Source organism: Pirellulales bacterium, from assembly GCA_019694435.1.
GTDB lineage: Bacteria > Planctomycetota > Planctomycetia > Pirellulales > JAEUIK01 > JAIBBZ01.
The window spans coordinates 1-57671 of the sequence record JAIBBZ010000007.1 but is presented as its reverse complement, the minus strand read 5'-3'; the positions used below and the strand labels follow the sequence as shown (position 1 = coordinate 57671).

Below are 57671 nucleotides of genomic sequence, written 5' to 3'. Positions count from 1 at the left end.
ACGCGTCTTCGGTGACCATGGGCACCTGCTCACGGCACGCCCGGGACACACTACTCCCGACACGTATCACACCGTGCTCGCGCTATTGCTGCTGGCGAACCTGCTGCTGGTGGGCCGCGACCTGTTACGGCGCAAACCACTCGACCAAGGGCACCTTTCCGCGGCCCCTGCTGCGATCGAGCCGGCGTCCAACATAAACTAGAATTACGGTACGTATTCCGTCCTTCGCCCACTGGAACTACCGGCCATGTGGCCTCGCATCGTTGCCCTGGTGATTGGCGTGACCTTCCTGGCAGGGCTGCTGGTCTACAGCCAGTTGATCCACGAGCCGACCCGGGTATCCGGCTTTATCGAAGCGGACGACGTCCGCGTCGGCTCGCGCCTGGGGGGTCGTGTGGCCCAGGTGCTGGTCGAAGAGGGCCAGCCTGTGGCCCGGGGCGCGCTGCTGTTCGAGCTGGAACCGTACGACCTGCAAGAACGGCTCGCCCAAGCGACGGCCGAACATGCCGCGCGGAGAGCCGAATACGAACGGCTGACCACGGGGTTCCGCGAGGAAGAAAAGCTACAGGCCAAGGCGCGCGTCGATCAGCTCTCGGCGCGCTTGCAAGAATTGCAAAACGGCCCACGCGAGCAGGAGATTGCCGCGGCCCAGGCGCGGCTGCGTCTGGCCAATGCCGAGTTGGAACTGGCACAGGTCCAGAACAAGCGTGTCGAGGCGCTGGCCAAAGAAAGCGCGGCCAGCCGCGATGAGCTCGACACCGCGGTGACCCGGCTGCGCGTGGCGCTGGAAAACCAACAAGTTCGCGAGCAGGAGTTGGCCGTTCTGCTGGAAGGGACGCGTGCCGAGGAAATCGAGGCCGCCCAGGCGCAGCTCGAAGAGGCGCGACAAGCCTGGTTGCTGACGACCAACGGATACCGCCCCGAACAAATTGCCGAGGCCCAGGCCGCCGAGCAGGCCGCGGCCGCGGCGGTCGAAGTGATTCGCGAACAGCTCAAGGAGCTCAAAGTCATCGCCCCGGTCGATGGCCTCGTCGAGTCGATCGACCTTGAGCCGGGCGATCTCGTGGCGCCGGGCGCGCCCGTGGCCACGCTCATCGACCGAAGCACGCTCTGGGTTCGCGCCTATGTGCCTGAGAACTTTCTCAATATCCGCGTCGACCAGCCGGTCTCGATCAGCGTCGACAGCTTTGCCGGAGAGCGATTCAAAGGGCACATTTCGTTCATCGCGCGGCAGGCCGAATTCACTCCGGGCAACGTCCAGACCCCCGAGGAGCGATCGAAGCAGGTGTTTCGCATCAAGGCCACGCTCGACGAGGGCCTCGACCGGCTGCGGCCGGGCATGATCGCCGACGTGTGGCTCGAAGCGCCTGCCAACAAGGGCTCCTGACGTGAGCAGCGACGCCCCGGCCATCGAACTGAGTCACCTGACGCGGCGATTCGGCAATTTGACCGCGGTCGACGACGTCAGCTTTCAGGTGCGCCGCGGGGCCATCTTCGGGCTGCTGGGCCCCAACGGCAGCGGCAAATCGACGATCATTCGCATGCTCTGCGGCGTGCTGGCCCCGACCTCGGGCCGGGCGACCGTATTGGGTTACGACACCGCGCTGCAGGCCGAGGCGATCAAGCATCGCATCGGCTACATGTCGCAAAAGTTCAGCCTGTATGCCGACTTGAGCGTCCGCGAGAACCTGCAGTTCTACGGCCGCATCTATGCGCTCGATCCGCCGCGACTCCGCGAGCGGATGGCCGCGGTGCTCGACCTGACCAACCTCAACGATCGCATCGATCAGCTCGCCGGCACGCTGTCCGGCGGTTGGAAGCAGCGACTCGCGCTGGCCTGTGCGTTGATCCACGAGCCGGAGGTGATCTTTCTCGACGAGCCTACCGCCGGCATCGACCCGGTGGCGCGGCGCGAGCTCTGGGATCTGCTGTTCGAACTGGCCGGTGCCGGAATCACGCTGCTGGTGACCACGCACTACATGGACGAGGCGGAACGCTGCAGCGACATCGGCTATTTGTATCAATCCAAGCTGATCGTCTGCGGCCGGCCCGATGAACTCAAAGGCCTGCCCGCCGTCACGCCTCCCGGTACGCGGCGCTGGGAGCTCGATCTGCCGGGGGCGACGCACCACTTGCGCGCCTTGCGCGAGACGCAAGGGGTGCTCGATGCCACGCTATTCGGCGAATCGATCCACCTGTTGGCCGAAGACCGGCTCGACGAAGCGGCGATTCGCACGGCCGTATCGCCCGACCGGGAAGAACCGGTCGATGTGCGGCCCATTGCGCCGACGCTCGAAGACGTGTTCGTCACCTTGACCCGCGCCGCTGACCAGCAGCGCAACGGGCCGGGCGTCGAAATTGCGTCGCCAACGCCCGCAACGGCGCCGACGACCACCGCGGCGAACGACGCCCCGCCACCGGCCGCCCCGCGCAAGCCGGCGGCTCAAGAGCGCCCCCTGGCTGGTCTATGGGCGATCATGGTCAAGGAATTCGCGCACATTCGCCGGCAGCCGTCGACCTTGTTCTTCATGTTCCTCGTGCCCGTGCTGCAAACGACGATATTCGGCCTGGCCATCGACACGCAAATCGAGCACATCCCGATGGTCGTGTTCGACATGGACGGCCGCCGCGCGGCGCGCGAGCTGAGCGACACGTTTCAAAACACCAATTCGTTCCGCATCGCCGCGCGGGTGCACGACGAGGACTCTTTCCGCAGGGCGCTGACCTCGGGCCGGGCACGGGTGGGGCTGCGCATTCCGCCCGACTACTCCGACCGCATCTTGCGCGGTGAACAGGCGAGCGTGCAGGTGCTGGTCGACGGCAGCGATTCGCAAGTGGCGACGAGTGCGTTGAACGCGTCGCGCTTGTTGGCGTTCGAGCGTTCACTCGCGCTGACGCGGCCGTTTGCCGAGGCCCAGCCCCGCGTGCCGGCCCGCGACGCGGCGGGGCACGTGGCCATGCCTGTCGAGATCCGGCCCCGGCTGTTGTTCAACCCCAACCTGGAAAGCTCGCACTTCTTCGTGCCGGGCCTCGTGGGCATCATCCTGCAGCTCGTCACGCTGTTCTTGACTGCGTTCGCCATCGTGCGCGAGCGCGAATTGGGCACCTTGGAGCAGTTGTTCGTCACGCCCGTCGGCAGGGCAGGGCTGTTGCTCGGCAAGCTGCTCCCGTACTCCGTCGTGGGGATCGTCGAGGTGCTGATGGTTTCGACCGTCATGGTCTATGTTTTCGGCGTGCCCATCGCGGGCAACATCGCCTTGCTGTTGGGCCTGGCGACGTTGTTCCTGGTCTGCTCGCTGGGGCTGGGGCTGCTGATTTCGACCGCGGCCCAGTCGCAGCTCGAGGCCATGCAGTTCGCCTTCATCATCATGCTGCCGTCGATTTTGCTCTCAGGGTTCATGTTCCCGCGCAGCGAAATGCCGGCGCCGATCTATGCCATTACCTTCGCGATCCCGGCGACCTACTTCCTGGAGATCCTGCGAGGGATCATCCTGCGCGGGGCCGACCTGCGCGACCTGGTGCCGCAAGTGATCGGGCTGGTCGCCTGCTCGGTGGTGATCTTGAGCCTGGCCGTTGCGCGGTTCCGCAAGCAGCTCAGTTGAGCCGGCTGACCGTTTCCTGTCGTCGCCCGTAAAGCCCGCTATGCTGAGGTGAATGGATTTCACCGGTCCCGCGCGAGGCCTCCTGTCATGCTGGGGCGAACTCGGCTCGCAGGTCTGATCCTGATCGGGAGCATCGTACTCGCCGGCTGCAACGGTCGCAGCCAGAGCGCAATACTGCCGAAGGTCGTGCCGGCCGAGAGTTTGAAATCGACCGACATCTGGCCGCATACCTCGGGTGCGATCGTGCCCGGGCGCAATTACGTGTACTGCGGTTCGTTTGCCCTGGCCTGGAATACTCTGGCAGACAAGTACGGCACCCACGGCCAGATCCGCCTGACGGGGAACCCGGCCTTGGCGGCGGCGCTGAACCAGCGGCAGTTCACCGCCGACGCGGTGCCCGCGGATTCTGTCCTGATCGAGGCCGGACTTTGGGGCCCGAACACCGAAGCACAACTCCATCGCGAGTTAGCCCGGCGCTTTCCCGGCGCGAGCATTGCCGGCCTGACGGGTTCGATCGGCAATCCCTACCTGTACGCTCATCTGGAGCGGTCTTTGCCGTTTGAGTTCAGGTTCACCCGGTTGAAACCGCGCCAATTTCCGGCCGGCGCCGGAACCACGGTGCAGTTTTTCGGCATCGACAGTACGACCGAAGTCGTTTGGGAAGTGGGCGAACAGGTCGAAGTACTGTGGTACCGGGGCGAAGCCGATTTTGGCGTTGTCTTGAAACCGACTGGCGTGGCGGACGAGATTGTCATCGCGCGGATGCCAAGGCCCGAGACGCTGCAAGCCGCGATCAAGGCCGTCACCCCAGCGTCGCCCGAGCCGAGCGCTCGCGAGCTCTGGATGGGCGAAGTGCTCGCGGTCCCGGTCGTCCAATGTGGCGCGCAGCGCAGCTATGACGAATTGTGCCATCTGCCAGCGGTGGATAGCCCCGCGCTGCAACCGGGCCTGATGGTCGCGTCGCAGACGATTCGCTTCCGACTCGACGAAACCGGTGCGGCGCTCGAGAGTGAGGGGGACGGCGCCATCGCGGCAGCGGTCCCGGAAAAGCCGCGCCAGTTCATCTGCGATGGACCATTCCTGCTGATGCTCCGCACGGCCCGCGACAGGCCGCCCTACCTGGCGATCTGGATCGAAAACACCGAGCTACTCGCGCGCGAGTAGCCTGGCGGTGAATCCGCGGGCGCATCGTCTAGGCCAGCTTTTTGAGCCGCGATACCCGGCCCGTCGCGACCCATTCGGCGACGAAGATGCTGCCGTCGTGTCCGAAGCAGGCGTCGTGCGGGTGGACGAACTTGCCGGCCTGCCATTGGGTCTCGTCGCCGCGGATCTTCATGCCGCCTTCGCCGGTGATCCGCGCCACGTCGTCGCCCAAGCGGACCACGACCTGATTCTTGTCGTCGAGCAGCGTGACGCGCGCATGTAGCTCGGGCACCACCATCAGGTTTTTCCACGTTTCGAGATTCGCCGGCAGGCCGTAGCCGCGCAGCGTTTCCGTGTACCGGCCGTCCATCGTGAAGATCTGCAGGGTGTTGTTCGCGCGGTCGCAAACGGCGATCGACGGTTCGCGGCCCGGCCGCCGATCGACCCACAGGCCATGGGGCGTGTTGAACTTGCCCTCGCCCTGGCCCTCGCCGCCGAAACACGAAACCCAGTTGGCGTCCTTGTCGTAGCGATGGATGTAGAAAGCACCGTAGCCGTCGGCCAACAGGAACCCGCCGTCGTCGAGGAACGCGAAATTCGTCGGCATGAAGCGGTCGCGGCCCCATTGCTTGGCAGGGTGCGTATCTTCGCCCGCGGCATAGACGCCCGAATCCATCGGGGCGTATTTCTGCCAGAGGGTCTCGCCCTTGAGGTCCAGCTTGGCAAAGGTCTTCAAGTGCTGATAGGCACACACATAGAGGTATTGCTGGCCGCCTTCTTCGCGGATCTCGATGCCGTGCCCGCCACCTTGAAACTGCTGCCCGAACGAACGGATGTATTTGCCCTCGGGATCGAACACGAAGATCGAGGGGTGGTCCTTGAGCTCGGCCCGTCCCTCGTGAATGACGTACAGGCAGCCGTCGCGATCGACGGCCACGTTGTGCGTGGTCTGCCAGGTGAACTTGTCGGGCAGCTCGGGCCAGTTGTGCTGCACCTCGAAGCGGTGCTCGCCTTCGCCGACGATCAACGGCCCGTCGGTCTTGCGCGCGGTCAACACCGTCGGCGCGGCAAGCAAGGCTGCCGACCCCGTGGCCGTGGCGGCAAGAAACTGGCGGCGAGAAACACGGCTCGACTGAGAACGCATGACCATCTCTCCCAAGAGTTCAACGGCGGAAACCTCGCTCCGCCGGTGCGGCACAGCGAGCGGCCCGTTCCCCCGGCAGCCGCGGCATCAGTCTAATCGGTTTTTCGTCCCGGGAAATCCGGGGGCCAGCGGCCGAGCGTCGGATTGGCGCATCCGCAGAATCCCCCGCGCGGGCCGCTGTGCTGGACCGATCCGCTGAGAACAGGGATAATTCAGGTTATCTGCTCAACTGCCGTCGTCCGACAGGCGGACTCGCCGGTGAAGGACTGGGCCTCTCGGTAACCACGGTATGCCGCTCGTCGAACTGACGGACGTCCGCAAGACCTACGCGCTGGGCGAGGTCCAAGTGCAGGCCCTGCGCGGCGTGTCGTTGGACGTCGAGCAGGGCGATTACCTGGCCCTGATGGGGCCATCCGGATCGGGCAAGTCGACCCTGATGAACACGCTGGGGTGTCTCGACCGTCCGACCAGCGGCAGCTACCGTCTCGAAGGGCAGGAAGTGGTCACCATGAGCCGCGACGAACGGGCGCAACTGCGCAACCGGCGGATTGGCTTCGTGTTCCAGAGTTTCAACCTGCTGCCGCGCACGTCGGCGGTCGAAAACGTCGAGCTGCCCCTGTACTACGGACCGCGCCTCAGCCACCGGCAGCGGCGCGAGCGGGCCTTGGAGATGCTCGAGCGCGTCGGCCTCGGTGAGCGAATCGATCATCATCCTGCGCAGCTCTCGGGGGGTCAGCAACAGCGCGTGGCGATTGCCCGGGCGCTGGTCAACCGGCCGGCGATCTTGATGGCGGATGAGCCGACCGGCAATCTGGATTCGCGTACCAGCCGCGATGTGCTGGCGCTGTTCGGTGAGCTGAACCGCGTCGATGGCATCACGATTATCCTCGTCACGCACGACCAGGACGTGGCCCGGCATGCCCGCCGCGCCCTGGTCTTGCGCGACGGCCTGATCGTCGAAGATACGAACGACATCGAGCAGGCGATCCGTGCCTTGCACTCCGGTGCAGCGCAGGCGACCGAACCCACGGCAGCCGCGGCACCGTCATGAAAACCACGTTGAAATGGCTGGTCGGTCTGGGGCTGTTCGCCGGCCTGTGCTATGGCGGCTACACGCTGGCCGCGGCGCGGTGGTCGAGCGATCCGACCGCGCGCTTTCGCCAGGAGCGGCTCGTGCGGGGCGACGTGGCGACGGTCGTCAATTCCACGGGCAGCATCAAGCCGGTGCTGTCGGTCGAAATCGGCTCGTTCGTCTCGGGGCCCATCGCGTCGTCGTTCGTCGACTTCAACACCCGGGTCAAAAAGGGCGACGAGCTGGCCCGTATCGACCCGCGAATCTACGAGGCCAACGTCGCGAGCGACGAGGCGAGCCTCGCGCATGCCGAGGCCGATGTGAAGCGGGTCGAGGCCCTCTTGGAGCAGTCCCGGCGCAACGAGCAGCGAGCGATCAAGCTCAAAGAACGGAAAGCGACCTATATCGCCGAACAAGAGCTCGATCAGCTCAAGGCCGATCGACGCTCGTTCGAAGCGCAGTTGGCCGTCGCCCAAGCGACCGTCGAGCAGGCCCAAGCCAAGCTCGAGCTGTCACGGGCCAACCTGGGTTATACGATCATCACTTCGCCCGTCGATGGCATCGTCATCGACCGCAAGATCGAGCCCGGCCAGACGGTCGCCGCGCAATTCCAGACGCCGGTATTGTTCGTCGTCGCGCCCGACCTGGAATCGAAAATCCACGTCCTGGCCTCGGTCGACGAGGCCGACATCGGGATGATTCGCAAGGCCCAGGAAACCAGCCAGCCCGTGACGTTTACCGTCGACGCGTATCCCGACGACCTGTTCGAGGGACGCGTGGCCCAGGTGCGCTTGAACTCGACCAAGACGCAGAACGTGGTGACCTATACGGTCGTGGTCGAGGCACCCAACGCCGAGCTGAAGCTGCTGCCCGGCATGACGGCCAACCTCTCGTTTCAGATCGAGAAACACGCCGATGTGCTCAAGATTCCCAACGCGGCGCTGCGATATTTTCCGCGCGCCGACCAGGTCCGGCCGGAGGATCGGCCGATCCTCGAAGGCGGCAAGCCGCTCACGCCCAAGGACGAAGAATCGGGGAGCGTCCCCGACACGCAAAGCGCCACCGAGCGCGTGACCGACGCGCGCAACGCGAACAAGCGCCACGTGTGGGTGCTCAAGGACCGGCTGCTGGCGGCCGTCGCCATCGAGACCGGAATCAGCGACAGTCGCTTCAGTGAGGTGCTCTCGGGCGATCTGCAGGAGGGCCAGCAGGTCGTCATCGGCACGCGCAACGCCGAACTCGGTGGGCGGTGAGCGGCGATGAACGTCTGGCTGATCTTGCGAGTCAGTTGGGTCGCGCTGACCCGCAATAAACTGCGGGCCGGGCTGACGGTGCTGGGAATCGTGATCGGCGTCGCGGCCGTCGTGACGACCGTCTCGATTGGGCTGAGTGCCGGCCGGATGGTGCAGCAGCAGTTCGAAAGCCTCGGCTCGAACGTGATCTTCGTGTTTCCCCGGCGGATGGAGGAAGACGGCGGCGTTCGGGGTTCGAGCGGCGCCGTGTCGCTTACGGCCGCCGATGCCGACGCGATTACGCGCGACTGCCCCTCGGTGCGCGCCGCAACGCCGATCGTGCCCGGCCAGGGACAAATCGTCTATGCCAACGTCAATTGGATGGCCGACGAGATGCACGGCGTGTCGGCCGATTATCTCGTCGTGCGCAACTGGGGGCTGTCGCAGGGCGGCTTCTTCTCCGACGCCGAAGTCCGGGCCGCGGGCAAGGTCTGCGTCATCGGGCAGACGATCGTCCGCGAGCTGTTCCAGGGCCAGGAACCCATCGGCAAGACCATCCGCATCAAGAACGTGCCTTTCGAGGTGATCGGCGTCTTCGAACCCAAAGGCGCGAATATGTTCGGCCAGGACCAGGACAACATCCTGGTCGTACCTTTCACGACCGTCCAAACGCGGCTCGCTGGGACCTCGTTCAACAACGTCGGGCTGATCATGGTGTCGGCCACGAGCCTGCGGACGATGAGCGACGCGCAATTCGAGATCGAGACGCTGCTGGCCGAGCGCCATCACATTCGCCCGGGGCGCCGCAACGATTTCCACGTCGAAAACACGTCGGAGTTTGCCCGCGTCCTGGGCATCATCACCGGGATCATGACCATGCTGCTCAGCGCGATCGCCAGCGTGTCGCTGCTGGTCGGGGGCGTGGGCATCATGAACATCATGCTCGTCTCGGTGAGCGAGCGGACCCGCGAGATCGGCATTCGACTGGCCGTGGGTGCCCGCGGCCGCGACATCCTGCGCCAATTTCTGGTCGAAGCGACGCTGCTCTCGCTGCTGGGTGGGCTGGTGGGCGTGGCTTGCGGGATCGCCGCATCGGTCGGCATCACGCTGACGATCAACCAGGTATCGCCGGGGGCCAAGTGGCCGATCGTCGTCTCGCCGAGCTCGATCGTCCTGGCCCTGGCCGTGACCAGCGCGGTCGGCATGTTTTTCGGGTTTTATCCCGCGCGCAAGGCCAGCCAACTCGACCCGATCGAGTCGCTCCGGTACGAATGATGGTCTGCGCTGCTCGGTATCAGCGCGGCGCTGCCGCGGCGGGAGGCGGTAACTCGGGGCGCGCAGCTGGCGCTGGCACTTCTTCGAGTGGCTCGGCCTCGGGCAGGGGGATGACGTCCGGCTGACGCCACTGCTCTGGTTGAGGAACCGGCGGTTGATCGACATTCGGCGTCGGGCCAATCGCCTCGGGATACAGCCACGGTGCGGCGAGCCGCCCGAGGGGCCCCAGCGACCGATAGCGCTCCTCGACGAAGCGCACGCCGTGACTCTCGAGAATCGTGCCGGTCTGTAGTTCGAGCGTTGCCAATTCGGTGTTATAGGCAGCCAGCGATTGGATCTCGCTCGAGACGGCGTTGCCCCAATCGGTGATTGCCTGGAGCACGTTCAGGTAAAGCGTACGGCGACCCGTGAGGTAATCGGCCAACTGCCGTTCGAGGTTTTCGCGCGCCGCCTCGCGCACGCGCACGTAGGCGAGGTACTGCTGATAGAACTGGTCCAGGTTGCGCAAATTGGCCGCCAGGAGGTGCGACGATTGATGCACGGCCTGGCTCAGATTCGCGCGGTCGCGCATGAGCAGCAGCTCGTTCGAACGGATCTGCGCGCGTTCGCCGCGCAGCGCCAAGGGCACGGAGAAATTCACCCCCAGCTCCCAATCCGCGAAATCGCCGTTGTCGTCGATCCGACGGCGATCCGGCGTGTGTCCCTCGAGACCGTTGAATCGGTACAGCCCCGAGGCGGCCACGTTGGGCAGCGCCTGGTTACGGGCCACGAGTAGCCGCTGCTGGTCGGCCTCAATGACCAGCTTCAGTTCGACCAGGTCGGGCCGGTAAACCTCGGCCGCGGCCACGATTTGTTCCCAGGGAGTTTCGACGCGGCTGGTGCGCGGTGCCGTGCGCGGCTTGATCAACCGCCCGTCCGAGGGCACGATTCCCAGCAGGTTGCGCAGCGCGGCTTCGCGCTGCAGCAAGTTGGCCTCGGAGGCGACGAGCGTCGCGCGAAAGTTCTCATACGCGACGCGCGACTGCGCCACGTCGCCCACATTGCCGATACCGGTTTCCATGCGTGCCAAGGCGCGCTCGAGCGCCTCGCGGCCTTGGGCCACTTGCTGCCGCCGGGCCCAGACGTCGGTTTCGGCGAACACGAGCTGCCAGTAGCCCTCGACGACGCTCCGCACGAGCTCTTGCATCGAGCGTTTCAACTGAAAAAACGACCGCTCCGTGTCGATACGCGCGATCAAGATCGGCGCCGTGTTGACGCGCGTGCCGAACCCCTGTAACAACGGCTGCGTCAGCGACAGCTCGGTATTGTTCGAGGTCGACGGGTTGAGCGGCAGCCCCGTCACGCTCGATCGCAACTGATTCACGTTGGCCGCAGCGCCGGCCGTGGCACCGCTGAGCAGGCGTTTGCTGATGCCGCTCGACGAGCTGAAGTTGTCCGTGGTCGTGCCGATAATGCCCGCTTGCGGCGGCGGGCCGGGGTCGACGATTACGCCCTGAGGGTGATCGAGCTTGGACCAGCCGTTGCGACTGAAAGCCCGCGGATCGAACGGCGCGCGCTGTTGGTCGATCGTCGTGTTGGCAATGGCCGGGTCGTACACGGTGTTGCCGCTCGAAACAGCGGTCGTCCCCGCCAGGACGCGCACCACCTGCGCGTTGGCCAGCGCGACGCGAATCGCTTCGTCCAGCGACAGCGGCCACTCGGGCCGCGATTCCAGCGGCTCCCTCACTGTCGGCGGCGCAGGAATTCGGGGAAGCGGAGCGACAGGGAATTGCTCCGGCTGCCGAGCCAGGATGCGCCGCTGCTCGGGCAGGAAAACCGGCGGCACCCCCTGCGCCCGGGCGACGACCGGCCACCAGGTGGCAGCTAGCAGCCAGATGATAACGACCCGAAGAACCACGCCGAGCGTACCTCTTACCCGGTGCGCGCAGGATCCCCCCAACTCCGCTCGCATCGTCGCCGTCCTGCAAGACGATTGAAGCTTTCCATCACCGCCTGCAGGGCCTTTGCAGCTTCCGGGCTAGCAGGCTTTTTCACGGCCCTCAGGCACCAGCATCAATAGCGCCGGCAGGGCTACGACGCCACGAGCGCCACGGCAACGCTCGGCGACAGCCGGCGTACCATCAGCAGGCAAACGCCGCGCGATGCACACGCACCTGAAGCGAACTTGGCGACGCTCGCGGGGCGATGAGTCGCACGCCGATGGCCGAAACGGCGTCCTCCGATGTCGCCTGAACTCGCCGTTTTGACGCCCCCTTGATTGACACCGCGAAGTAGGGCGAAGAGCATGATGCGTCGGCTCAATTGCTACGCATTCGTTTGGCAAACCTGACTGGTGTGTCATGAAGAAGAAGCCCGCGCTGGTGACGCTCGGCGGCCTGATGTTGTCGGTCGGGCTGATCTCATTCCTGGCGCCGCGATCGACGGCCGAGGAAGGCGCCCCCGCCGGGCGCGACTCGTCGGCCGCGATGGCGCTGCCCCAGTACAACGACGCGGGCGAACTGCTGCGGCCCGAAGGCTACGAGCGTTGGACGCTCGTGGGAACGTCGTTGGGATTAGACTACTTGCCTGGCCAGGATCGTGATCCGGCGCGGCCGGGCGTGTTCCACAACGTCTACATGCAGCCGCAAGCATTCGATCACTACGTGCGCACGGGCGAGTGGGCCGAGCAAACGGTGTTTGTCGTGACGAACAACCCCGCGATGCGGCGGCAAGGCGAAGACGAGATCAATCGCCAGGGGACCTTCGCCGCTCCGACGCAGGGTCTGGAGGTCTCGGTTCGCGACACGCGGCGGTTTGACGACGGCTGGGGATATTTCCTGTTCGCCGCGAATGATCGCGGGCGCGCGGCGTGCAAGCCGCTCCCCACCAAGGATTGTTTCGAATGTCACGCGCAACACGGCGCCGACAACGGCGTGTTCGTGCAGTTCTACTCGGTGTTGCGCTCGGCGCGTCAGCGCCAGCTCGACAAGCCTGCCGGCGAATGACCTGGCCTGGCGTCGGGGCGCGCGGCGCAAGATGCGCTGTCAGAACCGCCAGCCGATACCGACGTTGTTGAAATACCGGGCCGACTGTTCGTTCAAGCCGAAGCCGAAACGCATGCCGAGCTCGATGTTCGGCGTGACCAGGAAGTGACCACCGAAGCTCGCGAAGTGATGGCTGAAGTCGGAGGCCGCATGGCTCGACATGATGCCGAAATACTCGGCATGCGCGTTCCAGCGTTCGCCGAAAGGAATCCTGAGCACGGTCGACGGTGCCCATTGATTCAAGTAGTCGCCTTCGTCGAATCCCGTGCCGAAACGGAAGGCCGAATCCCAGCGCCAACCGTTGGCAAACTCCCAGCCCCAGGCCTCGCCGAGGGTAATCGTCGACGCGTTCGAAGGGCCTGAAGTCGGCGTATAACCCTGGACGATGAGCGAGCTGCGCGGCGTCCAGCCCGATTGATCCGAAAGCTGGTATTTGCCGCCGTATAGGACACGCGATTCCTGCTCGGCCACGAAATCTTCGCCGCCCACCTCGCCGCCCGAAACGGTGCCTCCTCCGCCTACCTCGTAGTTCCAGCCGGCGCGGAGTTCGAATCGCTCGGTCAGCCCGTGGCGCACGAGCAGTTCCGGAACACTGTGCGATTCCGGCCCGAATCGGTTGTCGATGAATGAATACGACGACTCGAGCAGGTTTTCGCGCGGGGCAACCGTATTGGTGGCGGGCGTGAAAGCGTCGCGGTCGGTTTCGAACTCTTCGCCGCCGCCGGCTTCGGCGCCCGCTACCTGTTGCGCACGCGCGAACGACGGCCACCCATGGTGGATGGTCGTGGCCAGGGCCATCCATGCCCCGAGAGCCGCACAGAGCCTAGCGCGTTGTCCCGCCAAGTTTTCGCCTCGCTACCACGGTGTTCATACCTAGGATCGGCCAGTAAGTACCTGGGCTGGTGAACGGGGCGATTCTACGGCCTCGATTCCCGCGAAACTGCGAGGGGGGCGCCAGCGCAGACGGATTCTCCGGCAGGGTTTACCGAGCTTGCCGCCAAGGGTCTACCGCCTGCGCCGGCAATCGGAGAGCGCTTGCCGACTGGCTCGCCGGTCGGTGCAGTTGGCGCCGCTTCGTTCGCACAGTGGGCCGTAAGCCGCCCTCGACGAGAGCGCAAGTCCTTGGCCCATCACGTACCGCGCGGGTGGGTAACAGACGGCCAGGGCCCTGCGCTTACCAGGGCAGGATGATCCGCCTTTGCAGGAAATTGGGGCGGAAAAGGCGGATTATGGAGAGAATCGCTACCTCTTCTGCATTATCCTAACGTCGGACGGTGAGCGGGTTTCGCTCTCGGCCGCCGCACACCGGGCGCAAAGTCCGCGGCGGTTTGCCCGATCGCACACCATGCGAAAGTGCCACAGAGGATTTGTTTGATGCAGCGCAGTGATCTGTTTGTTCTCACGCCGCCGGGGCATGCCGACCCGGCCCTTGCCATCGCGGCGAGTCGAGCCGGTGCTCGCGGCGTGCTGGATCTGGAATTTGCCAGCGGCCCCGAGGCCATTCGTGCCGCACATGCCCGTCTGCAGCAGTTCGGTACACAGGGATACGGAATCAAGCTGGGCACGATGACCGGCTGGCTCGCCGACGAGCTGGTCGCCACGCGCCCGATGAATCTGCGTTGGGTCATCCTGGCCGGCGGTATCGGGCCAGACTTTGCTGCCCGGATTGGCACGCTCCAAGCTGCCGGTTTCGAGGTCTTTTGCGAAGCCGTCAGCGTCGAGGAAATGCGGTCCGCGGCTGCAGTCGGCGCCCAAGGCCTGATTCTCAAAGGTCACGAGTCCGGCGGTCGGATCGGCGACGAAACGTCGTTTATTCTGTTGCAGCGCTGGATCAAACAGGTCGCGCCCGAAATGTCCACTCCGCCACCCGTCTGGGTCCAGGGGGGCATCGGCCTCAATACGGCACCGGCTTGCGCCGTGGCTGGCGCGCAAGGCGTCGTGCTCGACTCGCAGGTGTTGCTCGCCCGGGAAGCCGCTTGGTCCGAATCGACCCGCATTCGCCTCGAAAACTTCGATGGCAGTCAAACGGCCGTACTGGGCGACGAGTTCGGCTACCCGATTCGCGTGGCCCACGAGCCACGGTCGGCGCTGACGGCCAAGCTCGGCCGCCTGGCGTCAGAAATCAAAGCCAGCGCGGCAGACAGCGAACAACAGCGGCAGGCCTGGTGCAAGGCCGCCCAGGCCGTGTTGTCGGCTAGCGATGCTCCCGAATTGAGAATCGTCGGGCAGGACGCCACGTCTGCAGCGGCGCTGGCCCAGCGCTATGTAACCGTCGGCGGCATCGTTCAGGCAGTCGTCGAGCGCGTCGCCGAGCACCTGGCGATCGCACGGCGATTGCGAACATTGGGAGAGAACTCGCCGTTGGCGGAGAGCCACCGCACGCGCTACCCGATCTTACAGGGGCCCATGACGCGCGTCAGCGACACGGCTGAATTCGCGGCTGCCGTGGCCGAAGCGGGCGGGCTGCCGTTCTTGGCGCTGGCCCTGCTGCGCAAGGCCGAGGTCACTGAATTGCTCGAAGCGACACGCGCGCTACTCGGCGATCGGTCGTGGGGAGCCGGCATCCTCGGATTCCTCCCCCCCGAAATTCGCACCGAACAAACCGCGGCCATCCTCGCCACGCGGCCTCCCTTCGCCTTGATCGCCGGCGGGCGCCCCGATCAGGCGCGGGTCTTTGAGAACGAGGGAATTCCAACCTACTTGCACGTCCCATCGCCGGCCTTGCTGCGCATGTTCCTCAAGGACGGAGCCCGGCGCTTCGTGCTCGAAGGTCGAGAGTGCGGTGGCCATGTCGGACCGCGCAGCAGCTTCGTCTTGTGGGACGCCGCCTGCGAGGTGCTCCTCGAGCATCTCGGCACGCACGGCACGGGCGAGGATCTACACGTCGTCTTTGCCGGCGGCATTCACGACGGGCTTTCCGGCGCAATGGTCGCGACGATGGCCGCACGGCTCGCGCAACGCGGCGTGCGCGTCGGAGCCCTCCTGGGGACCGCCTACCTGTTTACCGAAGAGGCCGTAGCCTGCGGGGCGATTGTCCCGCGGTTTCAGGCCAAGGCCCTCGATTGCGAGCGAACCGTGCTGCTCGAAACCGGCACGGGCCACGCCATCCGGTGCGTGCCGACGCCCTATTGCGACGACTTCGCCGAGGAGAAGCGCAAACTCGAACAGGCCGGTCGCACGACTGAGGAGATCACGCGGTCGCTCGAATGGATGAACGTCGGCCGATTGCGCGTCGCCTCGAAGGGGGTTGACCGGGCCGGCAGCGACACGGCGGCACCTGGCAAGCTGTTCCCCGTGGCCGAAGCCGACCAGGAAAGCCGGGGCATGTACATGATCGGCCAACTCGCCGCGCTGCGCCGCGAAGTCATCACGATCGCCGAGCTGCACGCCGAGGTGTCGACCGGCGCCGCGCACCTGCTGGACCGGCGAACGACGATCCAACCCTGCGACTCGCGACACCGTGCCGAATCGCCGTGCGAGGTGGCCGTCATCGGCGCGTCGTGCTTCTATCCCGGCGCTACCAGCCTGGAGCAATATTGGAACAACATTCTGCGCCGCGTTTACAGCGTGACGGAGATCCCGACGACCCATTGGGATTGGTCGCTGTACTACGACCCCGATCCAATGGCGAAAGACAAGATCATCTCGAAGTGGGGCGGTTTTCTATCCGACATCCAGTTCGATCCGTTCCGCTATGGGATCACGCCGGCCGCGATGAAGGCCGTCGAACCTCTGCAATTGCTGCTGCTCGAGGCGGTGCGTCACGCGCTGCGGGAGTCGGGCTATGAGCAACGCCCGTTCGCCCGCGAGCGGACGGCTGCGATCTGCGGCATCGGCGGCGGCGGCAGCCCGATCGCCACGGCGTACGGCTTTCGCACTTGCATGCCGCTGATCGATGGGGTTCCCGGCATGCCGATCCGCGGCCGTGAGATCGTCGAGCGCTGCGAAGGCATGCTCCCCGAGTGGACAGAAGACTCGTTTCCCGGCTTCTTGATGAATGTCGCCGTGGGGCGGGTCGCGAATCGGTTCGACCTGGGCGGTGCGAATTATGCCGTCGACGCGGCCTGCGCCTCGTCGCTGGCCGCCGTGCAGCTCGCAGTGCGCGAATTGCAGACCGGAGCCAGCGATTTGGCCCTGGCCATGGGGGCCGATACGGTCCAAACACCGTTTGCCTACATGGCCTTCAGCAAGACGTTTGCCCTGTCGCGCCAAGGCCGGTGCCGGCCGTTCGACGCCGCGGCCGATGGCATCGTGCTCAGCGAAGGTATCGGCGTCGTCGTGCTCAAACGCCTGGCCGACGCGATGCGTGACGGCGATCAGGTGCTGGCCGTCGTGCGCGGGATTGGTTCGTCGAGCGACGGCCGCGAAAAGGGCCTGACCGCGCCCAACGCCTCGGGCCAAATGCGGGCCCTGCGCCGCGCGTATGAACAGGCCGGGCTCTCGCCGGCCCGGCTCGGATTGGTCGAAGCGCATGGCACCGGAACGGTCGTGGGCGATCGCACCGAGTCCGAGTCGCTCGGTACCTTCTTGCAGCAAGCAGGTGCCACACCCGCGCAGACAGCCGTCGGCTCGGTCAAGTCGATGATCGGCCACAGCAAGTGCGCCGCAGGCATCGGCGGGCTGATCAAGACAGCCCTGGCGCTGCATCACAAAGTTCTGCCGCCCACGCTGGTTGAAACGCCGAATCCGGGCGCCGGATTTGGCGCGGGCCCGCTGTATTTGAACACCGAGGCCCGGCCCTGGATTCATGGCGGCGCCGAGCCGCGCCTGGCCGGTGTCAGCGCGTTCGGTTTTGGGGGCACGAATTTCCATGTCGTGCTGGAAGAGCACGTCGGCGACTTCACCCCGACGCCTGCCCGATCGCGTCAGGCCTGGGACGCCGAGTTGATCGTCTGCCGCCAGCCGACGCGAGAAAAACTGCTGGCCATGGCGCAGCACATCCAGCAGGGGTTGTCGCGCGGCGGAAAGCCGCGCTTGGTCGATCTCGCAGCGTCGACCTGGCGAGCCAGCTCGACGGACCCTGGCCATCCGACGTTGGCGCTGGTGGTAGCTTCGATCGACGAACTTCGCGAGCGGTTGCCATTGGCGCTGCAAGCGCTGCGCGGCAGCGAATCCCAGCACGCCGACCCCCGCGGCATCTATTTTGCCGCCCATCCGACGGCGAATCGCGGTCGCGTGGCCCTCTTGTTTCCCGGACAGGGGTCGCAATACCCCAACATGCTGGCCGATCTGGCGATTTCGTTCGACTGCGTGCGCGAGGCCTTCGACGCTGCCGCGCGGCAGTTGTCGGGCAGATTCGACGTGCCGCTGGAACGGTTGATCTATCCGCCCTCGGCCTTCGACGATGGGGCTCGGCAACAGGCTGCGCGGGACCTGGCGCGCACCGACGTCGCGCAGCCGGCCCTGGCCGCCGCGAGCCTGGGTGCCTGGGCGCTGTGGCGCCGGCTGGGCATGAGCGCCGAGATGGTGGCCGGCCACAGCTTCGGCGAATTGACCGCACTGTGCGCGGCAGGCACGCTGTCGCCGGCCGACTTGCTGCACCTCGCCCATCGTCGCGGCGTGCTGATGGCTGCCGCGGCCGGCGGCGACGCCGAAGGCCTGCTCGCCGTCGATGCCGACCAGCGTGCCGTGGCCGAATGCCTGCAAGATCTGCCCGGCGTCACGCTGGCCAATCTGAACTCCCCGTCGCAAACCGTCATTTCGGCCAGCACCACCCAGCTCGAAGCGGCCCGGGCGAGTCTGGCGGCCGCGCGATTGAAGACGCGCGACCTGCCCGTCGCCTGCGGCTTCCATTCGCCCTGCGTGGCGTCGGCCGCCGCGCATCTCGCCGCCGAGCTGCGCGAGATCGCCTGGATGGCACCGTCCGTGGCGGTGTATTCGAACACGACCGCCACACCGTATCCCGACGAGCCCACGCGGATCGTCGAACGGCTTTCCGAGCACCTCGCGGCGCCGGTCCGCTGGATCGAACAGGTCGAGGCGATGTACGCGGACGGAGCCCGGGTCTTCGTCGAGGTCGGCCCTCAAGGTGTCCTGACCGGGCTGGTTAAGCAAATTCTGGGCGAGCGCGATCACGTCGCCGTCGCGACCGATCTGCGCGGTCGCTCGGGTCACTTGCAACTCGTCCAAAGCGTGGCACAGCTCCTGCTGCGCGGCGTGCCGCTCGAGGTCGATGTCCTCACGGCGGGCCGCAGCCAGTCGCCGTTCGCGCTCTCCGATCTGGAAAAGCAGTCAGAGCTTCCGCCACCCACGCCGAGCACCTGGATCGTCAATGGCGTGCGAGCCCGACCGCTGAACGCGCCCGAGCAGCCGCACCTGGGACAACGGGTCACCGCCGCGCAACTGCCGGCGGCCCCGTCCCCGGCCCTGACGAACGGCACGCATCACCCCGCAGTCAAACCTGATTCCTCGCTGACCATGAGTCCATTGCCCAACAACTTTCCGGAACCTCCTTTGAATACGAATTCCCCGGCCGCGACGAACGGCCATGCCGCGACGACAGGCGCCTGGACCGCCGCATCGGCCGACCAGGTGGCCGACGATGCCACGCTTGTGCTGTGCCGCTATCAGGACTTGATGGCCAAGTTCCTCGATACCCAGCAGGCCCTGGTCCGCGACTATCTGCAATTGATGTCCGGCGGGCCCCTCGCGCAAACGCCCTTACCGTCCGTTCCGGCGGCAGTCGAAATGCCCATTGCCACGGCAGCCTCGGCGCCGCACGTGGAAACGCCCTCCGCAGAAGCCCAGCCGGTTGTAGCGTCCGCAGGGGCAGCCGAGGCCGCGCCGGTCGAAGTGACCCGCGAGGAGCTCACGCGCCGCCTGTTGGACCTGGTGTGCAAGCGAACTGGTTATCCACAGGAGATGCTCGACCTGGACCTCGATCTCGAAGCTGACCTGGGCGTCGACTCGATCAAGCGCGTCGAGATCCTCGGTACGCTGGCCGAGTCGCTCGGGGGCAAGGAGAGCGAACTCGGCGGCCGGCTCGAACTGGAAAAGCTGACGGTCCTCCGTACGCTGCGCGGCATTCTCGACTACCTGGCGCAACACGTGCTCACGCCGCAGACGGCCGGCACCAACGGCAGCGCCGCGTCGCATCCCGAGACCAATGGAAAATCATCCGGGACCAACGGCACGCCGCGCTTCGACGCCACGGCCCATCGGGAAACCGGCGAACTCGCGGTGCAACGTGCCGTCGTCGAACTGATCGATGCGCCACTGCCCGGAGGCGCAGCGCCGTTGATTCCCTCGGGCACCGTGGTGATCACCGACGATCAGCGTGGCATCGCCCGGCACTTCGCTTCGCGGCTGGCCGATTTCGGACAGCAAGTCGTACTCGTACGCATGGTGCCCGGCGCCGCGGCAGTCGACGAAGTGGACGGCATCTACCGGGCGGACCTGGCCGATGCCGAGCAAGTGGAAGCACTCGCCGAACGGCTCCGCAACGAGTGCGGCACGATTGGCGGATTGGTGCATCTCGCTCCGCTGGCCGCCCAGGCAGGCGATGTGCCGCTGACGGAGCAGATCTATCGCGATGTGAAATCGACCTATCTGCTGGCCCGGACGCTGGAAGACGATCTCGTGCAAGCCGGCGCGAACGGCAGCTCGCTGCTGCTCGTCGGGGCCTCGTTGGGCGGGCAACTCGGCTTCGAACAGGGACCTTTAAGCGAACATTTCCGCGCCGGCCATGGCGGCATCCTCGGCCTGCTCAAATGTATCGCCCAGGAATGGGACGCCGTGCTGGTACGGGCCGTTGACGTCGACCTGGCCCGTGATCCGGAAGAGCTGGCCGAGGCACTCTTGGCCGAGTTGAGCGACCGCGAGGGTCCGGTCGAAATCGGCATCTCTGATCGCCGCGTAACCTGGAAGCCGGCGTCTGCTCCGTTGATCGATCTGGCGGCCGACGACTTCGCGTTGCCGCAGGGCGCCAAGATCCTCATCACCGGTGGGGCCCGCGGCATCACCGCCAAGGTGGCTGTCGAGTTGGCGCGCCACGGACAGCCGCACCTGGTGCTGGTCGGACGTACGGCGCTGCCGTCGGACGACGAACCGACCGAGCTGCAGGCCTTGACAGAACCGGCCGAGTTGAAGCGTGCCCTGATCCAACGGCTCGAGGCCGCCGGGCAGCCGGCCACGCCCAAGGCCGTCGAGCGCGAACATCGACAATTGCTCGCGGCTCGCGAAATCCGGGCCACCTTGGCCGAGATCGCCGCCGCCGGAGCAACCTGGGAATACCATGCCCTCGACGTGCGCGATATCGACGCGTTCGGCCGCCTGATCGACCAGCTCAATGCGACGGGCGGCGTTCAGGGGGTCGTTCACGGGGCCGGCGTCATCGAGGACAAGCTGCTTCGCGACAAGACGCCGGAATCGTTCGACCGTGTGTTCCGCACGAAGGTCGACAGCGCGCTCGTCCTGGCCGAGCGGCTCGACCCCACGCAACTCAAGTTCTGCGTGCTGTTTTCGTCGCTGGCCAGCCGCTACGGCAATCGCGGACAAAGCGACTACGCGGCCGCCAACGAAGTCCTCAGCAAGCTCGCCGCGCAACTCGACCGGCGGTGGCCCGGCCGCGTGTGCGCGATCGCCTGGGGCCCCTGGTCGGGCGTAGGCATGGTCGCCGAACTCGAACCACACCTCGTCCGGCGCGGATTGAAGCTCATCACGCCCGCAGAGGGCCCCCGCTTTGTGCTGGCCGAAATCGCGACGAGCGAGAAGGGCCCCTGCGAAGTGGTGATTGCCGGAGGTGCCGAGCACCTGGTTCGTCCGCGCAAGATTAGCGCCACTGCCGCGCAGAACGCATGAGTGTCGTCATGGCCACGGTCACATCCCCTTCGAATCGCGCCGCCGGCGATGCGCCGGCGCGGCCCCTGTGGCCGACGGAACTCGTGTTCGTGCAGGCCGAGCAGACCGCGGAGCTTGCCGAGCGATTGACGACGCTGGCTCGCTACTGCCGCGATCGACACGATCTCGAACTCGCTGGCGTCGCGCGGGCGATCAATTCAGCGCGCAACATGCAGCCCGTCTGCGCCGCGTTCGTGGCCAGCGACCTGACCGACTTGAGTCGCCGCTGCGAGGCGCTCGCCGAGCACTTGCGCACCAGTCCCCGGCAACGCGTACACGATCCGTCGGGCAGCTACTTCGAGCCTGAGCCGCTGGGCATCTCCGGCGGCCTGGCCTTGTTGTTTCCGGGCGAGGGAGCCCAATACCCTGGAATGTGCGCCGATTTGAGCCGCGCCTTCCCGGTAATCGGCGAACATCTGCAACGCATCGACGCCGACGTGGCGGGCGACGCCGGTCCGCAGGCGATTAGCCGTTTCTTCCAGCCGCCCGGCGACCTGACGGCCGAGCGCCGCGATGAGCTCGAGTCGTACCTGCGGCAGGTCGACTATGCCATGTTCAGCGTCTTGACGGCCGACGGCGTGCTGTTCGACCTGTTGACACGGCTCGGCCTGGTGCCCGACGCCCTGGCGGGGCATAGCGCCGGTGAATTGGCGGCCTTGGCCGCCGCCGGTTCGATTGATGCGGCCGCCGACATGAAGACGATCATCGGCGCTATGCGCGACCTGGGCGCAGCCGAGCAGCGGAGCGAGCAGGCCGAGGCCCTGTTGTTGGCCGCGGCCGCTCCGAGCGAGAAATTGCAAGCCATCATCGCCGAAACGCTGCCTGAGGAGTTGGCGGCAGGCCCCCGGCAGGCGGTCTTCGTGGCGATGGACAACTGTCCCCATCAGGCCGTGATCGTGGGGCTTACCGAACCCATGCTCCAAGTCGAGGAGGCCTTGAAGGCGCGCAAAGTCGTCTGCGAGCGGCTGCCGTTTTCCCGGCCTTACCACACGCGATTGTTCGCGCCGTTCATGGGTCCGTTGACCGAGATGTTCGACGCGGTCGACTTTGCGCCACCCAAACGGCGCGTCTATTCGTGCACGACGGCCCGGCCCTTTCCCGAGGAACCCGAGGCGATCCGCGCGATGGCGCTGGCCCATTGGTCTTCGCCGGTCGAGTTTCGAAAGCTGATCACGCAGCTCTACGACGAAGGCATTCGTGTCTTCGTCGAAGCCGGGCCGCGCGGACTGCTGACCGCCTTTGTGCAAGATATTCTCCGCGGGCGCCCGCTGGCCGCGATCCCGGCCGATTTGCCCCGGCGCCACGGAGTCACCCAGCTCAACCATCTGCTGGCGCAGTTGGCCGTGCAGCGGGTGCCGATCGATCCGGGTTATCTCTATGCGGTCCGGTCGGTGCGTGCGCTCGACGATCCGCTTCGCGCGGCGCAACCTGTTCAAGAAGCAGCTGCTAAACCGCGCGCCCCGCGGTCGCCCAAGCCCGGGGCCGGCGAGGTGCTGGCACGGCACCTGGCCCTGATGGATCGTTTTCTGAGCGATCAGCAGCTCGTGTTTCAAGACTATCTGCGAACGCGCCGCGGACCGAGGCTACCGGCCCGCGCGCCGGCGCCTGTTGGTCCCGCAGCCATGCCGCGCGTCGCGCCGGTGGCACTCGACGCATGGCCCCTTGCCGGCAAGCTCGTGCAACATCAACCCGGCACCGAGTTGCTGATCCATCGCGCGCTCGACCTGGCCGAAGACTGTTATGCCGACGAACATACCGTCGGTGGCCGCGACATCAGTCGCATCCGGCCGAGCCAGCGAGGCCTGCCGGTCATGCCGATGACCTTTATCCTGGAAATGATGAGCGAGGCAGCTTGCCAGCTTGTCCCTGGGATGGTCGTGTCCGCGGTGAGCGAAGTGCAAATCTTGCGCTGGCTGGCCTTCGACGAGCGCCGGGTAGGCACGGCCGAAATCCGGGCGCGTCGTCAACCCGAACAAACGCAATCCGGCGTCGTGCGCATCGAGGTGGCGGTGCGCGACCTGGGCCTGGCGGCCGAGTCGAACACCGTGGCCGGCGCCACGCTCGACGCGGGGCTCGTCGCCCGGGGTACCGTCGAACTGGCGCCGCGATACGCTCCGGCGCCGCGCGTGGCCCCGCCCACGTTTCAGGGCGAACAACCCTGCCGGGTCACGCTCGCCACGTTGTACCGCAACTTGTTTCACGGCCCCTCGTTTCAGGGCGTCCAGCAACTCGTACGGTTTGGCGAGGAAGGACTCGCGGCCCGGCTCGAGGTGTTGCCGCGCTCGCAATTGTTCCGCTCGCTGCCCGAGCCGCGATTCTTGATCGACCCGGTGACGGTCGACGTCGGCATGCACCCCGCTGCTGCCTGGCACCTGGAGCAGGCGGATCAATCCGGGCGCATCTTGCTGCCGTTCGAGCTGAAGCGCATCGAGTTCTTTGGCCCGAGCCCGGCGGTCGGCTCGAAGATGGATGTCTACAACTACATTGTCCATGCCTCGCCGCGTCAATTTACTCACGGTGGTGAAATCGTCCACGCCGACGGCTCGCTCTGGTGCCGCTTGACGGGCGTCAAATGCTGGCGGTTCTACTTGCCGCTCTGCGAGGTGAATTTCAACGGGCCCAAGGACGAATATTTCATCTGCAAGTCGTGGCCCGAGGGTTTACCGGATGCTGTGCGGGGCAACGAGGCGGACGTGGCGTGTGTGCGGCTCGACCCACGCGGCGACATCGCGCAGAGCAACATGCAAGAAGCTGCGGCCAGGGTCACGCTCTGCGAGAGCGAGATGCAGACGTTTCGCGCCGCGCGGTGGAGCAACGCGGAACGTACAGCCTGGCTGTTCGGCGCGATCGCCTTGAAGGATGCCGCCCGGCAGTATTGGCGGGCGCACTCGGGCGAAAAGCTGTTCATCGCCGATCTGGAATGCGCGGCCGACAGCTATGGTCGGTCGTCGATCCGATTAAGCGATGGTCGGCGCCCCCCAGGCTTTCCCACCGTCACGGTGGCCACGTCGCCCACAGCCATCGTGGCCGTCGCGACGCGTCGCGCCTGGTGTGGGGTCGGCCTCGCCGAATTGCCCGCGTCTGAGGACGATGCGCCACAGCTCGATGCCGGCGAAGTTCAAGTGCTCTCGGCAGTGCCCGGCGCTCCAGAAACTGCGCGCGCGTGGGCCAAGGCCGCGAAACTCGCGGTGCGTTCGGCCCTGGGGCCCGTGTTGATCGCCGATCTCGATTTGCTTCGAATTTGCGCCGTTGATCCAGCCAGCGGCGTGATTGAGCTCGAGCTATCGTCTCGATTGGCCGATGTGTATCCCGAATACCAGGGGCGCACGCTCCCCGTGCACATCATGCAGGCAACCGAGCAGATCGTCGCCGTCGCCGTGGCACCCGCAGCGCAGGATTCGCCATGACGGATCATGCCACACTACTCGCCACCGTGTTGCAGCACGTGCGCGAACTGGCCGGGTGCGATCCTCAGGCGGTGCGGCCAGACACCCATTTTTTTGCCGATCTAGGGCTGGGGTCGATCGATGCCGTGGTGCTGGGCGAACGTCTCGAGTCACAAATCGGCCGGCCGTTGCGCTTTGCCGAGGGACTTGCCGAGTTGGCCCGGCTAGGGCGTGACGATATCACGCTCGCCGAGATTGCGGCGCTTGTCGCGCTGCAAATCGCGTCGGCCCAGGAGGATGGTTGACCGATGCCGCACATCAAGCTGGCCGGCTACAACGCTTTCTATCAGCAGCAAGGGACAGGGCCCGACGTCGTGCTGTTACACGGTTTCACCAGCAACCTCGCGATGTGGATGTTTGGCGGGATCGTGAAAGCACTGTCCGACAGCTTCCGTGTGACCGCCTACGATCTCCGTGGCCACGGGGCCAGCACCGCGCCGCAACACGGCTACACGTCCGCAGACCTGGCGACCGACCTGGTCGAATTGCTCGATCAGCTCACGATCGAACGGGCCTGGCTGGTTGGGCACAGCTTGGGCGGCGTAGTGGCCATGCATACGGCGCATCGCGCGCCGCAGCGTGTCGCGGGGATCGTGTTGAGCGACACCTACTTTCCAGGTCTGGCGTCGACCGAGCCGGGCATGCCCCATGCGGAGATCTGGCAAAACTTGCGCGAACACTTTCAGGCCGCTGGCCACGAGATTGGCCCGACGGTCGACTTCCGCCGCTTGCTCGACGAGGTCGCTGTGCTGGACGCTTCGGCACGGACAGTGCTTCAAGATCGGCTCGGCGCCCCCGCGGCGCGATGGATCGCACAATTGCGCCCCTTGGCCGCAACTTCTGCGGCCGAAGAAGTGTTTGACCCAGCGGGACTGACGGCCGCCGTCCTGGCCACGATTCGCCAACCCGTGTTGGCGTTGTACGATGAACACACGCCCTTCGCGGCGACCCAGGCCTGGTTGAGCGAGCACTTGCCGCATTGCACGACCGGCCGCGTGCCCGGTGCCGCCCATTTGGCACTCCTGGAAAGCCCTGCCGAGTTCACTGCCCAGGTACGCGACTTCTTGCTGCGGCAAAGCGATCTGAGCGGGCGTGAGGCATTGCCCCTGGAGGCGAAACGGTAAGCGTCCATGTGGTTCTCGACCTTTCTTTGGCTGAACCTGGTGCGCCGGCGGGCTCGCTCGCTGCTCACCGCCCTCGGCATGGCGATCGCCGTGGGCACGAGCGTCGCTCTGCTTGGCGTGGCCGAGCAGTTCGAACGCTCGACGGTCGAATCGTTCGCCGGCCGCGGCGTCGACATCGTGATCCTCGAAAGCGGCATTCTCGACCAACTGTCGAGCGACTTGCAGCAGGAATATGAAGCGCCGTTACGCTCGGTACAGGGCGTCAAGGACGTGGGGCCCGGCCTGCTCGAGTTGATCGATTACTCGCACAGCGGCAACGTCGTCAGCGTGCTCGTCCAGGGATGGGTACCCGACTCGTTTCTGTTCGACACGATCAAGATTCGCGCCGGCCGGCGGTTTGCCGCGGGTGAGCAGGGTGTCGTCATGTTGGGCAAGACGCTGTCCGAAGTGCTGCAGAAGCAGGTCGGCGACATGCTCACCATTCAGCGCGAATCGTTTCGCGTGATCGGAGTCTACGAAAGCTTCAGCGTGTTCGAGAACGGCGCTGCCACGTTGCCTTTGGCCGAGTTGCAACGCGTGATGGCGCGGCCCGGGGGCGTGACCGGGTTCTCCGTGGTGCTCGATCGCTCGGGACCGCAGCCGGCGAACGTCGAGGAGGTTTGCCGACGCATCGAAGACCTGAGCGACGAGTCCGGCAACGCCTTGGGCCTGTCGGCCGTGGCCACGCAAGACTATGCCGACAACGCCGCGCATCTTCGTGTGATTCGCTCGATGGCCTGGGCCACCTCGTTGATCGCCCTGGTCGTGGGGGCCGTCGGTACCTTGAATACCATGCTCATGTCGGTGGTTGAACGCGTCCGCGAGATCAGCATCCTGCGGGCGATCGGTTGGCGCCGCGGGCGCGTGGCGCGGATGGTTCTGGGCGAGTGCTTACTGTTGAGCCTGGCGGGGGCAGTGATCGGCATTAGTGCCGCGGCGGGCCTGCTCGCGTGGTTATCGCAACTGCCCATGACGCGGGGCTTCATCACGGGTGAATTGCCGCTGGCGGTGATTGGCAAGGGACTGCTCTTGGCCTGTGCCGTGGCCGCGGTCGGCGGTGGATATCCGGCCTGGCGCGCGACGCGACTGATACCGGTCGAAGGATTGAGTCATGAGTGATCTGGCTCGCGAGCTGCCTCCGGGCGTGCCGCTGCTCGAGGCGCGTCAATTGCGGCGCGTCTATCCCAGCGGCAATGTCAACGCCGTGCGCGACGTCTCGCTCCGCATCGAACGCGGCGACTATCTGGCCATCATGGGCCCCAGCGGCAGCGGAAAGTCCACGCTGCTGAACTTGCTCGGCGGCCTCGATGTCCCCAACCAGGGCGAAGTCCGTTTTGCCGGGCGTCCGCTCGCCGAATTCCCCAGCCTCGACGCGTTTCGCTCGCGCGAGGTCGGCTTCGTATTCCAGTCGTTCCACCTGCTGCCCACGCTGACCGCGCTGCAAAACGTGCAAGTGCCCATGTTCGAGGGTGCTTTGCGCGCCGCGCAGCGACGCGCGCGCGCCGCCGAGCTGCTCGAAACAGTCGGGCTCGGTCATCGCTTGCACCACCGTGCCATGCAGCTCTCGATCGGCGAGCGCCAGCGCGTCGCGATTGCGCGGGCGCTCGCGAATCGGCCGTCGCTGTTGTTGGCCGACGAGCCCACGGGCAGTCTCGACTCGCACACCAGTGAAGAGGTGCTGAATCTCTTCGCGCGCTTGCATCGCGAGCAAGAACTGACCCTGATCGTCGTTACGCACAGCCCCCAGGTCGCCGCGGCGGCGGCGCGCGTCGTCTGGTTTCGCGACGGACAACTCGCGCCGGGACCGGATGTCAATGTCTCGATTCCCGATACCCCCAGACCGTCAACTCCCGCGGCTCGTTAAACAGTCATCGCCATGAATCTTTGGATCGTCCTCCTGAGCGCGGCCGCCGTGATGCAAGCCGCGCCGCCGCATGCCGAAAACCTCGTGTACAGAGAGTTGCGCGCAGGTGGGGTCACTCTCGGCGGCACCCAGACCGTCCCGCTGCCCGAACCGGCAATGCCCGACGGGCTCGATGCACCAGCGCAACAAGCCGTTCTGGCCAAGGTGGCCGGGACCGCCTATCCCCTGGCTCGACTGCTGCGCAACTCGCCGGTCGCGCCGCACCTGTTGCAGCAGCGCGAGCTCGATGGACCGGAAGGCCGGGGACGTGCCGTCGACGTCTACTTTGTGCTGTATGGCCAGCTCGATACGCTCGATGATCGCGAGACGCTCGATCGCGTGTGGAAATCCGAAGACGACCAGGACGTTGCCAGCTCCGGGGGCAGCCTCGAGGCCGGCGAATTAGCCGCTCGCAACATCTCTTGGAACGCCGCTCATGCCGACTTCGAGGCCTTTTCTGCCGGCGCTGCGTCGCTTTGGAAGCGGGTCGAAGTGGCATCGGTCACACACTCGCTCTGGACGCGATCGCCCGAGTCGCTGCTGGCGGCGGCGCAGACCGATCACCGCTTTGACGACGACGCCGAGCATCCAAATCGCTGGTGGCCGCTCGAACTGACCCCGCAGGGTACGTTGCAACGCGGCCAGCCGCAGGTCTATCCCGGCGTGGGCATGTATCTCAAAGTCACGCGGCTGCACGAACCTGCCGGCGCACTGTTCTGCGAAGGCCACCTGGTGTTTGCGGAACCCCTAGGCTGGTTCGACGGCAACAATCTTCTCGGCTCGAAGCTACCTGCCATCGTGCAGTCGCGCGTCCGAGCCCTGCGCCGCGAGGTCGCGCTCGCTGAGCAGCAGCGTTAGGCATTCCCCCCTGCGCCGTCCCAGCGGACCGCAACCGCTTCGTAAAGCAAGAGGTCAACGCGCCTGATTCACGCTCGGCCGAGAAGCTGTAACAAGCCACCGGGTCGGCAGGTGCCATACCCCGGCAAGTAATCGATCCAGGCCGAGGTGCCGGATCTACAGGATCCATCCGCCGGCGGAAATCAACACCCTGGCCGGTACGCGCACAGGCTTGTTGCTCCCCGACGCCGCGATGGTCACCGCCGCGGCGCACGCCAGAGGTGGATCGTCCCGTCGTGCATTCCGGCGCCAAGCGTTTCGCCATTGGGGGCGAACGCCAGCGTCGAAGGCGGCGTGCCCTGCGATGTCAACCGGAGCGTCAGCTCTGTGGTCGCCGTGTTCCAAAGCTTGATGGTCGCCAACTCGCTCGGATCGTTGGCGTGCTGTCCAAAGGCCGCGGCCAGCGTGCGTCCGTCCGGCGAATAAGCCAGGGCCCAAAGAGTTCCGTCCTGGCCCGAGATCGCCTGCAGCGATTCGGGCCGGCGCGGATCGGCGATCCAGAGGGTCCCATCATGCGTGCCAAAGGCCAGCTTGTCGCCGTTGGGCGAGAAGGCACAGCACATGACGTTGAAGGCGTCGTGAATGTCGAACTTGGCGACTTGCTGGCCGCTGGTCATGTCCCAAAGCGCTAGCAATCGATCAAAACCGCCGGTCGCCAGCCAACGGCCGTCTCGGCTGAAGGCCAGACAGCGAACCAACCGCCGATTGCCGGCGAGTTGATGAACGCCGGTCTTCGATTGCCAGTCCCACACCCGCAGATCGGTTGGCTCGCCAGGCCACAGTGTGCGCGCATCGCCACCGCCGCTGGCCAACAGCCGACCGTCGGGCGAGAACGCCAGGCAGGTGACCGGATCGCGTTGAGTCGGCAGCGTGAAACGCGCTGCTCCCGTCGCGAGGTCGTACAGGCCCACGGTCCGCTCGTCGACACGTACGGCCAAGGATCGGCCGTCGGGCGACACGGCCAATGGGCCGTCGCCGTGGCTAAGCTTGCCTCGATCGGCGCTGAGCGATCCATCGGCGGTCCGCCATTGGCGCACCTGCCCGCTGACGCTCGACGACACGAACTGCGAACTATCCGGCGTGAAGTCGAGCGCGATGACGCGTTCGTCGTGGGCCACGATCGATTGATCGAATGCCTCGGGCGTCGAGTCCCAGATGCGCAGCGTGTGATCGCGACCGGCCGTCACCAGCATGTCGGCGCGAGGCACGTCCGCCAGCGCGTAAATCAACCCGGCATGGCCGGGCCAGGACTCGACGACCTGGCCCGAGCGGACATCGAACGCCCAAAGCCGGCCCGCGTCGGTCGAGGCGACTAGGCGATGCCCCGCCTGGGAAAACGCCAGGCTGAAAAACTCCCCCGCGGGGCAAAGCAGCTCCTGACGCACCGCCCGTGAGTCGGCGTCCCATAAGGCCAGCTTGCCATGCGCGCTGCGAAACGCCACGAGCTGGCCATCGGGGGAACAGGCCACGTAATCACAAGGTCGCGGCGCAGAGATCTGAGCTTCGCATTTCCCGGTATCCACGTTCCACCACTGCATGGCGCCGGGACTCCAATTGGCGGGCCCGCCCGAGCCTGTGGCCAGGTGCGTACCGGTGGCGTTCCAAGCGACGCTATAGCACTGCCATTCGGCCGCCTCGGGCATCTCGGCCGCGACGCGCAACTGCAGGAGCGCGGGCCGCAAGAACTTCGGCGCGGCGTCGGCATCGCTTGCACTGGAGGTCAATTGCCAGACGTGCGCCGTACCGTCCCATACCGCCCCGGCCAGCTTCTGTCCATCAGACGTAAACGCGAGATCGTGGACCTCGGCCGCGAGCCCCTCGAGCGTGTCGATGGCAATCCCGCTGGTGACTTCCCAAAGGCGAACCGTCTGATCGCGGCTGCCAGTGGCCAGCCAGCGACCGTCGGGAGAGAACTCAACGGCGGTGACCAGGTCGCGGTGACCCAAGAATCGCCGCTGCTGCCAGGGCTGCGCCAGATCGCAAACCAGAATCGACGCATCGCGTCCCGGCCAGGCAATCCAACGACCATCGGGCGAGGCGGCCATGGCATAGACCGCGTCGACCGCGGCAAGCTCCTGCCGCAGTCCGCGATGACACACGCCCCACCAGTGATACCACTCGAAGCCGCGCAGATCGGTCGCACCGGGCGCCGGTCGATGCTGTTCGAGCAGCCCCAACGCCCGCCGATAATCGCCCGCGGCGCATGCATCCTGCACGTTGTTCAGATGGGCCACATAGAGATAGCGATCGGCCCGCGCGCGGGCCTGCGATTCGCGTTGCACGAGCCGGGCCTGCTGGACCGTGATGGCGGGTCCGGCCACGGCCAAACCGACGACCAGCAAGCCCAGGATCGTGACCACGGGGTGCCGGCGGCACCATCGCTCGGCGCGGCGCACGCGCCCCAGCGGCCGCGCAAGAATCGGCTCGCCGCGACGGAACCGCGCCAAATCGTCGGCCAAGGCCGCGGCCGTCGCATAGCGCGCGCCCGGCGATTTCTCCAGGCACTTCAGACAAATCGTCTCCAAGGCCCGTGGCACCGACGCATTGAGCGAACGTGGCTGCGGAGGATCGCTCGAGAGAACTTTGTCGATGACGGTCCGCGGATCTCCCCGAAACGGCAACTCGCCCGTCAGACCTTGAAACAACACCACCCCCAGCGAATAGACGTCGCTACGGGCATCGGCCTCGTGCGATTGCCCCCGGGCCTGCTCGGGCGACATGTAGGCCGGCGTGCCGACCATTTGACCGTCGATCGTCATGGTGACTTCGGCGGCCTCGCGCTTGGCGAGCCCGAAATCGGTCAGCAGCGGCTCTCCGGCGCGATCCAGCAGAATATTGGCCGGCTTCAAATCGCGATGCACGATGCCCTGGCGATGGGCATGCTCAAGGGCCCGGGCAATCGTTTCGGCAAGCTGGGCCACTTCGACGAAGCTCAGCCGCTGTTGCAACCGCTGGGCCAGCGATGCTCCCTCGACCAGGTCGCTCACCAGGTAGATTGTGTCGCCGTCGCGGCCGACTTCGTGCAGGCTGACGATGTTCGGGTGGCGCAATTGGGCCGCGGTCCGGGCCTCACGAAGAAACAACTCGGATTCGACGGTGGAAAGCGCGCCGCGGCGCGGAACCTTGAGCGCAACCAGGCGATCGAGTTGCGTGTCGTGAGCCCGCCAGACGGTGCCAAATCCGCCTTCGCCAATGCGCTCCAACAGTTCAAAACGGCCCAATCGGGAGCCAGCCGTCACGGTCGCACGGTCACCGCCAATCAAGCTGAACGAGTTATCGCAATCGCGGCAGTGAATGTGCGTCAGGGGCGTGTCGTCGGCAATCTCGATCGGCACCTGGCAATGCGGACAGCGGACGCGCAGCGCCGATGAATCGTCGCTCGATGATGCAGCACTCGCCGGCGACACGCCGGACGCTGCCGTAGAGTTCTCTGCCTGCCATCGCGCCGCGCCGACGATGCGCCGCGCTCGCTGCGTCGCGGTTTCCGGCGCCGGGCGATCAGCCGAAGGACCCATGGGAAGTCAGGCCCCGGTTCAGAAGCATGGTCAACGAAGCATTAGTGCCGCGACGCGAACCACCGACCTGATCGGCCGAGCGCGTCGCGCAGCGAATGTTTGGCCCGATGCAGCAGCCCGCGCACCGCACCCGGCGAACGTTGCATCGCCGCGGCCGTCGACGCGATGCTTTGTTGTTGGAGATACCGATGCACGATGACGGCTCGTTGATCGGCCGGCAGCGCTGCCAGGCCGACCTGCACGGCGCGAATCGCCTCGCCTTGAGCCGCGTGGTGGCTGGGGGTGCCGCCGCGGTCGGAAAGCAGCGTGACCAGATCGGCGAGGGAGCTGTGGCCGCCCTCGGGCGCGGCTGCGCGTTGGGCGTCGCCGCCGCGCTTCTTGCGGCGCAATCGGCGGAGGTTGTCCTGCAAGCGATGTTCGACGACCGCATTCAACCAGGCGGCGAAGGAACCCGCACCCGCGGACCGAAAGCTGCCAATCGCCCGAAACGCGTCGACCAGCGCCTCTTGTAAGACATCCTCCGGATCAAGCAGGCCCGCGGCACTGGTCGGCAATCGGCTGCGAACCCGCTGCTCGAGTCGCGGATAGTGGGCCAGCAACACCTGCTCCAGCGCACCCGGATCGCCGGCGATGGCGGCCTCAACCAAGGTCGATTCTTCGAGCGATGCCGGCATGGAGCTCACGCGCGCCTGGTCGCGAAAACACCCCCGCCCCGGGGTGGCCCGGTGGCTGCGGCTTTGATCGTAACCCCTGTCCAGGGCGAACTCAACGAATCGTCGATTCGCCGGCGATGGGGTGCTCGACCGGCTGCTCGGGACAAGATTCCCCAAAAAACCGCGCGCGCTTGACGCGCCGTTGACGCTCTTAGAACCCGGCACTTCTGCCGGTTGTTCCCAGACCCACTTTGGCCTCCGTGGAAAGGAGCGTTTGCCGCTCATGAGTACCACCCTGCGCGTCTCGTTTCGCACCGCTGGCTGCTGTTGCTTGTGGCTGATCTTGCTCGGGGCGTCTTCCAGCGTCGCCTGGGGAGCGCCCTACAGCTTTCTGAGCGTCTCCGGCAACAATGTGTCGGGCAACGCCGCGTCGACGACCTTCTCGAGTAACAACTTCAACGGCACAATCGCCGTGACCCACGTCTTCTCGTCGCCCGCCGCGGTCGGATACGCCGACAATGTCAACTCGCTGATCAACCCCTCGCAGTTCACGGCTTTGTTCCCGGGCACCGGCCAGGTGCAAGGCCACCTGGCGATGACCGTCTATGGCGACCCGAGCAACCCGGGCCCCGGCGGTCCGGTCAACACGTCGCAGGTCATCTTTGATCTGACCGGCTACAACGGCAACCTGCCCGACCTGGTGTTTGGCATCTGGAACACGACCGACGAGATCGCACTGCCGGCTTATAACGTGCAACTGCTCGATGCGAACAGCATGCTCGTGCCCCCGACGTCATTGATCTACGTCGGCAATCAAGACAACCAGTTGCAGGTCGCCGGCCGGCACAAAATGCAGCTCAACCTGGCCACGGGCGACATCACCGCGCCGACCTTGATCAATGCTGGCGGCACGCACACCGACGCTATGTTTTACAAGGGCATCCCCGTCGGCACGCAACAGATCGTCGTAACGGCTCATTTGACGCCCTTGAACCTGATTGGCGACGGGGTGGGCTATTACTTTGCCGAGCCTTTGCCCGAGCCGACCAGCGGTTTGCTGCTGGCGGTGGGCCTGCCGCTGTGTCTGGCGATCTGGCGGCGCAAACGGCGCGGTTAATCGCAGCGTCGGTCTGGGAGTTCCCGATCGGCGTGCCGCCGGCCAGCGGCTCGCCGGTCGGGGCGTTTCAACGACGCGCCTCTTGCGCCGGTCTCGCCGGCCAGCGAGCGAGTGGTGCACCAGCCGCCACAGCGAACCATGCGACATCGGCTCGCCACGGTCGCCCTCGCGCGACGAAGACCATCGACGATTGAAAGATCGTTGAGTCTTTGAATACAAACTTGTACCTTAAGGACATCGCCAGCTTGAGGAAAACTTAACTGCGACAGATCAACGCTCGCGCGGAAGACGGATGTTCGTTGGATTCCTCCTAATCTTGTTCATCGCGGCGGCAATCGTCTTTGCCGTCGTCGCCTATCAGCAGGAACAAGAGCGAAAGAAAGCGATTGCCGATTGGGCCGATGCAAACGGCTTCGCTTTCGACCCCACCGCTGATTACGACATCGACGAGCGTTATCGTGATCTTCCTCCGCTCCAAAAAGGCTCGAACCGATACGGCGCGAACCACCTCCGAGGCCAGTTCGCCGATCGCCCCTTTCACGCGTTCGACTTCCACTACGAGACCACTTCGTCGAATGGCAAGTCCAGCGACACGACACATCACTGGCATCGAGTGCTGCTCATCGACGCAGGACTGCCGTTCAAACGGCTGGCGATCCGCAAGGAGCATCTGTTCGACGGCGTTGCGGAGTTTTTCGGCTGGGACGACATCGATTTCGAGTCCGATGAGTTCAGCCAAACGTTTCACGTCTCCTGCGAGGATCGCAAGTTCGCCTACGACGTGATCGACCAGAAGATGATGGAATATCTCCTCCGCCGCCCCGAGCGGCCACTGTGGATGCTCGGTTCATGCGTCGTGACCGCCGACCAGGGAAAGTGGAGCATCGAGCTCCTGGACCTTGCCCTCGTCGACTTGAGCGAGTTCCTGGATCAACTTCCCGCGTCGCTCGTGCGCGACCTCAAGGAGCAGATCGCTTGAACGACGCGCCGTCCGCTGTTCTCGTGGTGGGCCTGATATTCCTGTTTACTACCATCGTCTGGTTCATCGGGAGCTTTAACCGCCTCGTGCGCGTGCGTAATGCGGTGTTCGAGTCCTGGTCGGGGATCGATACGGAGCTCAAGCGCCGGCACGATCTCATCCCGAATCTCGTCGAGACGGTCAAGCGCTATGCCGAGCATGAGCGAGACGTGCTCGAGCGCGTGATCCGTGCCCGTCAACTGGCCATAAATTCCTATCACCTGCGCTCGGAACTGGCCGACTACGAAAACTCGTTCGTCGGCAGCCTGAGGAATCTCTTTGTCGTCGCCGAACAGTACCCTGACCTGAAGGCCGACCGGCATTTTTTGGCGCTGCAGGAGCAACTCGTCCACACCGAAGACCGGATTCAGCGCGCTCGCCGCTTCTACAATGCCAACGTTCGCGATCAAAACAATACCGTGCAGGTATTTCCGACTAACATCATCGCGTCGCTGTTCAACTTTGGCCCTGCCGAATACTTCGAGATCGAAGATGCTTCGATCCGACTCGCGCCGACGATGAACATGTCACATCAGCCGTTGCAGCGCGATTAGGCGCGTGACCGAAACACTTTTCTAGCGCGACATCAAGCGTTCTGCAGCGGCGCGGCGAACAGAACGCCGGCAGTTCTCGATGAAACCCCGCAACTCGCCGACGGCCGGGGATCAGGCAACAGGAAGAGACGCGGACGCGCGGCGTCGCTTTGTCGCTGCAAACGTGAAAAGAAACGCCGCTCCGAGCAACAACGACGCGCCGCTGGCCGGCTCGGGCACAATGGCGACGATCACCTCCGCGAAGTTGTCGGCCACGATCTGGCGGCCCGCTTGATTCAGATGCAGATTGTCGCGCATCAGGCTGGTCCGCGCCTTTTGGGTCGCCGGATCGAGGATGTCGTCGTAGTTCTGTGTGAAATAGACGTCGACTCCGGTCAATTGATCCGCGAGTCCTGCGTTGAACACCTCGATCGCAAAGTTGGGATTAATCGACAGGCCGCTAAAGGTGACATTCGGCAGTTTGTTGGGAAGGTACCCCGAGACAACGATCTTCGGCGCTCGACCCGCTGAATAAGGATGCGTCGCAATCAGGTTGACGGCTGCCTGCACGTTGTCGACTGCCTGCTGCACAACGGTCAGAAAGGTCGACAGGTTGGCGCTCGAAAGCAGAGGCCACAGATCGTTGCCACCGATCATGATCAGGGCAATGTCTGGGTTTTCATCGAGCCAGGTGGTGTTGCCAAGGTTCGTCACGAGCTGGTCGGTGGTCAGCCCGCTGATGCCGTGATTGACCACCGTAAACCGAGCCGGGCCGAATTGCTGGCTAAGCGTCGCCGCCAGGAGTCCTGGATAGGCGTCGCCGGCCCCGGCCGTGTTGCTGTCGCCGAACGCGGCGATCAACTCGGCTCGAGCCGGTGTGCAAATGACGACCAGCGAGAGCAACGCGACCCGAGCCCAGCTTGCCGGTCTCCCGCGATCTGGCCGCGAAACGCGCAGGTGCGGCCGCACCATCGTGAGCATGTCGTCAAGAGACTTCACGAGCGGCAACCTCCGGCCGAGTTGATCTTGCAGGTGGTGATGCGGTGGAACAGCGTGGAGCGCCACCGGGAACAAGCGACCGCCACGGCCGCAAGTGTGGCCGTTCACAGGTCTTGCCGCCGACAACATCGACTGCCGTCAAACCGGCCGATTGGTTGCCACCGAAGCAGCTCGAGCCCTTGACGACGCAGTCGCGGCTGCGTCCATTGCCAACAGTCTACCACCTAGGTCCGGACCAGTTCTCAGAAAGAGCCAGTTTCCTGGCGGCGAAGGCCGCGGCAGCAGCCCGGCGACCTACAGAAGCACCTCTTCAAGTAACCACGGTGAGCAGGTTTCTCCGGGCAGGTGCCAGCATGGGGAAACAAGTCATCGATCCGAGCAATGGGCCGCACAGGAATCGAACCTGTTTCCGTTACCGGCAGCGAAAGCAAGGACTTGGGGAATTCGACCTCGGAGAGCGCTGCAGAATCCGACGTAAACGGCGCATCTGGCGCACAGCTGGTTCAACGCGAGGTGAGATTGGGTAACGAACCCGAAATTGGCACGATCTACCCAGGAATTGGTTGCCGACCCCTGAAGGGGCCCGCGCCGCGCCCCCTTGAGACCAACCAAGCGCGGTTCTACTGGCGCATTAAACCGGCTCTGACCTGTACCTCGCGTCCTTCATCGCGAGCGAGTTTTTGCCGGGCTGCGCCCGATCCTGATTCGCGGATTCGTGTCGGTTCAAATTGCCGCGGCAGCGCGACTCTTGAACGCTGCCTACGTCGAATCCGTGACGACCAATGGGATGGATCGACGAAGGGTCGTGGCCGGGGCTACCAGCGAAGAGAATGCTGCAAGTAGAACAGCTCGGGCGAGACATTCGGGCCGGTGCTGCGGATGAAGTCGCCGGCGAACAGCTTGGAATAGCCGACGAGAATGTCCTGGTTGGCAGTCAAATGAAAGTTCATCAGCAGATCGATTTCGTTGCCGACGTCCGTCCCCGCGGCACCGGTCGGATCGACGCGCTCGATGCCGCCCGCTGCACCAAAGAGCGGCGAACGCGCCTGCGCCAGGTTGAACTTGTGCCATTGCACGAGAAAGTAGGTGAACTTCGTCGGAAAAGCCACGACTTGCACATTCAAGTCCTGAATGTTCTGCCGGGCAACCAGATCGAGGTACCCCAGATAGTAATGGCCGAATGGATAAAGGTGATTGAAGGTTCCGAACGTCGCGCCTTGTCCCGGGTTGGCGTCGCCAGAGGCGAAATCGTAATAGAGCCAGCACTGTGGCTTCATGCGGAGCTCGCTGAAGTTGTAGCCCACGCCCGAACTGGAGGCGTAAGCGACGAGATCCTGGTTGGAATGGCGTCCCACTTGCAACATTTCTTCGACGTCGTAGAGCCAGGTGCTTTCGACGTCGCCGGCGAGTCGCGTGCCCAGGGTCGTTACGTTCTGGCCACCGAGTACCCCGTTCTCGCCGCTGAAGATGCGCCTGGAGTCGTCGCGATTCAAGGCGTAGAAATCCCAGAACCGTCCCGGTTTCTGGCGGTAGGTTAGCCACGCGCCGGACAGGTTTTGATCTTCGTCGGGGGAATCGAAATTCGAGGGATCTGGAATGATCGGCTGCAGCCAGAACGCGTTGAAATCCCAACGTTCGCCCTGCCGGAACCCTCGCACGCCCTGGAACGTGCGGAGCACGTTGCCCCATTCGAGGTTCGAGACCAAGCGCTGCGATCCCAGCAGCAGCTCCTGGCGCCCGCCGCGCACATAGAGCGGATGATCGTCCCACTCGGCCAACTTGACGTCGACGAACAGGTCCGTCAGATCGGAGCGATCGCGGTCGATGGCCAGGGGCGCCAGTTCCGAGCGGAAATGCTGAGCGTCGAGGAACTGGACGTAGCAACCGAACAAGTCCTCGTAGTAGAGCGAGCCGTAGGCAATCGTGCGCATCTGCTCATAGGTGTTCTGGATCGTCGTCAGGCGGCTGTCGGTTTCATGCATGTAGCGGTTGCGATACTCACCGCCGGCGGAGAACAGCCAGCTGTCGCCGATCTGCTGCCGCTTGAGAAAATCGGACCAGGTGAAATAGGTGTTGTTCGGATCGTCGAGGTAACGGAAGTCGACGTCGTAGAAGGGAAACGGCTTCAGGCTGAACCGGCCATAAGGAAACGGGGGAGGCTGTTGGCGGCAAGTGCCCGACAGCCAGTCCTCAACCGAGTAGTAGCCCGGCCCGGTCGGGAAGACGGGAAAGAACCCGAGGCGCGGAAAACCTAACAACGGCGGCGTCCCGTGGAATGGCCCTTTGAACTTGGGCGGATCCTTCTTTTTCGGTGCGCTGGCACCGCCGGGTTTCGCGGGAGCTGCCGAAGTCGCATCACTCACCAGCAGCGCATCGCCCTGGACCGGCGAAAAATCATCGGTCTGCGCATGCCGCTCTTGCCCCAAGTGCTCCGCATCTTCGCCAGGTGCTTGCGGCGACTGAGCTCGCGCCCGAGGCACGGAGCAAACCAGCAAAACGATCAGGCATGTGGCAGTAACTCGCTTCATGGATCTCGTGCCACATCCTTGCTTGCGATCAAGTTATGCAATCGTGTGCCGGCTTCACTGCCGGCATCGCGGAACTCTACCGGCCTTGAAAATATCGGCACCCTGCGCCGAGGCCATACATGCAATCAGCGAGTCAACTGCTTCGGTTTGCCGAACTAGCACGGCGGTACGGTTTGCCTAAGCGGACGATCCGGCTCAATGCTCCGGGTCGAGTGACCGCGATCTGCCCGCGGCTGGCGTGACAGCAATTCGAATCGTTCGTAGCGCCACGCATCATCGCCTGCGCGCGGCGAAAGACAACCACGCAGGCGAACGCAGTTACCGGAGGTCACACCGCGCAGAGCGACGAACGTCGCAGCAGTCCGAGTTTCACAGCGCCGCCTCGACCGCCACCGCGCAGGCTTTGTACGCCGGCTGATGGGAGTACGGGTCGAACACCGCGTCGGTCAGCATGTTGGTCGCCTCGTAGTGCATGGGTAAAAACACTTGGCCGGGCTGAACGGCTGGCGTGACCAGCGCGCGGGCCAACAATTCGCCCCGCTGCGATGCGATCCGTACCTGGCTGCCCGTGCGAATGGCGAGGCGACCCGCATCCTGGGGGCTGATTTCCGCGTATAGTTCGCCCGGGTACAACTTGCGCAAGATGGCAGACTTGGCCGTGCGCGTTTGCGTGTGCCATTGGGCCGCCGATCCACGACCCGTCAACAGAATGAACGGTCGCCGGTCGTCTGGTTGTTCGGGCAGCGGTTTGGGCAGTTCGCACAGGAATCGTGCCCGGCCGTCTGCGGTGAAGAACCGACCTTCGCCAAACAGTCGCCGCTCGGGTCGCTCGTCTTGCGTGCCGGCTGGAAACGGCCACTGCACGCCTCCCCGCGACGCGAGCATAGCATAGCCGTCGATGCCCGTGATGTCGCAAGGCTGGTCTGCGCTCAGTTGCTTGAGCAGCTCGAACACGCGTTCGGGCGACGTCCACTGGCGAAACATGTCTCCACAACCCCAGTAGTCGGCCACCAGCCGGAAGATGTGAAAGTCGGCCAGCGCTTCGCCAGGCGCTTTGCGCACCTTGCGCGCCAATCCGATTCGACGTTCGGAATTGATGAATGTGCCGTCCTTTTCACCCCATGCGGCCGCCGGCAACAGCACATCGGCTCGTTGCGCCGTCTCCGTCGTGTGGTACATGTCCTGTACGACGAGCAGGTCGAGCCGATCGAGAATATCCCGCGCTTGCCCTTGATTGATCCAGGAGTGCGCGGGATTCGTCGCCACGACCCACAGACCTCGGATCTCGCCGCGGAGAATCCCTTCCATGATCCGGTGATACGGCCAGCCCGCCTCGCGCGGAATCACGCTTTCCTCGATATCCAGAATCCCGGCCACCTTTTGCCGTTCCTGCGGATCGGCGAAATCGTGTCCTCCCAACAGGTTCGTCGTATTGCTGAACAGGCGCGAGCCCATCGCGTTGCACTGGCCGGTGATCGAATTGGCCCCGGTGCCTGCGCGACCGATGTTGCCGGTCATCAGCGCCAAATTGATGATGGCCTGCGCGGTCCGCACGGCCTGGTGGCTCTGGTTTACGCCCATCGTCCACCAGAACGACACCCGTTCGCCACGGTGAATTGCCGTGGTGAACTGCTCGATGGCCGCGACAGGCAAATGCGTTGCGGCCGCGACTTCGGGCAGCGTGAACCGCTGCACAAACTCCGCAAACTCCGCATAGCCCGTCGTGTGCGCATCGACGAACTCCCGATCGACCCAGCCCCGCTCGATGAGCAGGCGTGCAACTCCGTAGAACAGCGCCAGGTCCGACTTCGGGTATACAGGCAAGTGTTGTGTGGCGGCCATCGAGGTCTCCGTTGCTCGCGGGTCGACAACGATGATCTGCGGCCGGTGCGGATTGCGCATCACCCGGTTCCAGAGAATCGGATGCGCGATCGCCAGATTGCTTCCCACCAGCACGATTACGTCCGACTCTTCCAGGTCGGCATAGGTGTACGGCGGCGCATCGAATCCGAATGCCTGCTTGTAAGCCACGACGGCCGTCGCCATACACTGCCGCGTATTGCCGTCGCCGTGCAGCATGCCCATGCCGAACTTGGCCACGGCTCCCAGCAGCGCCATCTCCTCGGTCATGATCTGGCCAGTACTCAGAAACGCAATGGAGTGTGGTCCATGCTGAGCCTGGATCTGCTTCATTCGCTGGACAAACACGCGCAGCGCCGAATCCCAACTGGCCGGCTCGAGCCGTCCGGCGGGATTTCGCACCAATGGGGTCGTAGCCCGATCAGGAGCATCGAGGACGGCCAGCGCCTCCCATCCCTTGGGACACGCCATGCCCGAATTGACGGGGTAATCGACCGCCGGCGTCAGGCCCACGGCTTCCCCGGCGCGCAGATGCACGTTCAACGAGCAGCCGGTCGAGCAGAACCCGCACACCGACGCCGACACCGCGTCGGCCTGCAAACCGCGGGGGGACATCCCCAAGCCGAAGCGAGCGGGCTCCAGGAGCAGTTCTTTCGTGAGGACGCCCGCTCGATTGACCAAAGTCGGCAATCGCAACGCGCGCGCAGCTTCCAGCGAGCCAGACATCAGCGAATCCCTCCTGGCATGCGTGGAGCCGCGCACGCAGCGAAGAACAAGTAGCGTTCTAACAACTCTCCGGCCAGGTTGGCCAAGAACAACAAGGCCGACATAGACGCGAACGACACCAGGTCAGCCGGCGACAGCGAGGGCAGGGCACGCAACAACAGGCAAGGCATGACCACTCCGCCTAGCAGCCCGAGCGCGAAGCGGGCCAAGGCGAAGTTCGATAACTCTCCCACTTGTATCATGGCCGAGCGCCGCAGCGCCGTGACTCGCCGACCAAGCAAGTGCCGAAAGACGGCCGCCTCCCACACCAATTTCAGCAAGGCGAAGGCGATGATCGCGCGGCACACGTCGGGCCCGCTTTGCCGGACAAGATCCAGCATGGCCGTCGATGGCGTCCACAAGGTGACCACCAACGCGCTGAGCCAGGAAGCGGTCAGCCCGAGCACGGCGGCCGTCAGCCCAAAGCGCACCAAGGTGCGAGACGCCGACCAACACTCCCGCCGTGTGAATACGTAGATCATCACCGAACACAGGACGCCAGCGACGCCGCTCGCCGTCACGATCCAGCCCATCTCACGGCTGGCCAACGTGCTTGTGGCAGAGGCCAGCAACGATGCATGTCGGGCCTCGGCATACCCGAGGTACACGGCCACTTGCGCCACGGCGTAGGCAGAAGCCAACTGGGCAAACGCGCCGAAGGCGAGAATCTCGCGGCTCAGCCAGGAGTGCCGCAAGCCCAGCACCGCGCGAAACGCATACTGCGGCCGCCCGAGGTGAAACAGACTCGCCGAGAGGGCCAACAGCCCAAACGCCAGGGAACTCATCGCATGCAGCGGACGGAGTTGAGTCGCCCTGGTAGCATCTTCCGGTTGCCAATGGATCAGGCCCACGACGAACGCCCCGACGGACATCTGGGTCAGCACCAGCATCACTACCAGCGGCCAATGCGCATGCTGCGGATTGACGCGACAATAATCGGCCGGCAACAGATTGCGCGGAAACGCCCGGGCCGTCTTGTATGTCGTCGTCGGATAGGTGTGCAGGGGATCGGGCGCGGCCGGCAGGAACACGGCCGCTTCGGTGTCCTCGATGACCTGCTCATGGTTGACTATCCGGATGGCGATCGCCTCGTGTGGACAGGCCTGCACGCAGGCCGGTGCCTCGCCGACGGCTAGTCGCTGCGAACACATGTCACATTTGCGGACGATGCCCTTGCCGGCATGGTACTTCGGCACATCGTACGGACAGGCCAAGGTGCAGTACTGACAACCGAAGCATTGATCGTCGAGATGCCGGACGATGCCGGTGGCCGGGTCCTTTTCGTAGGCGTTCACCGGGCAGGCCGCGAGGCAGGCCGGGTCGAGGCAATGATGGCACGCGGCCGTGACGTGCTGCATGAATGGCGCATTGCGCGAGCCGCCGATCAACAGGCCCACGTCGCGCCAGGCTTCCAGTTCGTCGAGGCCATTGCGCGTGTGGCAGGCAGTCACGCAGGCCTTGCATCCCGAGCAGCGGTCAAGATCGACTTCGAACGCATATTGCTCGCCCGGCCCCGGAGGCTCGGCGGGCAGCAGCGCCCGATAGCGCGGCGCCAGTGTCGAAGCCGCCGCTTCGACTCCGTCGTGCCAGCAAGAGAACACCTCCACGGCTGCGAGGTTCTGTTGTTCGGCCAAGAGCGCGTCGAGCAATGACGTGACACCCAAACCGCTCGCGTCCGATCGCCGCTGTACATCGTCCGCCCGGAGCCCCGTCTGATCGATCACCGATAGCTCGATCATGTCGCCTCCTGCAGTTCAGAATCCGTGGCGACCTGGGCACTGCCGTTCAACAGAATCATCGGGCGCGCATCGCAAGCGGTCGCCAAGCGGCAGCCAATCTCGGTCGCCAACAGCCGATCAAGCTCCTCCTCCGGCGGCAACAGCAGCTGCACGTCGTCGTTCACGACGCGCGCAGCGAACGTGCGGAGCTTGTATTCCTCGCCTTGCAACGACTCGCCGCTGTCCAGCGAAAAAGTCTTCTTGTGCACCGGGCAAGCCACTTTCGGCACGCCGGCGACGTCGCCGACGATCCCGCGCGAGAGCACGAACGCCTTCTTGTGCGGGCACATGTTCTGCGTGGCATACCACTCGCCCCGGCTCGCCAGGTGAAAGACAGCCAGTTGCGATTTGCCGTATTTGATCGTCGCTCCGCCATCGCGGGGAAAATCGTCGACCGTGCCTACCGTGACCCACCGCTGCGCGTCGCATCGACCGGCGTCACCAAGGGTCTTCCCGTCGAGCAGCCGGAATTGTTCGAGCGACACCATTTCGGAGGGCCAATCGGCGGGCCGCGTCTGGCCGCGCTCGTGGACGACCTCGATCACCGGCTCGCTGTCAGCGCAGTTGACGAACTGGCGGAATCCTCGGCGGCGCTGCGGATCGCGCACCACTGCGGCCCATTCGCAAGCGTAAGTGTCGACCAGCCGGGCCATCATCGCTTCCAGCTCGTCGGCGAGTTTCAGTTTGTCGTGGACGACGACGTCTTTGACGTGGGCCAGTCCCCCTTCGAGCTTTTCGAGCCAGGTGGCGGTCCGCGTGAGCTTGTCGGCCGTCGTGATGTAGTACATCAAGAACCGGTCGATGTAGCGCAGCGCCGTTTCCTCGTCCAAGTCGGTCGCCAGCAAATCGGCATGCCGGGGCTTTGCGCCACCGTTGCCGCACACGTACAGGTTGTATCCCTGTTCGGTGGCGATCAGCCCCACGTCTTTGCTCTGCGCCTCGGCACATTCGCGCGTACAACCGGAGACGGCCATCTTGATTTTGTGGGGCGCGCGAATCCCCTTGTAACGATGCTCGACGCGAATGGCGAAGCCCACCGAGTCTTGCACGCCATACCGGCACCAGGTCGAGCCCACGCAGCTCTTGACGGTCCGTAGGGCCTTGCCATAGGCGTGCCCGCTCTCGAAACCCGCCTCGATCAGCTCCTCCCAGATGTTTGGCAGCTGCTCGACCGGCGCGCCGAACAGGTCGATCCGTTGGCCCCCGGTGATCTTGGTGTACAGTCCGTATTTCTTCGCCACGCGAGCGATCACCGCCAGCTTGTCGGGCGTGATCTCTCCCCCGGGCACGCGCGGCACGACCGAATATGTTCCTCCACGCTGCAAATTGGCCAGAAAGCGGTCGTTCGTGTCCTGCAGCGTCTGGTGGGCCGGCGCGAGAATATCCTCATTCCAGAGGCTCGCCAGGATCGATGCCACGGCCGGCTTGCAAACTTCGCAGCCGAGCCCGCGCCCGCAATCGTCCAACACCTGTGCGAACGTGCGCAGTTCCTTGACCTTGATGACGGCAAACAACTCGGTGCGCGAGAGCGGGAAATGCTCGCAGAGGTAATTCACCACCACGCGTCCCGATTTCTTCAGCTCGCTGGCCAGTACGTCGGCCACCAGCGGTACGCACCCCCCGCAGCCGGTGCCGGCCCTCGTGCACTGCTTCAGCGCTGCGAGCGTATCGACCCCCTGGTCGTGGATGGCCGCGCACAGCGCCCCTTTGGTGACGTTGTTGCACGAGCATACCTGCGCCGCGTCGGGCAACGCGTCGATGCCGACCGCGGCCGTACCGGCCTTCGCAGGCGCCAACAGATCGCCCGGCAGGCACGGCAGCGGCGCGTCGCTCTTGGCGAGCATCGCCAGGCGTCCATAATCGGCCGCGTCGCCCACCAGGATTCCGCCGAGCAACCGCGTCCCGTCGGGTGAAAACAAGAGCTTCCGATAGACGCCCCCGAGCGGATCCTCGAACACCAGCGGCGTCGCCCGCTGGGGCGGCGCGTCGTGGGCGCCGAAGCTCGCCACGTCGACGCCCATGAGCTTGAGCTTGGTCGACAGGTCAGCGCCGGTGAATCGCCGCTGCTGGCCGGTCAGGTTGGCGGCCGCGATTTCGGCCATCTCGTAGCCTGGCGCGACCAGGCCATAGATCATGTTGCGGTGCAGCGCACATTCGCCGATGGCCAGGATGCGTTCGTCGGACGTTTCCAGCCGATCGTTTACCGCGATGCCGCCGCGTTCGCCCACGACCAGCCCGGCGCTCTGCGCCAGCTCATCGCGCGGGCGAATCCCGGCCGAAACGATCACCATATCAACGTCGATTCGGTCACCGCCCTCGGTTTCCAGCCACTCGACCAGATTCGATCCGCCGATCGCCCTGGTGGCCGCGTTCAACCAGACGCGGACCCCCAGTGCCTCGATCTGCCGGCAGAGAATGTGAGACGCCACCTCGTCGATTTGCCGCGGCATCAAGCGTGGCGACCGCTCGATGACGTGCGTCTCCAAACCCAAGTCGAGGGCCGCCTTGGCGGCTTCCAGCCCCAACAGCCCGCCCCCGAGCACCGCGCAGCGCCGCGAGCGCCGGGCATATGCGATGATGGCTTCGAGGTCCTCGATCGTCCGGTACACGAACACCCCGGGGAGCTGCACGCCCGGCATGGGAGGCACGAACGGGAGCGAGCCCGTTGCCAGCACGACATGTTCGTACCGGATCGCGACGCCCCGATCCGACGTCACGACGCGCGCACGACGATCGATCGTCGCCGCCCGGTCGCCGACGTGCAGTTCGATCCCCTGTTCGGAATACCATTCGCGGCGCGCCAGCATCAGCCGCTCCGCCGAATGATGGGCAAAGAACGACGTTAATCCGACGCGATCGTAGGCGCTGCGTGATTCTTCGCAGAACGTCACGATCCGGTAGCGGTGCTCGCAATCGAATTCGACCAGCCGCTCGCAGAATCGCTGACCGACCATGCCGTTACCGATGACGACAACTGCCGGCCGATCGAAAGTTTCGTTGCTCGGCATGAAACTTCTCCGGGTGCAGAATCGTTCCGGTGTTTAGGCGAGTGAAGCCGCTTCGGCCGCGGGGCGATCGACACCGGCCGGTTCGTGGCTCGTCGCGCGCTGGGTGATCGTCAAGCTGGCGAACGAGATGCACGTCACGGACGCCCCGGCGATCAACAGGGCCGTGGGCCAGTCGAGCCCCTCACTCTTGAACAAGAATCCGAGCGCGACGGCACCGGCGTTTCCGCCGGCGCCGACGATCCCGCTGACGATGCCCAACGCGCGTCGATTGATGAAGGGCACGACCGCATAGGTCGCCCCGTTGGACATTTTGACGAACATCGCAAACACGGCCATCAGCGGAATGGCGAGCAGCAGCGACGTAGCTTGCGAAAAAAGCATCAGGAAGATGCCCTCGCCGAAGAGCGCCAGGAAGAGCCATTTCACCCGGCCCGCAAACCCCCAGCGGTGGCCGCAACGATCGGCGATCCAACCCCCGACGGCCCGCATGAACAAGTTCATCCCGCCAAATGTTGCCGCAATCAGGCCGGTCCACTGCAAGGCCTCGGCCGAATCGAGTTGGCGGAAATAATCGAAATAATCGAGAAAGTAGAGCGCGGCGATATTGTCGATCGTCAGCTCCATACCGAAGCACGCGCCGTAGATCAGGAACAGCGCCCACACGCGGCCGTCACGGCAGGCTTCGCCCCAGGCGCCGCGTGTAGACTGGTGGATGGGCAGTTGGCCCCGCGCCCGTAGCTCGCGAAAATTCCCTTCCGGCGTGTCTTCCGTCAGCAGGTAATACGCTACGCCGGTCGCGGCACAGAGCACTCCAACCAGCAACATCGCCACGCGCCATCCCGTGGCGACGGTCAAGCCCAGCGTTCCGACCAGCAACGATAACAACAGCGGCATCGCCAACTGCGTGACGCCGCCCCCTAGGTTGCCCCAGCCGGCCGTCATCGCATTGGCCGTGCCCACGCAGTTCGTGGCAAACATTCGCGATGTGTGGTATTGCGTAATGACGAACGACGCGCCGATCAAGCCGATCAGGACGCGCAGCACGAAGAACGACGCGAAGTCGTGGGCCAGCCCAATGGCCATCACGGGAATCGACCCTAGGACCAACAGCCCGGCATATGTCACCCGCGGCCCAAAGTGATCGCACATCCAACCGACGAGCAGCCGTGCAAAGATCGTCGCGCTCACCGATCCGATGATGCACCAGCCGACCTGCTGCTTGGTCAGCTCGAATTCCTCCCGCACGACGGCCATCAGCGGGGCGATCCCGAACCAGGCGAAGAAGCAGAGGAAGAAGGCGATCCACGACATGTGGAAGGCCCGCATCTGTGGCGTGGAGAAATTCAACAACTCGATGCGCGTGGCTTTCCCGTCGGTCTGCATGGCGGATTCGCCTCTCGTGTGTTGGGGGTGTTCGCTTCGTTCGTCGCACGACTCGTCCGCCGAGAGCCGTGGTGACGCGACACCGTCGAGAGCAACCGCCGCGCCCGCGTGGCGAAATACGTCGTCGTTCTTCGGACATCCGAAGGATTGACCAGCGGCGGCCCCGCGATGGCCCGGTTCCACCGCCCAACCCGCGCGCAAGCACGCCTAGACCTTAGGCAAATCGGTCCTTCGGACGATTCGGAAATCCACAGAGTCGATTCCATAACCCTCTATGCAATCACGTGTTCGAGCATTTTCTCGGGGCCGCCCCGCGATTTGCAGTGATGCCCTCGACGCAAGTCCGTCGTCGCCCGGACTTCGCAGCGCGAAGCCCGTTTCGTTCGATGGCAGCCCGATGATTGTCGATTCCATTTCCTCGAACCTCCGCGCTCAGGCACTGGACAAGGACGACCTCGTTCGCCGTGTCAGCCGGCGGTATCTGGCCGTACTCGCCGCGATCCTGGCCCTGGTCCTGGCCGATCAGGCCATCCTGCAACCGTTGCTCGCTCGAATGAACGCCTTTGCACCGGCGATCAACGTGGCGGGCCGGCAGCGTATGCTCAGCCAGAAGATCGCCAAAGCCGCGCTGGCACAGGTCATGGCGCTGGACCACCGTTCCCAAGCCGACCTCCGCGCCGAACTCCGCGATGCGGTCGCCGAATGGAAGGCTGCCCACCTCGCATTGCAGCACGGTGACGCCCGGCGCGGCATCGCGCGTCTCGCATCACCCCAGATTGACCACGTATGGGCCGAGATCGAGCCGCACTTCGACGCGATGCAGACGGCCGCAACCACCCTAGGCAGCGCTGCGGGAGCGTCGCCTGAAGATTCGGCGCGAGCGATTGACGCGGTCGTCACCCACGAGCCGGTGTTTCTCCAACTCATGGACAGCCAGGTCTCGCTGTTCGAATCTCTGGCCGGGGCCGAGTTGCGCCGGCTGCGGTGGTGCGCTGCGGCGGTGGCCGCCGCGATCGTCGCCCTGGTGATTGCGCTGGGCCGGCTCGTCATACACCCGGCCACGCAGGCTATCCGCGGCCAGGTCGACGAACTCGAGCAGCAAGTCGCGCTGCGCACGCGCAATCTCGACAATACGCTCACCGCGCTGCGCGTCGAGGCCGCCGAACGCCAGGCCGTCGAAGACCGCAATCGGACGCTGGCCGCTCAGCTTGCCCATGCGAATCGAGTCGAAACCGTCGGCCACCTGGCGGCCGGCCTGGCCCACGAGCTCAACCAGCCTTTCGCGGCGATCGTCAACTACACCGAGGCCTGCGACCTGGCCCTCGAACGGCCGCTCGACGAACCAGCGCGGGCGAGGCTGCGCGAGTTGATCGAGCGCGTGCGGCAAGCGTCGCTTCGCGCGGGCGGCATCGTGCGGCGGATGCGCGATTTCGTCCGCCCCGGTGCGCCGTCGAGGACGTCGGTCGAGTTGATCGCGCTCCTGCACGAGGTCGTCGAGCTCTGCCGACCCGAGGCCGAGCGCGGCGAAACGAGTCTTTCGTTCGTTCCCCCTGCCGGCGGCGAGCTAGTCGTCGAGGTCGACGCGGTTCAGATCCAGCAGGTGCTCGTCAACCTGATTCAAAACTCGCTGCACGCCCTGGCCGGCAACTCACCGGAGAATCGTCGCATCGTGCTGCGCATCAAGCCGCAACCCGACTCAGTACAGGTGGACGTTGTCGACAATGGCCCTGGCCTCGCGGGCATCGATCCCAACGTCCTGTTCGCCGCGTTTCAAACAACCAAGTCTGACGGGCTGGGGATTGGCCTCTCGATATGCCGTTCGATTGTCGAACAGCATCAGGGAACAATCTGGGCCCAGTCGCTGGCGCCGTGCGGCGCCCAGTTTTCCTTCGTCCTCCCGCGAATAGGCCAACATGCCGCCGAGCAGCGTCGCCAAGCCGACCGTGTTTGTGGTTGACGACGACGACCAGATGCGCGAGTCGCTCTACGTCTTGCTCGAGATGCTGGGCTTTGCCGTCCAGGCATTCGCGAGTCCCGGATTGTTTCTGCGGCACTATCGCCCGGAGATGTCCGGCTGCCTGATCCTCGACATTCAAATGCCACGGATGTCGGGCGTGCAGCTTTACGAGGAGATGCAGGCCCAAGGCAAGCACTTGCCCGTCATCTTCATTACGGCGCATGCCGATGTCTCGACCGCAGTTGCCGCGATGAAGACCGGCGCGATCGAGTTCCTCGAAAAGCCCTTCGATCGCGCGACGCTGCTCGATTGCGTGCAGCGAGCCCTGCTCCGGGATGCCCAATTGCGCGAGCGCGAGGCCGATTTCGCGGCCCTCGCCAGAAAGATTGCGCAGCTCACTCCCCGCGACCGCGAGACGCTCGACCTGGTGCAACAGGGCCTGACGAACAAGGCGATCTCAGGTCGCCTGCAGATCACCGAGCGTGCCGTCGAGATGCGCCGCGCTTCGATCATGCACAAACTGGGAGTGCGATCGCTGGCCGAGCTCATCGAGCTGACGTCGACGCACCGCCTCTTGACCGAGTTGCGACGCATCGAGACCCGGCGAGGGTAGCAAAAGCCACCGCACCGGAATCCCCTCTGCGCATTGAACGCAACGTGTCCCGACCTGGTCCCAGCACACTGACCTGCCCCCAGAAAACCGATCCGGCCTGATTGTTAGGATTTGGGCCTGGTCATTTTTCAAGAGGGATTGCGAGTGAGTGCAATGGGCGGCACAGGACTCGAACCGATTGCCCTAACCGCCAACCCGGACAGCGACTTACGGAATTCTGCCTCGTCGAGCGCTGCAGAATCCGACGTAATCGGCGCAAGGACGGCGCAGCCAGCGGCGGATCGGCCCTTGCGGAGCGAAGTGTTGGAGTTGTGCCTTCGTCAGGCACCCGATGATGCGGTGGGCTTGGCCATCGTGTTCGACCTTTGGCCCAAGCTACCCGCGGTGGTGCGGCGCGACATCCTCGGCCGCGCCAACGCCGCGGTCACCGTGCAGCCGGATCGGTGACGGCCAGGGTCCTTCCCCGTCACGGCCCTGCGGGCGCTCGCCGTGACATCGCGGGGGTTTTGTCCGTGCGCGGGCCAAATCTCGAGATTAAGTAACCGCGCACGTCCCGGCCCTGACGCACTGGAGAAGACGACGAACCACGACACTTGCAGTGAGGCCCTATGGATGGCCTTCCGAGAACGATGGCCGCACACACTGCCCTGAACCGGAAGCGCACTCTGAGAGGTCGCAAAACCGTAGCTGTTTGAAACGACTGAGATCAGGTCGTTCGAGCAACGTGCTTGGGCGGTGGTCTAAAGCCGAGGTATCCCGCCGGGATGACGAGCAAATTCATCAGCGTCGAGCTGATCAGGCCTCCGAGGATGACCAGGGCCATGGGGAACTCTATCTCATGGCCCGGAAGGTTGCCTCCCGCGACCAACGGCACCAGCGCAAGACCGGCGGCCGCGGCGGTCATGAGAATCGGCCCGAGTCGCTCCTCCGCGCCTCGCAGCGCCAATTCGCTGCCAAAGACGACGCCCTCGCGCTCCTCCAGATGACGGTAGTGACTCACGAGCATGATGCCATTGCGAACAGCAATGCCAATGACGGTGACAAAGCCCACCAGTGATCCAAGAGAAACGTTTCCACCACCGAACCAAACCCCCAACACTCCGCCCCCCAGCGCGACGATGAAACCTGCGGCAATGAGACCCACGTCGCGCCAACGTCGAAACTCGGAGTAGAGCAGCACGATGATACCGATGAGCGTCAGCACCGTGGCCAGCGCCAGGCGGCGGCTCGATTGCTGTCGGGCCGCATACTCACCCAAAAACTCGGGATGATAGCCTTGCGGAAAATCGAGCTTGCCGACGCGCTGTTCGATGTCGGCCGCCACCGAACCCAAGTCGCGATCGCGCACGTTGCATAGGACGTCGATCCGCCGTGAGGCCCCCTCGCGTTTGATCTCGTTGGGTGCCCCATTGATCGAAACGTCCGCCACCTCTCGCAAGGGGACAAACCCGCCCGTGGGTGTCTCGATCAGCAACTGCTCGATGGCGGCCAGATCGAGCCGCGTGGGCTCGGCGCCCCAGACGACAACATCGAACATTTTTTGCCGCTCAAACACCTGGCCGACCGTTCGTCCTTTGACGAGGGTGTTCGCTGCCTGGCGAATCATTCCCGGCGTCAGCCCGAATTGCTCAGCGGCCTGCGGGCGCACACGAATCTCGAGTTGTGGCACGAGAATCTGCGGCTCAACCTTCAAATCGCTCACGCCCGGAATCTCCGCCATGACGCGGCCGACTTGTTGGGCCTGTGCACGGAGCGTCGCCAAATCGTCGCCAAAGATACGGACCACCAGCGTGGCACTGGCCCCGGTCAGAACCTCCTTGATGCGCTCGCGCAAATAGGTCAATAAATCCCGGTAGAGCCCGGGATACCCGTCAACCACCTCCTGCACCTTGGCAACGGTGGTGGGGTAAACGACTTCCCGGTCGAGGCTGATCCAAAGTTCCGTGAAGTTCGGTCCCACGACCTCGTCGGCCACCTCGGCACGGCCGATATGTGAGCCGAAGTTTCGGACGCCAGGAATCGATCGCAATTCCTGACTGGCGCGAATCGTGATGCGGTCCATCGCGGCCAGCGAGGTGCCGGGCTTTTCTACCCAGTGCATGAGGAAATCGAATTCCTGAAACTTGGGCATGAACTCCTGGCCCAGATAGGGCAGCGTCGCCACGCACAGCAACAAAGCTGTCGCCGCTGCGCCCCAGGCCAAGCGCGGCCATTGCAGCAGCCGGGACAAGACTGCGTGGTAGGGACGTTTAAGCCAGACGAGTAGGGGGGCCTCCCGGCGGCGGTCCGAGTGGCCCGGCAAGAGCAACAGGCACATCGCCGGCGTCACCGTAAGGGCCACGGCCAAAGACGCGAAGATGGCCAGCAGGTAAGCCAGGGCCAGCGGTCGAAAAAAGGCCCCGGCCAGTCCTTCGAGCATGAAAACTGGCAGGACCACGAGCATCACGATCAAGGTGCCATACACGACAGCGCCGCGAACCTCGATCGACGCGTCAAGAATCACACGCAGAATTGGGCGGGGGCGCTGGAGCGCGCGATTCAACCGCAGGCGTCGCACGACGTTTTCAACGTCGATGATCGCATCGTCGACGACTTCGCCCAGGGCGATAATCAGGCCCGCGAGCACCATGGTGTTGATCGAAACGCCGCAGTACCGCAGCACCATGGCCGCTGCAACCAATGACAGCGGGATCGCCGTGGCGCTGATCAATGCCGTTCGCCAGTCGAATAGAAACGCGACGAGTACCACCAGGACCAGGACGCACGCCGACGCCAGGGCCCACGATAGATTCTCCAGCGACATCTCGACAAAAGTCGCTGGCCGAAAGATCGTCGAGTCGATTTCGACATCTTTCAACCCCGGACGTAAACCCGCCAAAGCGGCCTCGACCTTGCGCGTGATTTCGAGTGTGTTTCCGCCAAGCTGCTTTTCGACGATCAACAACAGCCCCGGCACGTCATTGATGATGGCGTCGCCAATGGGCGGAGCATGGCCAATGGTCACCTCCGCGATGTCGCCTAATTTCAGCGGAGCACCGCCACGATGCGCGACGACAATGGCCGCCAGCTCGTCCGGATTGCGGACCGTGGCGACATGGCGGATCGGGATTCGCTGATTGGGCGTATCGACGAAGCCGCCGCCCGCGAGAGCCGTTGCCTCGGCCGCGGCGCGTTCGATCTGCGCCAACGTCAGCCCATAGGCCCGCAGTCGCTCGGGATCGACGAGCACTTGAAGCTGCTTGTCGCGCGCACCCCAAATGGCGACATTGGCCACACCCGGCACTGCCATCAGCCGCGGGCGAATCGTCCATTTGGCCAGCTCAGAAAGCTCCATCTGTGTGAGTTTCTTCGAGGTGATTCCCACCTTGAGCACTCGGCTGGTCGACGATAGCGGTGGCAAAATGACCGGTGGCTTGGTGACCTGTGGTAGTCGCGAGGCCTCGATGGCCAGCCGCTCTTGAACGAGCTGCCGGGCCTGCATCAGGTCGGTCCCGTCCTGAAAGATCATCTGCACCGAGGACAGCCCGAGCACACTTTTCGAGCGGAGCGTTTTCAGGCCGGCCACGCCATTCAGCGCGTTTTCGAGCGGAACGGTCACCAGACTTTCGACCTCTTCGGTCGACAAGCCCGGGGCCTCGGTCTGGACCTCAACCAGCGGGGGCGAGAACTCTGGGAACACGTCCAGCGGCGACTCACGCAGAGTTCGGTATCCGACCACGAGCACGGCGATTGCCGAGGCGAGCACCAGCAGCGGCTTGTGCAAGGAGAATTGGACGAGTGTGCGGAGCATTACTTGCCGGTCCCAAACTCGGTGCCGTAGAGTTCCGCGGAACCGTCGGTGACGACTTCAGTCCTTGGTGCGGGCCCGGCCGCCAACACGGCGCGCCCCGCGTCGATGAAATCGACCTCGACACGTCGGCGCGCAAATACGTTTTGCGCCAGTCGTTCATACACCCAAGCGCCACCGTGGATGTCGTAGATCACGGCGGACCATGGCACCACCAGGCTCTCCGCCCGCACAGACAGCGGCACCAGGACGGCCACCTTTTGTCCTGGAAAAAACTTCCCCTGAGCGTTCTCCGCCTCGTAGAACAGGTCGAGCGAGGCAGCTTGGGCGTCAGCCGACGGTGGTGCGGCAACCGGATGCGCCGTAACGGCCTCGACGCCCGCGTCCTGGCCATATTCACGCACTTCGGCAGATTGGCCCGCAGCGATGTCGTGCCGTTCGCCCACAAACACTGCCACGCGGATCCAAACGCGATCGAGCCTCACCACGCGGAACAGCTCGGCACCGGCGTGTACGGATTCCCCGGAAGTCACGCTAATGCTCTGCAGCACTCCCGACACTGGCGCGTTGATGGGCCGCGGCAAGACTTCGCCTGCTTGCTCATCGAGTTCCACCTCGGAGAGGAACTTGTGCCTCGTCTGGGCCGTTTCCAAGGACTCCTGCGCAAGTCGCAGGCGAGCGTAGGCGGCATCGACAGCGGCCTGGCTGCCGGCTCGGTTTTTGAGCAATTCCAAAGCCCGATCGTGGTCGATCTGCGCAGCATCGATCGCAACGGTCGCCGAATCGATCTGGCGCTGGGCGTCCAGTTGAGCCGCAGCTAGATCGGCACGCGTCTGCGCAACTCGAATGCGCTCCGATGGGGTCAGCACGTCGCGCTCCGCCGTGAGCAGAGGCGTGAACGACAACACAGCCTGGCCCGCACTGATCTGATTCCCGGGCCGAGGAATGCCACCTGTGGCAGGATCCGATAACGTGCCCGCCATTGGTGCGCTGACGACCAGGGCCTGGCCGGGAGGTAGCGAAATCTCGCCACCGAAGGTGCGGCGACGGACAACCGTCTCGGCGACGATGGGGGCGGTGCGAATTCCCAGACGCTCGATAGCCTTGTCGGTCAACGTGAGCGTGTTCAGGCTCTGCTCGTCGAGATGTTGTGCTACCACGGCCGGTTTCGTCGCCGACTCAGGCTCGCTCTTGGTTGCCCGGCTGCATCCGATGACCGCGAGGAGGACTAAACAGGTTGATCGCGGGAGCTTGCTGGGCATCCTGGGGGGGCCCTTCTGCTGGTTTGGCCGGCAAATCGGGAGCGGCCGGCGGGGGCGGGATACTCTCAATCGTCGCCGCGCTGGGGCCGTCGAACAAGAGCCGGCGACCGACGCTGCGCTCCAACTCGGCGACAGCCCGACGAAGGGCCGCCTCGGCATCGAGTTCCCGGGCTCGACTGTTGAGCAACTGCCGGGTGGTGTCGAATACGGCCAGCATCGCGACGTTGTCCTCCAGCATAGCGGCGCGGGCATGTTCGACGGCCGCCTGTGCTTGCGGAACAACCTGTTCTTTCCAGATTGCCAACGTCTGCTCGGCCTGCTCCAGTTGGTAGTACGCCAATCGGACTTCGTTGGCCGCCGTATCGCGCAACAGGACGTAGGTGCGCCGCAGCCGCTCGGCCTGGGCCATCGCCCGCGCCCGATTGCCTTGATTCTGGTTGAGGATGGGCAGGTCGAAGCGCAATCCCGGGCCGGCTTCGAAGCCTTTTTCCCCTCGGCTGTTGATGTCCGGGAGGAACGCGCCCGTGTTGAAATAGTCGTACAGCGATAACGTATGGCGTTCAGCGGCCGCTGAAAATGCAAGCTGGGCGGCGCGAAGGTCGGGCCGCGACGATGTTGCCAGGCCGACCAATCCTTCCCGATCGAGCGGGGGCAACTGGATCGCCGCCGGCGGCGCTGTTCGGAGCGGAACGTCGAACGTGGCCAGCCCGAGCCGAAACCGCAGCCGCTCGCGGGCCAGGTCAATGTCGCGCGCCGTACGGGCAACTTCTTCGACGTTGGCCAGGGTGTCCAAGCGAATCGGCGACACCTCGAGTTCCGCAACCGCGCCGGCGCGCAGTCTGGCCTCGGCCACGCGCTTGAACTCCTGGCGCAGATTCTCGCCGTACAACGCCAATTGATAGCGCTGCTCGGCCAGCAAGAGATCGATGTACGCCACGCGAACGTCGCGAATCACATTCAGGCCATCCTGTACCAGCCGTTCGGCAACGCGCTGATCCTCCAGTTGCGCCACGAGGACACGCCGCGGCCGGAGATAGATTGCGTCGATCGGGAGAATCAAGAAGAACTCCCATTGTTTGACGCCCACGGGAAACAGGCTGGTGATTTGCGGGTTCGCAAGCTGCCCGGCAGCAATAATGTCGGCCCGAGTCAGCAGCAAGTCGGCCAACAGCTCCTGATACGCGGGATTGTTCCACAGCCCCAACGTGACCGCCTCGTCTTCGGTCAGGCCATCGTCGAGCACGATGCCTGCCGGGATCAGCGCCTGGCAAGGTGGTTTGTCCGCTCCGAGCCCGTGCCCCGTACGGCAACTGAGCTGCTCGGAGACGCTCGCCCGCCGGGTACCAGGAAGCCCGGCGCATCCTGCCAACAAGCAGCAGGCGCAGACGAGCGCGATGCGCATGAATCGCCAAGGGAGTTCGGGTTCGCGCATGCTGGCGGGAGAATTTGGCGGGCGTGCAGTCGGTGGGACCTGTCCATCTACTTCATCGGTTTAACGGTCTGAACGAATGTGCCTAACCGAGGGACAGCAACGATCGCAGCGATGCGAATGCTGCTAGCCTTGCATGCGCGGATCGATCCCATGAACCCATCAACCAGCCACTTTGCGCGCTCCGGACGAAGTGCTGGCTCTGCGCCTGCGCTAGGCACCCGACGACGCGGTGAACCTGACCATCGTGTTCGAACTTTTGGCCCAAGCTGCCCGTCGCGGTGCGGCGCAACATACTCGACCGGGCTAATGCCGCTGTGCCCGGGCGGACGGATCGGTGACGGCCAGGGTCCTTCCCGAGCCCAGGCGCGCGGGCGCTCGCCGTGACATCGCGGGAGTTTTGTCCGTGCGCGGGCCAAATCTCGAGAGTAAGTAAGCGCGCACGCCTTGCCCCCTTGAGCAAGACGACGACGAACCTGCGAATTCTCCCTGTTGGCCAGCCCGGCGCTAACGCGGATCATCTGAGGCGGGACCCTGATGCAACGCCGATTGCATGCCATGCGCCTGGATTGCGCCTTTTGCAGGGCCCCGGTGGGCGGCCCCCCCGGGGAAGGACCCGAAGCGCTCGCGGCCGGGCCCTGGGGGGAGGGCGGTCGAATAGCTACGACCGCATGAGCGGAGACCGCCTCCCCGGCGCGCACATTTGCCCGCGGGTTTTTGGTTTTTGC

Annotated in this window: 35 protein-coding genes (1 of these 35 running past the window's edge); 21 read left to right on the top strand and 14 right to left on the bottom strand. The window is 64.8% G+C overall.

Annotated elements, in window-relative coordinates:
- The 4 genes from K1X74_08130 to K1X74_08115 form a co-directional block, all read left to right on the top strand.
- Positions 1–202, top strand: the 3' end of a protein-coding gene (locus tag K1X74_08130; protein ID MBX7166304.1) for a hypothetical protein. The gene continues 335 nt to the left of window position 1, outside the view; 202 of the gene's 537 nt are visible here — the last part of the coding sequence; its start codon lies beyond the left edge, outside the window; its stop codon occupies positions 200–202.
- A gap of 45 nt (positions 203–247) precedes the next feature.
- Positions 248–1387 carry an HlyD family efflux transporter periplasmic adaptor subunit gene (locus tag K1X74_08125; GenBank protein ID MBX7166303.1) on the top strand — a complete coding sequence of 380 codons (1140 nt, stop codon included), beginning with the start codon at positions 248–250 and terminating at the stop codon, positions 1385–1387.
- A gap of 1 nt (position 1388) precedes the next feature.
- Positions 1389–3602, top strand: a complete 2214-nt coding sequence (locus tag K1X74_08120) for an ABC transporter permease (GenBank protein MBX7166302.1) — start codon at positions 1389–1391, stop codon at positions 3600–3602.
- Positions 3603–3689: 87 nt separating this feature from the next.
- Positions 3690–4766, top strand: a complete 1077-nt coding sequence (locus K1X74_08115; protein ID MBX7166301.1) for a hypothetical protein — start codon at positions 3690–3692, stop codon at positions 4764–4766.
- A gap of 28 nt (positions 4767–4794) precedes the next feature.
- On the opposite strand, the gene K1X74_08110 is transcribed toward K1X74_08115, so the two are convergent.
- Positions 4795–5889 (bottom strand): peptidase, encoded by a 1095-nt coding sequence (locus tag K1X74_08110; protein ID MBX7166300.1) that lies wholly within the window; start codon positions 5887–5889, stop codon positions 4795–4797.
- Positions 5890–6178: 289 nt separating this feature from the next.
- Between K1X74_08110 and K1X74_08105 the strand changes: the two genes are divergently transcribed.
- Genes K1X74_08105 through K1X74_08095 form a run of 3 tightly spaced genes read left to right on the top strand, consistent with a single transcriptional unit; the run spans position 6179 to position 9468 of the window.
- Positions 6179–6940 (top strand): ABC transporter ATP-binding protein, encoded by a 762-nt coding sequence (locus K1X74_08105; protein MBX7166299.1) that lies wholly within the window; start codon positions 6179–6181, stop codon positions 6938–6940.
- Entirely contained in the window at positions 6937–8214 is a 1278-nt protein-coding gene (locus K1X74_08100) for an efflux RND transporter periplasmic adaptor subunit (protein ID MBX7166298.1), read from the top strand. Before K1X74_08105 ends, K1X74_08100 begins: the two co-directional genes overlap by 4 nt.
- A 6-nt stretch (positions 8215–8220) precedes the next feature.
- Positions 8221–9468, top strand: coding sequence for an ABC transporter permease (locus K1X74_08095; GenBank protein ID MBX7166297.1), 1248 nt, complete (start codon positions 8221–8223; stop codon positions 9466–9468).
- 19 nt (positions 9469–9487) lie between these two features.
- Here the strand turns inward: K1X74_08095 and K1X74_08090 are convergent, their stop codons facing one another.
- Entirely contained in the window at positions 9488–11365 is a 1878-nt protein-coding gene (locus tag K1X74_08090; protein MBX7166296.1) for a TolC family protein, read from the bottom strand.
- 442 nt (positions 11366–11807) lie between these two features.
- Here K1X74_08090 and K1X74_08085 point away from each other — a divergent pair, with 442 nt between their 5' ends.
- A complete protein-coding gene (locus tag K1X74_08085; protein ID MBX7166295.1) occupies positions 11808–12452 on the top strand; it encodes a cytochrome P460 family protein in 645 nt (214 codons plus the stop codon).
- A 39-nt stretch (positions 12453–12491) separates the two neighbouring features.
- Here K1X74_08085 and K1X74_08080 read toward each other — a convergent pair whose 3' ends face one another.
- Positions 12492–13289, bottom strand: a complete 798-nt coding sequence (locus K1X74_08080) for a transporter (protein MBX7166294.1) — start codon at positions 13287–13289, stop codon at positions 12492–12494.
- A 576-nt stretch (positions 13290–13865) separates the two neighbouring features.
- Between K1X74_08080 and K1X74_08075 the strand changes: the two genes are divergently transcribed.
- Genes K1X74_08075 through K1X74_08045 form a run of 7 tightly spaced genes read left to right on the top strand, consistent with a single transcriptional unit; the run spans position 13866 to position 28699 of the window.
- A complete protein-coding gene (locus tag K1X74_08075; GenBank protein ID MBX7166293.1) occupies positions 13866–21290 on the top strand; it encodes an SDR family NAD(P)-dependent oxidoreductase in 7425 nt (2474 codons plus the stop codon).
- Complete coding sequence (locus K1X74_08070) at positions 21287–24736, top strand: polyketide synthase dehydratase domain-containing protein (protein MBX7166292.1); 3450 nt, start codon at positions 21287–21289, stop codon at positions 24734–24736. The genes K1X74_08075 and K1X74_08070 overlap by 4 nt, the downstream gene beginning before the upstream one ends.
- Positions 24733–25020, top strand: coding sequence for a hypothetical protein (locus K1X74_08065; GenBank protein MBX7166291.1), 288 nt, complete (start codon positions 24733–24735; stop codon positions 25018–25020). Before K1X74_08070 ends, K1X74_08065 begins: the two co-directional genes overlap by 4 nt.
- Before the next feature lie 3 nt (positions 25021–25023).
- Positions 25024–25899, top strand: coding sequence for an alpha/beta hydrolase (locus tag K1X74_08060; GenBank protein ID MBX7166290.1), 876 nt, complete (start codon positions 25024–25026; stop codon positions 25897–25899).
- Between the two features lie 6 nt (positions 25900–25905).
- A complete protein-coding gene (locus K1X74_08055; GenBank protein ID MBX7166289.1) occupies positions 25906–27057 on the top strand; it encodes an ABC transporter permease in 1152 nt (383 codons plus the stop codon).
- A complete protein-coding gene (locus K1X74_08050) occupies positions 27050–27802 on the top strand; it encodes an ABC transporter ATP-binding protein (protein ID MBX7166288.1) in 753 nt (250 codons plus the stop codon). Before K1X74_08055 ends, K1X74_08050 begins: the two co-directional genes overlap by 8 nt.
- 12 nt (positions 27803–27814) lie before the next feature.
- Positions 27815–28699, top strand: a complete 885-nt coding sequence (locus K1X74_08045) for a hypothetical protein (protein MBX7166287.1) — start codon at positions 27815–27817, stop codon at positions 28697–28699.
- A 236-nt stretch (positions 28700–28935) separates the two neighbouring features.
- Here the strand turns inward: K1X74_08045 and K1X74_08040 are convergent, their stop codons facing one another.
- Together K1X74_08040 and K1X74_08035 are read right to left on the bottom strand one after the other, a co-directional pair.
- A complete protein-coding gene (locus tag K1X74_08040; GenBank protein MBX7166286.1) occupies positions 28936–32253 on the bottom strand; it encodes a serine/threonine protein kinase in 3318 nt (1105 codons plus the stop codon).
- Between the two features lie 41 nt (positions 32254–32294).
- Positions 32295–32936, bottom strand: a complete 642-nt coding sequence (locus K1X74_08035) for an RNA polymerase sigma factor (protein ID MBX7166285.1) — start codon at positions 32934–32936, stop codon at positions 32295–32297.
- A gap of 253 nt (positions 32937–33189) precedes the next feature.
- Here K1X74_08035 and K1X74_08030 point away from each other — a divergent pair, with 253 nt between their 5' ends.
- From K1X74_08030 to K1X74_08020, 3 genes are all read left to right on the top strand, one after another.
- Positions 33190–34023 (top strand): PEP-CTERM sorting domain-containing protein, encoded by an 834-nt coding sequence (locus K1X74_08030; GenBank protein MBX7166284.1) that lies wholly within the window; start codon positions 33190–33192, stop codon positions 34021–34023.
- A 316-nt stretch (positions 34024–34339) separates the two neighbouring features.
- A complete protein-coding gene (locus K1X74_08025; protein ID MBX7166283.1) occupies positions 34340–35002 on the top strand; it encodes a hypothetical protein in 663 nt (220 codons plus the stop codon).
- Positions 34999–35595, top strand: a complete 597-nt coding sequence (locus K1X74_08020) for a LemA family protein (GenBank protein ID MBX7166282.1) — start codon at positions 34999–35001, stop codon at positions 35593–35595. The genes K1X74_08025 and K1X74_08020 overlap by 4 nt, the downstream gene beginning before the upstream one ends.
- 111 nt (positions 35596–35706) lie before the next feature.
- Here the strand turns inward: K1X74_08020 and K1X74_08015 are convergent, their stop codons facing one another.
- The 6 genes from K1X74_08015 to K1X74_07990 form a co-directional block, all read right to left on the bottom strand.
- Positions 35707–36435 carry an SGNH/GDSL hydrolase family protein gene (locus K1X74_08015; protein ID MBX7166281.1) on the bottom strand — a complete coding sequence of 243 codons (729 nt, stop codon included), beginning with the start codon at positions 36433–36435 and terminating at the stop codon, positions 35707–35709.
- Between the two features lie 953 nt (positions 36436–37388).
- Positions 37389–39101 carry an alginate export family protein gene (locus K1X74_08010; GenBank protein ID MBX7166280.1) on the bottom strand — a complete coding sequence of 571 codons (1713 nt, stop codon included), beginning with the start codon at positions 39099–39101 and terminating at the stop codon, positions 37389–37391.
- Positions 39102–39470: 369 nt separating this feature from the next.
- Complete coding sequence (locus K1X74_08005) at positions 39471–41687, bottom strand: nitrate reductase (GenBank protein MBX7166279.1); 2217 nt, start codon at positions 41685–41687, stop codon at positions 39471–39473.
- Positions 41687–43465, bottom strand: coding sequence for a dimethyl sulfoxide reductase anchor subunit (locus K1X74_08000; protein MBX7166278.1), 1779 nt, complete (start codon positions 43463–43465; stop codon positions 41687–41689). Before K1X74_08000 ends, K1X74_08005 begins: the two co-directional genes overlap by 1 nt.
- Entirely contained in the window at positions 43462–46512 is a 3051-nt protein-coding gene (nirB, locus tag K1X74_07995) for a nitrite reductase large subunit NirB (protein MBX7166277.1), read from the bottom strand. The genes K1X74_08000 and nirB overlap by 4 nt, the downstream gene beginning before the upstream one ends.
- A gap of 33 nt (positions 46513–46545) precedes the next feature.
- Positions 46546–47895, bottom strand: a complete 1350-nt coding sequence (locus K1X74_07990) for an MFS transporter (GenBank protein MBX7166276.1) — start codon at positions 47893–47895, stop codon at positions 46546–46548.
- Between the two features lie 397 nt (positions 47896–48292).
- Between K1X74_07990 and K1X74_07985 the strand changes: the two genes are divergently transcribed.
- From K1X74_07985 to K1X74_07975, 3 genes are all read left to right on the top strand, one after another.
- Positions 48293–49852 (top strand): type IV pili methyl-accepting chemotaxis transducer N-terminal domain-containing protein, encoded by a 1560-nt coding sequence (locus K1X74_07985; protein MBX7166275.1) that lies wholly within the window; start codon positions 48293–48295, stop codon positions 49850–49852.
- On the top strand, positions 49809–50465 hold the full coding sequence (locus K1X74_07980; protein ID MBX7166274.1) for a response regulator: 657 nt from the start codon (positions 49809–49811) through the stop codon (positions 50463–50465). The genes K1X74_07985 and K1X74_07980 overlap by 44 nt, the downstream gene beginning before the upstream one ends.
- Positions 50466–50753: 288 nt before the next feature.
- Positions 50754–50912 (top strand): hypothetical protein, encoded by a 159-nt coding sequence (locus K1X74_07975; GenBank protein MBX7166273.1) that lies wholly within the window; start codon positions 50754–50756, stop codon positions 50910–50912.
- Between the two features lie 259 nt (positions 50913–51171).
- On the opposite strand, the gene K1X74_07970 is transcribed toward K1X74_07975, so the two are convergent.
- The 3 genes from K1X74_07970 to K1X74_07960 are packed head-to-tail and all read right to left on the bottom strand — an operon-like array spanning position 51172 to position 56946.
- Positions 51172–54255, bottom strand: a complete 3084-nt coding sequence (locus tag K1X74_07970; protein ID MBX7166272.1) for an efflux RND transporter permease subunit — start codon at positions 54253–54255, stop codon at positions 51172–51174.
- A complete protein-coding gene (locus tag K1X74_07965; GenBank protein ID MBX7166271.1) occupies positions 54255–55412 on the bottom strand; it encodes an efflux RND transporter periplasmic adaptor subunit in 1158 nt (385 codons plus the stop codon). The genes K1X74_07970 and K1X74_07965 overlap by 1 nt, the downstream gene beginning before the upstream one ends.
- A gap of 19 nt (positions 55413–55431) precedes the next feature.
- Entirely contained in the window at positions 55432–56946 is a 1515-nt protein-coding gene (locus tag K1X74_07960) for a TolC family protein (protein ID MBX7166270.1), read from the bottom strand.
- Between the last annotated feature and the right edge of the window lie 725 nt (positions 56947–57671).

Coding starts and splice junctions, on each gene's coding strand:
- K1X74_08125 (MBX7166303.1), top strand. CDS start 248: ATGTGGCCTCGCATCGTTGCCCTGGTGATTGGCGTGACCTTCCTGGCA.
- K1X74_08115 (MBX7166301.1), top strand. CDS start 3,690: ATGCTGGGGCGAACTCGGCTCGCAGGTCTGATCCTGATCGGGAGCATC.
- K1X74_08110 (MBX7166300.1), bottom strand. CDS start 5,889: ATGCGTTCTCAGTCGAGCCGTGTTTCTCGCCGCCAGTTTCTTGCCGCC.
- K1X74_08105 (MBX7166299.1), top strand. CDS start 6,179: ATGCCGCTCGTCGAACTGACGGACGTCCGCAAGACCTACGCGCTGGGC.
- K1X74_08100 (MBX7166298.1), top strand. CDS start 6,937: ATGAAAACCACGTTGAAATGGCTGGTCGGTCTGGGGCTGTTCGCCGGC.
- K1X74_08095 (MBX7166297.1), top strand. CDS start 8,221: ATGAACGTCTGGCTGATCTTGCGAGTCAGTTGGGTCGCGCTGACCCGC.
- K1X74_08085 (MBX7166295.1), top strand. CDS start 11,808: ATGAAGAAGAAGCCCGCGCTGGTGACGCTCGGCGGCCTGATGTTGTCG.
- K1X74_08080 (MBX7166294.1), bottom strand. CDS start 13,289: ATGGCCCTGGCCACGACCATCCACCATGGGTGGCCGTCGTTCGCGCGT.
- K1X74_08075 (MBX7166293.1), top strand. CDS start 13,866: ATGCAGCGCAGTGATCTGTTTGTTCTCACGCCGCCGGGGCATGCCGAC.
- K1X74_08070 (MBX7166292.1), top strand. CDS start 21,287: ATGAGTGTCGTCATGGCCACGGTCACATCCCCTTCGAATCGCGCCGCC.
- K1X74_08065 (MBX7166291.1), top strand. CDS start 24,733: ATGACGGATCATGCCACACTACTCGCCACCGTGTTGCAGCACGTGCGC.
- K1X74_08060 (MBX7166290.1), top strand. CDS start 25,024: ATGCCGCACATCAAGCTGGCCGGCTACAACGCTTTCTATCAGCAGCAA.
- K1X74_08055 (MBX7166289.1), top strand. CDS start 25,906: ATGTGGTTCTCGACCTTTCTTTGGCTGAACCTGGTGCGCCGGCGGGCT.
- K1X74_08050 (MBX7166288.1), top strand. CDS start 27,050: ATGAGTGATCTGGCTCGCGAGCTGCCTCCGGGCGTGCCGCTGCTCGAG.
- K1X74_08045 (MBX7166287.1), top strand. CDS start 27,815: ATGAATCTTTGGATCGTCCTCCTGAGCGCGGCCGCCGTGATGCAAGCC.
- K1X74_08040 (MBX7166286.1), bottom strand. CDS start 32,253: ATGGGTCCTTCGGCTGATCGCCCGGCGCCGGAAACCGCGACGCAGCGA.
- K1X74_08030 (MBX7166284.1), top strand. CDS start 33,190: ATGAGTACCACCCTGCGCGTCTCGTTTCGCACCGCTGGCTGCTGTTGC.
- K1X74_08010 (MBX7166280.1), bottom strand. CDS start 39,101: ATGAAGCGAGTTACTGCCACATGCCTGATCGTTTTGCTGGTTTGCTCC.
- K1X74_08005 (MBX7166279.1), bottom strand. CDS start 41,687: ATGTCTGGCTCGCTGGAAGCTGCGCGCGCGTTGCGATTGCCGACTTTG.
- K1X74_08000 (MBX7166278.1), bottom strand. CDS start 43,465: ATGATCGAGCTATCGGTGATCGATCAGACGGGGCTCCGGGCGGACGAT.
- nirB (MBX7166277.1), bottom strand. CDS start 46,512: ATGCCGAGCAACGAAACTTTCGATCGGCCGGCAGTTGTCGTCATCGGT.
- K1X74_07990 (MBX7166276.1), bottom strand. CDS start 47,895: ATGCAGACCGACGGGAAAGCCACGCGCATCGAGTTGTTGAATTTCTCC.
- K1X74_07985 (MBX7166275.1), top strand. CDS start 48,293: ATGATTGTCGATTCCATTTCCTCGAACCTCCGCGCTCAGGCACTGGAC.
- K1X74_07980 (MBX7166274.1), top strand. CDS start 49,809: ATGCCGCCGAGCAGCGTCGCCAAGCCGACCGTGTTTGTGGTTGACGAC.
- K1X74_07970 (MBX7166272.1), bottom strand. CDS start 54,255: ATGCTCCGCACACTCGTCCAATTCTCCTTGCACAAGCCGCTGCTGGTG.
- K1X74_07960 (MBX7166270.1), bottom strand. CDS start 56,946: ATGCGCGAACCCGAACTCCCTTGGCGATTCATGCGCATCGCGCTCGTC.